We start from the raw sequence: 55300 nt of genomic DNA, 5'->3' as shown, positions 1-55300 counted from the left end.
AGCTTTTCGAAATGCTGCGGCGACATGGTGGGGGCGCCGGCCGTGTTCATCCGGTCCTTTTCGGCAAGCGTCAGATAGATGCGCAGGCCCTCGATGCCGTCCATCAGCTTGCGGCCGAGCGGCGTCGGGGCGCCGATCAGGAAGAAGAAGATGACGTTGGCGAGCACGATGCCGCCGACGGAGACCAGGATCGGCCAATGCTCGTTACCGGTCATCTCCGACAGGATCGCCACGAGGACGGCCGAGCCGATCGAGATCGCAACGAGGCCGATGACGCCGAGGATAACGACCGAGATGATTTTCGAAAACAGCGACGAGCCGCGGCGGAAGCCCTTGCCGAAACCAACAGCAAGGAAACCGAAGACCACGGCGAAAAACGCCGGGATGATCAGCGTGGCGATCATGTCCGGTTCGAGATTGCCGAACACCAGCAAAGCCACGATGGAAAGCACGCTCAACACGACGCCGCCGATCACATAGCCCTTGTTGCCGTTGTAATATTTGCCGCGATGTTCCTTCTCGATCGCCTGGCGGAAGCTCGCGCCGATCGACTGGACAGTGGTGCCGTGCGCCTCGTCGATGATCAGTTCCTGCCCCTTGGCCCCGATGGAACCGAGGATCGAGGCCTGGCCGATCGGCACGTCCCTCGGCACGGCCTTGTCGGTGCGCCGGATGACGATCTTTTCTGCGAGGTCCTCCAGCGTTACGTAACCCTTGACCGCCAGATCGAGCGCGCTTGCGGCGAAGGCCGTCCAGCCGCTGCCGGAAAAGCCCTTGTTGTCGATGTAGTTGACCAGAGCCGGCGACAGCCCCTCCGGCGCATCCCAGCGCGGCACGACGACGCCTCGATCCGGATCGCGACCGACGCGGACCCAGAACGCGGCATAGTAACCGACGACGAGGACAAGGCCGACGATCGAGATGATCGTCCCGATGTTGTCGCGCCACCACCAGGCGCTTTCCTGATCTTTCGAAGGGGGAGCGACGACATTTTTGGGAAAGCCGGCGACGATCGTCAGGCCTTCCTGCATGCCGAGCGGCCGAGTGGTCGTAAAGACCGCCTGATTGCCGTTCGCCTGCATGCGGGCATTGCGGGCGGTGGATCCCAGCGGGCCCGTATAGGCGACGGTCTGGGTTATCCGCGCACTGCCCGGCAGGATCACCCGCGCCGAGGCCTGGGCGATGCGGAACTCCCAGCCATTGCCGTTGACGTTCCAGTAGAGCTCGTCGTGGTCGCCGAAATAGCGAATCTGCCGATCGGTCTTGTAGGTGAAGACGAAGGTGTGCTCGCCATCCTGCAGGAACACGTCCTTGTCGCCGGAATAGATGCGGATGCCGCCGGTGACGCTTTCCGTGTGGAACGGCTCGGCCTGGCCGTCGCGAGTGACGGAAACGACCTCGAAGCCGACCCGCACAGTGCGGCCGGCCGCATCCGTCATGGTCAGCGGGAAGTCGCGAAACAGGCCGCGCTTGATCTTGTCGCCTTCCGCATTGGCAATGATCGTTTCGGTGACAGTCAGGTCGCCGTTTTCCGCGACCTGGATGTCGGAATGATAGGAGCGGATATATTCCTCCGCAGCGGCGGGCAGCGCCGCCAACAGGGAGAAAAGCAACGCCAGGCCAAGGCCGGAGAACCACCGCATCACGACATTCCTCCCCTTCGGCACCGGCCGATCCGGTTTTCCGTTTAAACTATGTCCGTGTACTCAACCCCGAGCGAGGCCAGCACGTCCCAATAGCTGGGGAAGGTCTTGGCGACGCAATCCGGATCGAGAATGGTGATGCCGCCGATCATCAGACCCGCCAGCGCGAAACTCATGGCGATGCGATGGTCGGCGAAGGTATTGATCTCGGCCGGCAGGGTCTGGCCGGCGAGCGAGGGATCGGAGGCGACGATCAGGTCGTCGCCTTCTTCCGTCGCAAGGCCTTCGCGGATGGCGTTGAGGCCTAGCGAGAGCGCCCTCACCCGGTCGCATTCCTTGACGCGCAGGTTGGCGATGCCGGTGAAGCACACCGGCGTCTCGTTGAAGGCGGCGAGCACGGCAAGCGTCGGGATCGCATCCTGCATCTGCGAGCCGTCGATTTCGGCCGGCAGGTGCGGGAATTGGGCGATCAGTTCGTAAGCCTTGGCATCCGGCTGGGTAAAGGCGGTGGCCGCCACGCCAAGATCGATGGCGCCACCGGTCAAGACTTCCGCGGCCCAGAGATAGGTGGCGGCCGACGCATCGGGTTCGATCACGAAATCCGCGGCCTTGTAGCCGGTCGGCTCGACCTTCCAGGTCGCGGCGTCGATCTGCTCGACCTTGGCGCCGAAGGCCTGCATGGCGGCGAGCGTCAAGTCGACATAACCGCGGGCGCCGATTTCCGCGCCGGCCAGCGCAACCGTCAAGGGGGCGTTGGCGCCTTGGCTGACAAGCGGCCCCGCCATCAGCAGCGCAGAGACGTATTGGCTGGAGAGACCGGCATCGATCTCGACGCGGCCGGAAGCGAAATGGCCGTTGCCGCGAACCGTCACCGGCGGGCAGCCGGTGGGCGCCTCGGCGTCGATGCCGAGCGATTTCAGGGCAGCGACCAGCGGGCCGATCGGCCGCTTGCGCATGTGTTCGTCACCATCGACGACGACGGTGCCATCGACCGAAGCGACGGCTGCGGTCAGAAACCGGGTCGCGGTGCCGGCATTGCCGAGGAACAGCGGGGCGGATGGCGGCAGAAGCTTGCCGCTACCGGTGACGACAAAGGTCGTCTCGTCCGGCTCGTCGACAGAAACACCCATGGCCCGCAATGCATCGGCCATGTAGCGGGTATCGTCGCTCCGCAGGGCGCCGGTCAGCCGGCTGGTACCGCTGGCGAGGCCCGCCAGAAGCAGCGCGCGGTTGGTGATCGATTTCGAGCCCGGCGGCACGGCGCGTCCGGAAAGCGGCTTGCCCGGCCGCAGGATGGTGAGTTTGGCTCTACCCATGATATTCGTCTCTTAACGCCAATCGAATGCCGCAACGAGGCGGCCGACCGCGCTCTTAAACCGTTGCGGCACGAAGGTCCAATGACGGATTTCAGAACTTGACGGTCGGGACCGCCCGGTCGGCCGCGTTCTCGATCTCGAAATACTCGCGCTTCGAGAAACCGAACTGGCCGGCGACCAGGTTGTTGGGGAAGCTCTCGACCTTGACGTTCAGATCGCGGGCAGCGCCGTTGTAATACCGCCGCGACATCTGGATCTCGCTCTCGATGGTTTCGAGCGAGGCCTGCAGTTCGGAAAAGTTCTCGTTCGCCTTCAGGTCCGGATAGGCCTCGGCAAGCGCTATGATCTTGCCGAGCGCCTGGCCGAGCAGGCCTTCTGCCTGGGCGCGGCCGGCGACATCGCCTGCCGGCACCGCCTGCGCCTGGTTGCGCAGCTTCACGACTTCCTCGAACGTGTCCTTTTCGTGGGCCGCGTATCCCTTCACCGTCTCGATGAGGTTCGGGATCAAGTCGGCGCGGCGCTTCAACTGCACGTCGATGCCGGACCACGCCTCTTCGGCCATCTGGCGGGCCTTGACGAGGCCGTTGTAGATCATAACGACGTAGAATGCGACGAGAACAATTATACCGATCAAAATGTACATCTGAGTCTCCCGACTTGGCCTTGCGATGGGACAGTAGAGGCGTGGTATAAAAAAGTGGTTGAAGTCATCGATTATTTTTCGCGGTCAATTTTTTGACTTACCGCAAAGTTCCGACCGCCCGGATGCCCTAGATTCTCTTACAGAAAACGGGCTGCTCCGAAGATTCGGCCCCACCTCAAAACAATCTGGATGGAATTGCCATGGCGTGCCTAGTGCGAACCGCCAATGTGCTGGCGTTTGCCGTGCTGTTTTTTCAGTACGGAGTGATGATGAGGCCCCCGGAACCGGCCGGCACGCGCCGGTTTCTACAGATCTATGCCGGGCAGCTTCCGGCCGGCGCCTATCCGACAATCAAACCCATCTGGCAGCTTGGCACGCAGTGGACGGGCGCCGTTTGAACGGTTCGCCGCGCAGCGTCAGTCCCGATCCAAAACCCGGACCTCAGGCGGCCCGGCCGAAATTCGCACCACCGGCATCGGTCATCAGGAAGGCCTCGCCGCAGGCTTTCGCCAACGTGCGGACGCGCAGGATATAGCTCTGGCGTTCGGTGACCGAGATCACCCCGCGGGCATCCAGCAGGTTGAAGACGTGGGACGCCTTGATGCACTGGTCATAGGCCGGGAAGACGCATTTATGCAGCATCTGGTTGGCGTTCGCACCCGGTGCGCCGGCGGCAAGCAGCGCCTGGCATTCCTTCTCGGCATCGATGAAGTGCCGGTGCAGCATGGCGGTATCGGCGAATTCGAAGTTATGGCGGGAATATTCCTGCTCGGCCTGCAGGAAGACGTCGCCATAGGAGATTTTTTCCTCGCCCTCGCGGCCGTTGAAATTGAGCTCGTAGATGCTGTCCACGCCCTGCAGATAGGTGGCGAGGCGTTCGAGACCGTAGGTCAGCTCACCGGCAACCGGCGAACATTCGATGCCGCAGATCTGCTGAAAATAGGTGAACTGCGAGACTTCCATGCCATCGCACCAGCATTCCCAGCCGAGGCCCCAGGCGCCGAGCGTCGGGCTTTCCCAGTCGTCCTCGACGAAACGGACATCGTGCAGCAGCGGATCGAGGCCGATTGCCGCAAGCGAACCGAGGTAGAGTTCCTGCAGGTTCGGCGGGTTCGGCTTCAGGATGACCTGGAACTGGTAATAATGCTGCAGGCGGTTGGGGTTCTCGCCATAACGACCGTCGGACGGGCGACGCGACGGCTGCACATAGGCGGCCTTCCAAGGCTTCGGCCCAAGCGCACGCAGCGTGGTGGCCGGATGGAAGGTGCCGGCACCGACTTCCATGTCGTAGGGCTGCAGGATCGCGCAACCCTTGTCCGCCCAGTAATTCTGCAGCGCGAGGATCAGCCCCTGGAAGGAGCGGGTCGGAGACATGTGGTCGGGCAGCTCGGTCATGGCCATATCTGTGTCGGTTCGAGGATGCGGACGAGTGCCACGCATCAGGGGCGCGGGTCAAGGATTTATGCGTTTGGGGCACTTGCTGGGTATGCCGCAACGGGACGATCCATGCTAAGGTTCGCCCGCTCTTCCGGAGAAAGACCATGAACGTCAAGAACAGCTTCACCTTGTCCGAGCGCTCCCTGCGGCTTGCCGAAAAGCTCGTCGAGGACGGCCAGTTTCCCTCGGTCGAGAAAGTGCTCGAGGCTGGCATCGACAGCCTATTGCGGGACGAGGAAAGTTCCGCCCACGAAGATCCGCTGCTCGGCATGAAGGACGAAATCCGCCGCCGCGCGGAGCTGCCGCGGGATCAGTGGTTGCCCTGGGATGGGGACGAAATGGCTAACCGCATCAAGGCAAGGCTGGACGAGAAATACAAGAACCGCTGATGAGCTACACGATCATCAAGCACCCGCTCGTCGAGCTCGATATCTTTGACATCACCGACTTCATTTCGTCCTATGCCGGCACCGCCATTGGCAAATCCAATGTCGATGAGATCACGCTGTTCATCTCCCGCCTTACAGATTTCCCCAAAATCGGGACCATCCAGGATGATATTCTACCCGGTCTTCGCGCCATCCCGGCCTCAGAAAAAGCCGTTGTCTGCTTCACCGTGAACGATGAAAACCTGACCGTCTCCATTCTCTGCGTAAGCTATGCGGGCTCCGATTGGGCATCGCGGGTGAAGGAACGGGCTTAATCGCTATTCGTCTCGCGGCTATTGGCTTCCTCGCGATCGAATTTCCAACCGTTCGGCAACTCCCACTTGAAAGCACGAACCCTTTCCAGCGCCGCACGCCGTTTGTCGGCATCAGTCTCCGCCACAGCAGATTTCTTCTCCTCGGGCATGAGGCCTACTCCTCATCCCGCTTCACCCGGTATTCCCCCGTCGCCGGGTCCCTTTCCAGGGTGCCGATCGCGCCGGTCTGGCGCTCCTTTTCCTCGCGGCGAGTGCGCGACGACAGTCTTTCGGCGTCCTTGATGAACTTCTTGTAGAGCATCCAGCCGCCGCCGATGACGATGATCAGAAATAAAAGCTGCGCCATTTCCCCTCTCGCGCTATCCTGACGACCTCAAAGGCCGTAGCGGCTCCACATTGCCTTTTCTTCCAGGCTCGCGGCAAGTCCCGTGACGGCGCCTGCTGCGATTTCTCCGGCCTTCCCCTCGCCGAAGACGACGCCGGGCACGCGGCGGCCGAAGAGGGTGCGGGCACTGCCGATCAGTTCCAGCCTGGTATCCTTGCCGTAACGGCGCTTGAGGACTTCGCGCATGTCGCCCAGACTGTCGATCAGGCCGAGATCGAGGCCGCGCAACCCGCTCCAGAACAGGCCCGAAAAGATCGTCGCATCGTCGGCCAGCCGCTCGCCGCGGCGCATCTTGACCATCTCGATGAACACCTTGTGGATCTCGAGCTGCAGGGTCTTCAGATATTCGATGTCGCCTTCCTTTTCCGGCTGGAAGGGATCGAGGATCACCTTGTTCTCGCCGGCAGTATAGACGCGGCGTTCGACACCGATCTTGCGCAGCAGTTCCGGGAAGCCGAACCCCCCGGAAACAACGCCGATCGAGCCGACGATCGAGGTCGGATCGGCAAAGATCTCGTCACCCGCGAGCGCGATCATGTAACCGCCCGAGGCCGCGACATCCTCGACGAACACCAGGACCTTCTTGTTCTTTTCTTCCGCCAGCGAGCGGATGCGCTGGAAGATCAGGCGCGACTGGACGGGCGATCCGCCCGGGGAATTGATCGAGATCGCGACGACCGGCGCATCCTTCCTGGCGAAGGCCTTGTCGAGCATCGGCGCCACGCCGGCCAGGTTGAGGCTCTGCTTGAACTGGCTGCCGCCGGCCATGATCGCTCCGTGAAGCCGGACGACGGGTATCGTCAGCCCCTTCTTACGGAATCTTTTCGGCATCAACCTCTGCAAAAACCCGGCCATTTCTTTTCCTTCTGTCGCGTTCGGCTCTGCCAAAGCATGTATGTGACGGATTTTCAAACGCAATGGCTGCGCCACTTAAAGCAGGATTTTGATTTTTCTAGTTGCGAATGACTTGCATTATCATCCCAACAAGGCATTATCCGCTCGCGAACGGAGATAGAGTGAAGATGGATGTTTTGGGTTCGAAGCAGGACAGCGGCTGGCGGAACACGCGGGGAGAGGCATCGCTTTCCGACGTCCATCGAAGCATCAACATCTCGCAATCCGGATCGCGGTGGCGGCGGCTCGCCGCCTTTGCGGGTCCGGGGTACCTGGTCGCGGTCGGTTATATGGACCCCGGCAACTGGGCGACCTCGCTCGCCGGCGGGTCGAAGTTCGGTTACGCGCTGCTCGCGGTCGCGCTGCTGTCTAACCTGATGGCGATCGTGCTGCAGTCGCTCTGCGCGCGCCTTGCCATCGCATCGGGCCGAGATCTGGCGCAGGCCTGCCGCGACGCGTTCCCGAAATGGGTTTCCATTCCGCTCTGGGCGCTTGCCGAAATCGCCATCATCGCCACGGATATTGCCGAGGTGATCGGCACCGCCATCGGCCTCAACCTGATCTTCGGCATTCCGCTCGAGCTCGGCGTGCTGATCACGGCACTCGACGTCTTCATCATCCTTTACCTGCAGAAGATGGGCTTCCGCTGGATCGAAGCCTTCATCATCACCCTGCTCGGCGTCATCGCAGTGTGCTTCGCGATCCAGATCTTCCTTGCCGATCCGCAATGGGGCGGCGTCATCCGCGGCTTCTTCCCGACCACCGAGATCGTCACCAATCCGGAGATGCTCTATCTGGCGCTCGGCATCCTCGGCGCGACGGTCATGCCGCATAATCTCTATCTGCATTCCGGCATCGTGCAGACCCGCAACTATGGCCACACCCTGCCGGAAAAGAAGGAAGCACTGACCTATGCGACGATCGACTCCACCTTCGCGCTCTGCTTCGCGCTGTTGATCAATGCTTCGATCCTGATCCTTGCGGCAGCCGCATTCAACAGCACCGGGCGAACGGAAGTGGCCGAACTCGGCGAAGCGCATTCGCTGCTCGCACCGCTGCTCGGGCTGGCCATTGCACCGACGCTGTTCGGTATCGCGCTACTCTGCTGCGGCCTGAATTCGACGGTGACGGCAACGCTCGCCGGGCAGATCGTCATGGAAGGCTTCCTCAAGATGAAGCTGCAGCCATGGATCCGCCGGCTGATCACCCGGGGGATCGCCATCATTCCAGCCGCGTTCGTCACCATCTGGTACGGCGATGCGGGCACGGCGGAACTCTTGATCCTCACTCAGGTCGTGCTCAGCCTGCAGCTTTCCTTCGCGGTCTTCCCCTTGGTGATGTTCACCGCCAGCAAGGCCAAGATGGGTGAGCTCGTTGCGCCGATCTGGCTCTCCGGCATCGCCTGGCTGATCGCCGTCGTCATCGCCGGCCTCAACGTCAAGCTGCTCGTGGATTTCGTTTCGGGCTGAGGCGGGAATAAGCGACCCGGCCGTTGTTCAGGTCGTCCACGAAAGCCGAGAAAGCATGGCCATCCGTGCCATGCACGAAAAGCGGCGCCCGGAATGTCAGCCGGGCGCGCGATCCCTTGACGGCGGTGACGAGGATGCGCGTGGCGCTTTCGTCGGGCCGGGGATGGAGGGCCGTGATTTCCAGCCCGCCGAAACGCCTGCCGCAGGCCTCGACGATCTCGGCGATCGATTGCGGCCGGGCGATCAGCGACAATTGCCCGCCGGGCTTCATGATCGCACCGGCGGTGCGGATCCAGGCTTCGAACAGATCTTCCGTCATCGCATGCGCCTCGGCCTTCAGGGCATCGGGCGTCTTGCGGTCGCTGGCATCGTTGAAGGGCGGGTTCATGATCACGTGGTCGTGGATTTCGTCGACGAGGCCGGCGGCGAGCCGCGGCTTGCCGGTCAGGGTCACATCCGCTTCCAGCACCTCGACGCGACCGGCCATAAAGGCGTTTTCGGGAAGTTCCAGAGTTCTGCGGGCATAGTCCGCCATCAGCGGCGATTTCTCGATCAGCAGGACCTTTGCCCGCTCCAGCCGCGAGGCGACGGCAAGACCCGCAGCACCGGCGCCCGAACCGAGATCGGCGACGCTCACCGACTTGTCGGAGGCGACCAGCGAGGCGAGCAGCATCGCATCGACACCTGACCGATGCCCGCCGCCCTTCGGCTGCATGACGTGAAAACGGCCGCGATGGAAGGCGTCGACGGTGTGGGTGGGCGGGTTCATGTGGGTTTCCACAAGCATCAAGGCCGCAGCTCCGCTTCCAGCCCCGCGTCCTTCAAGATCCGCCGGGCCTCGTCGGCGCGCTCGCCATCGACCATCAGCCGGCGCTGCAACAGACCGAGCGAGCCTTCGAGCACGCTCATCGACTGGTCGGCGACCATGCAGTAGATGCCCGCATCCTTCATCAGGCTCTGTGCCAACGACAGGATCACGATGTCGTTGGTGCGGATGATCTCCAGCATGGCTTGTTTGTTACCCCATTATATCCGGCGGGATGCGATTTGCGCTTGCCGCACTATCAGCCTCTTTCTATTGTCGTTTGAAAGATTTCGATAGGGAGGCCTGAGATTGGGCGTCGTCATACCGCTTGAAGAAGGCAAAAACAAACTGGCATCCGTCAAACCGCTGGTGGATCTGACCAAGGCGGACATGGATCGGGTCAACCAGCTGATCCTGTCCAAGGCCGGTTCCGACGTGCAGATGATCCCGGAAGTCGCCAACCACCTGATCTCGTCCGGCGGCAAGCGGCTGCGGCCGATGCTGACGCTCGCGTCTGCGGCCCTGTTCGGATACCAGGGCGAAGCCCATGTGAAGCTTGCGACCAGCGTCGAGTTCATGCACACGGCAACGCTGCTCCATGACGACGTGGTGGACGAAAGCGATCTGCGCCGCGGGCGTTCCACCGCGCGGATGATCTGGGGCAACCAGGCAAGCGTTCTGGTCGGCGATTTCCTGCTCGGCCAGGCGTTCCGGATGATGGTGGATGTCGGCTCGCTCGAAGCGCTCGACGTGCTGTCGGCCGCAGCGTCCGTCATCGCCGAAGGCGAAGTGCTGCAGCTTTCCGTCGCCAAGAACATGGAGACGACCGAGGACGACTATCTTTCGGTCATCCGCGCCAAGACGGCTGCGCTGTTTGCGGCTGCCGCCGAAGTCGGCCCGATCATCGCCAATGCCGACAAGGCCGGCCGGGGCGCGCTGAAATCCTACGGCATGAACCTTGGTCTTGCGTTCCAGCTCGTCGACGACGCGCTCGATTACGGCGGCAAGGCTGCCGATCTCGGCAAGAATGTCGGCGACGATTTCCGCGAGGGCAAGATCACGCTGCCCGTCATCCTCTCCTATCGCCGCGGCACCGAAGCTGAGCGCGCCTTCTGGCGTCAGGCGATCGAGAAGGGTGAAAGCAGCGACGAGAACCTGGAAAAGGCGCTCGGCCTGATCAACAAATACGGAGCCCTGAACGACACGATCGGCCGCGCGCTGCATTACGGTACGATCGCCCGCGATGCGCTGGCACCGCTTCCGGCCTCGCCGCTCAAGGCCGCTCTTCTCGAAGTCATCGACTTTTCGATCCAGCGCGTCAACTGACGCTCGGCGTCCGTTGACGAGGGTGTGACCGGCGCCGCCCCCATGCGGCGCTGGGGATTTCCTTGCGGACGTGCTTCAAAAAAGCCATTCTATCGTGAATCAATAGGGCGGAATTGGCGGCGGTATCTCATCGAATCGCCATGCTCTTACGAAAGGCATGTTTATGCGGCAGAAATCCAGCCTTCTTCTGCTCTCCAGCGCGGCGCTTGCAACCGTTCTCCTGTTCGGAACGGTAGCCAATGCGGCGACGGCGGAAGCGAAGCCAGCGGTGAAAGACACGGTGACGTTCGGCCCTGGCAACGTGAAGACGTTTTCCGGTGCATTTCTGGCCGCACGGACAGCCGATGTCGACCATGACTACGACACTGCGATCGCCCTCTACCGCAAGGCGCTGGCTTTCGATGCCGCCAACCTGGAAATCCGCGAGCGGCTGATGATCTCGCTGTTGCTCAACGGCGATTTCGACCAGGGCCTCGCTGAAGCCAACGCGCTCAAGGACGATAACGCCGTCGAGCGGATCACCAAGATCGTCCGCGGCCTCGATGCCCTGCGCGCCAAGAAATTCGATACCGCCAAGAAGGTTCTTGCCTACGAAGGCCCGAACGACCTCGACCGGCTGACCCACCAGCTTCTCTCCGCCTGGGCGGATGTCGGCGCCGGCAAGGGCAAGCAGGCAATGGCCAGCATCAACAACCTCAAGGGACCGGCCTGGTACAAGGTATTCACCGATTACCATCTCGGCGCCATGGCGCTGGTGACGGGCGATATCGGCACGGCGCGGCAGCACCTCAATACCGCCGTCACCAACAAGGAAGCCGTCGCCACCGCGCCGGACACATTCATGCGCGCGGTCATGGCGCTGGCACGCCTCGAAGCGGCTGCCGGCAACAAGCAGAAGGCGCTGGACGCGATCTCCGTCGGTGACGGCATGGTCTCCAACTATGCGCCGCTGAAGGCCCTGCGCCAGAGCATCGAGAAAGGCCAGAAGCCCGAACAGCAGGTGAGCGATGCCGCAGAAGGCGCTGCGGGCGTGCTGTTTTCGATCGGCGGCGCGCTGAACCGCCAGGGCGCCGAGGACATGGTCTCGCTCTACCTGCAGATTTCCCACGCGCTCGACCCAAAGAGCGCCGATACGCTGATCCTGCTCGGCGGCATCGCCGAAAAGCTCAAGCAGCCGGATCGCGCCATCAAGTTTTATGCCAGCGTCCCCGCCGATTCGCCGATGCGCCGCATTTCCGAGCTGCAGCTCGGCGTGACGCTTTCCGATACCGGCAAGGTGGACGAGGCCAAGCAGCACCTGAAGTCGCTGATCGATTCCGATCCGTCCGACATCCGCAGCTACATCGCCTATGGAAGCGTGCTTTCCGACGCCAAGGACTACAAGACCATGGCGGAGACCTACGACAAGGCCGCCGAGGTCATCGGGCCTGTGCCGAAGCCTGGCGACTGGACCATATTCTTCCAGCGCGGCATCGCCTATGAGCGGCTCAAGAACTGGGCAAAGGCCGAGCCGAACTTCCGCAAGGCGCTCGAGCTCAACCCGGAACAGCCGCAGGTCCTCAACTATCTCGGCTACTCGCTGGTCGACATGAACAAGAACCTCGACGAAGGTCTCGGCATGATCAAGCGGGCCGTCGATGCACGGCCGGATGACGGATATATCGTCGACTCGCTCGGCTGGGCCTATTTCCGGATGGGCAAGTTCGACGATGCCGTGACCGAGCTGGAACGCGCGGTGCAGCTGCGTGCCGGCGATTCGACGATCAACGACCATCTCGGCGATTCCTACTGGCGCGTCGGGCGCAAGCTCGAGGCCGTCTACCAGTGGAACCGGGCGCTGATCTCGGAAGGCGAAGACATCAACCGCGAGCAGATCAAGGAGAAGATCGAGAAGGGCCTGGCGCCGCTCGATCCGAACGCGACGACCGCCGACCGCAGCCCGACGGAACCCGTGGCACCTGCCCCGCCGGCGCCGGCCAATCCCGACAAGAAATCCTGACGCGCATGTTTCTGGACAATCCGTCATCCGACAACTGGCTCGCCGACAAGGCGGGCCTTTTCGAACTCGCGCCCGCCAAGATCAATCTCGCGCTGCACGTGACCGGCCAGCGGGCCGACGGCTACCATCGGCTCGAAAGCATCGTGACTTTTGCGGACGCGGGCGATCGGCTGTACTTTAGCGAGGCGGACGCCGACGATCTTTCCGTTTCCGGCCGGTTCGCCTCGCTGCTGCCGACCTCGGCGGAAGGTAAGAGGGGCAATCTCGTGCTGAAAGCGCGCGATCTCCTGCGCACGGCGCTGGAGGATAAAGGCGTTTCGACGCCGCCGGTTGCCATCCATCTCGAAAAGAACCTGCCGGTCGCAGCCGGTATCGGCGGCGGTTCGGCGGATGCGGCAGCAGCCCTGCGCGGCCTGATGCGCTTCTGGAATGCCAGCCTGCCGGACGGGGAACTGGCAGCGCTCGGGCTTTCGCTTGGCGCCGACGTTCCGATGTGTATCAAGAGCGAGGCGCTTATGGCCAGGGGGATAGGCGAGGAACTGACCGCGCTTCCCGACCTGCCCTCGCTGTCGCTGGTGCTCGGCAACCCGCTCGTCGGGGTCTCGACGCCGGATATCTTCCTGCGCCTGACGCAGAAGGAAAACGCGGCGATCGGGCCGTTCGACAGCGACTGGATCGGCTTTCTGAAAACGCTGCGCAACGATCTTGAACCGCCGGCGCGCTCGCTGGTGCGCGAAATCGACCAGATTTCCAGCCTGATCGGCGCGGAGGGGACGATGCTGACGCGGATGTCCGGTTCCGGCGCAACCTGTTTCGGGATTTTTCCTTCCTTCGAAGCGGCGGAAAAGGCGATGGAAAACCTTAACGGCCAGAAGCCGGAATGGTATTTTCAGGCGGTGAGAACCGTTGGACAGGTGCCCGAGAAACCCCAATGAACCGGATCGACGAAACCCGTTCCTTCATCCCTGTCGGCATCGCCGTGCTGACCGTCTCCGACACGCGCACGCTTGCCGACGACAAGTCCGGCGACACGCTGGTGGCGCGGATCGCTGAAACCGGCCATGAGCTGAGGGCGCGGGCGATCGTGCCGGACGACAAGGACCGCATCGTCGGCCAGGTGCAGGAATGGACGCTCGATCCCGATATCGACGTGGTGATTACCACAGGCGGCACGGGTTTTACCGGCCGGGACGTGACGCCAGAGGCACTGGAGCCGCTGTTCGAAAAGCGCATGGACGGCTTTTCGGAAGTGTTCCACCGGATCTCCTATGACAAGATCGGCACTTCGACGATCCAGTCACGGGCTACCGGCGGGGTGGCGAACGCTACCTTCATCTTCGTGCTGCCGGGTTCGCCCGGCGCCTGCAAGGACGCGTGGGACGGCATTTTGAAGGCACAGCTCGACTACCGCCACATGCCCTGCAATTTCATCGAGATCATGCCGCGGCTCGACGAGCACCTGAAACGCGGCAGCAAATAGCTGCTACCTGACGGCCGCCGCCACCCAGGCCGGGATCATCTCGCTGGCGAGCTTCGACACCTTCTGGCCGCGCGCCAGCGTTTCCAGGTCCATCCCCGATTTTGCCAGCGCAATCGCCTGCCGCTTCGGCAGCAGCATGCCGTATTCCAGCGGCGGCACGGCGCGGCCGATGCGCCTGAAGAACGGCCGCCTATAGTTGCGCGCCGGCGCGAAGCGGGCCGGCTGCTTGTTCAGCGCTATATATTCCATCACCTCGTCGATCCAGCCGGCCTGCAGCCGGGCGCCGGGCTCGACCAGCAACAACCATTCTCCACGGGCGCCGCGCAAAATATCCTTGATGTTCCAATGGCCGTAAAAACGGCAGCCGGCCGCATCGGCGACGCTGGAGGAACCGTCCCGCGAACCGTGGTCAAGCACCACGACGTCGCTCACAAGTCCCTCCACCGCAGCGGAAACGAGCACCGAGAGCGTCTGGGCCAGCTCGGATTCCTGATCGCGGCATTCCATGATGACAGTCAGCATCCCTGACATGTAACGCATTGCAACACGGAACGCCAGAAACGCGGACCGTCAATTTTGTTCTTGCAATGTTCTCATTTCCGCGCTAGGAATTTAATCATCAGGAACGGGGAATTTCCCCTTCAGGAGCTAACCCATGAACGAGCTGCATCAGTTGCGGCAGGACGCTTTCGCGCCTGCCCATACGGCCGATATTGCCGATGCGTTGGTCAAATCCTCCGGTCTTCGGGTGGAGATCGACCGGCGTCGCGGGCGCGGCGCAGGGCTCAATCCGAGCGGCCGTTTCGAGGAAGAACGCCGTGAGGCATTCGACGACGGCTGGCAGACGCTGGAGGAACTCGAACCGTTCAGGACCGAAGTGCAGGTGGAAAAGCCACGCACCGCGATCACCCGCAACGAATCGCCGGACCTTTCCTTCGATCGCTCGATCAATCCCTATCGCGGCTGCGAGCATGGCTGCATCTATTGTTTCGCCCGACCGACGCATAGTTTCATGGGGCTTTCTCCAGGTCTCGACTTCGAATCGAAGTTGTTTGCCAAGCCGGACGTGCCAAAGCTGCTCGAGCGGGAGCTGAGCCGCCCGGATTACAAGGTGCGGGCGATCGCGATCGGCACCAATACCGATCCCTACCAGCCGATCGAGCGGGAATGGCGGATCATGCGGCAGATCCTCGAAGTGCTTCAGAAAGCCAATCACCCCGTCGCGATCGTCACCAAGTCGGCGCTGATCACCCGCGACATCGACATCCTTGCCGACATGGCGTCCAAGGGGCTCGCGAAGGTCGGGATTTCGGTCACCACCCTCGACCGCAAGCTTGCCCGCACCATGGAGCCGCGCGCCTCGACCCCTCCCAAGCGCCTCACCGCCATCAAGGCGTTGACCGATGCCGGTATTCCGACTGCGGTCATGGTGGCACCCGTCATTCCGGCGCTCAACGACCACGAGATCGAGCGGATCCTCGACGCCGGTCATGCGGCAGGGGCGACGGAAGCGAGCTACGTGCTCCTGCGCCTGCCGCTGGAGGTGAGCCCCCTCTTCCGCGACTGGCTGCTGCAGAACTATCCGGACCGCTATCGCCATGTCATGTCGCTCGTCCGCTCGATGCGCGGCGGCAAGGATTACGACGCCGAATGGGGCAAGCGGATGAAGGGTGCCGGTCCCTATGCCTGGCAGATCGGCCGGCGTTTCGAGATGGCGACCAAACGGCTCGGTATGGTTCGGCGCGGCCTGCCGTTGCGCGACGATATCTTCCTCCGTCCCGACGGCGGCGGCATCCAGCTCTCGCTGCTCTGACCGGACCCTGTTCCGGTTTAATTGCGAATTCCCATTTCCGGCGCGGACCCGCCCTGTCCCCCGCGTCGGAAAATACCCCGGTTCCACCGCCGCCCCTCGGTGGATAGCGACGCCGCAATCGCCCGCCGGGGGTTGCAGGAGGTCGGGACGACGTGCGAGGTTGCCGCCATGTTACCTCGCACGTCGCCCGATTCTCCGATGCTTTTCGAAGACGTTCCGCTGGTTCCGGATTTCAGTCTGGAGCTCGTGGCGCGGCAGGCCGGCCACTGGCCGGTCGCGGGCACCGACGAAGCGGGACGCGGGCCGCTGGCAGGCCCGGTCGTGGCCGCCGCCGTCATCCTCGACCCCGACAATATCCCGGACGGCCTCAACGATTCCAAACAACTCACCGCCAACCAGCGGGAACTTCTGTTCGAGGCGATCATGGCGACAGCAGAAGTGTCGATCGCCGCGTCCGGCCCGCGCCATATCGACGAGCGCAACATTTTGCGCGCCAGCCTCGACGCCATGCGCCGCGCGGTGGCGGGGCTTGCAGTGACGCCGGCCTATGTGCTCGCCGACGGCCGCGACGTGCCGCAGGGGCTCTGCTGCCCCGGCAAGGCGGTCATCAAGGGCGACGCCCGCTCCGTCTCGATTGCCGCCGCTTCGATCATCGCAAAAGTCACCCGCGACCGGATGATGACCCGCGCCCACCTGGTCTTCCCCGGGTACGGTTTTGCCAATCACGTCGGTTATGGGACGGCCCAGCACCGCGCCGGTATCGAGGCGCATGGGCCGTGCTCGCTGCATCGGATGAGTTTTCGGCCGCTTAAAAAGGATGATCTGCCGGAGAGCTAACCGGTAGAAATCTACGGCCCGTCCAGCGAAGCCGCTCAGCCCGTCGGTATCGTCCTGAGCATGCTCGGCCGCGCGGATACCCGTTCCCACCAGGACATCAGGCCGGAATGCTTGCCCAGCAGGTCGTTTGCGACGGGCGACGTCATGAAATAGTCGATCATCGGCGCCAAGTGAAGGTCCGCCAGGCTGATCCCATCACCGCAGAGCCACGCGGAGTCCTGCGACAGTTCGGCAAGGGCCTTCAGGCAGGTCGGCGCCCTTTCGAGCGCAGCATCCAGGCGGACGACATCCGTCCGCCTGCCGCTGGCGGGTTTGGAAACCTGCTCGACATAAATGCCCCACACGAGTGTCGGGTAGACATAGCTGTCCGCAATGCCAATCATCTGGTTCATGCGCGCCCGAATGCGAGGGGTAGGTGGCTGCAACGCGGGACCACTAAATGCCTCGTCCACATAGCGCGTGATCGCTCCGGTCTCGTAGAGCTTAAAGTCGCCATCTTCAAACGCTGGGATCCGCCCGAAGGGCTGGCGTTCGAGGTGTGACGTCGGCGGACCACCTGTCGCAAAGACATCGACCGGAACCAGTTCGTGGTCCACGGCCTTCTCCAGCAGGACAAGGCGGGCCGTCCGCACATAAACGCTGTAGTCTGCGCCGAATAATCGCGGCTTGCGCATGACGCTCTCCGTAGGAACCCTCTATTTCCCAAAACAAAAAAGCCGGGGTTTTCGCCCCGGCTTTTTGGAAGTCTCGTGTGATCGAAATCAGTTCAATCGCGACTGCACCTTGCCGACGGCGTCCTGGAAGAGCGTGTCCTGGGTGGAGGCGTCGGCCTTGCGGGCGATGACGCTCTGGGCAGCGGCGATGGCGAGGTCGACGGCGGCAGCGCGCACGGCGCCGATCGCTTCGGCTTCGGCCTGCTTGATCTTCTGCTCGGAAAGGGCGTTGCGGCGAGCGACGAATTCGTCGGTCTTCTGGCGAGCTTCCTCGGTCAGGGCCGCAGCCTCACGCTCGGCGACAGCCACGATCTGGGCGGCTTCCGCTTCGGCTTCCTTGCGCTTGCGCTGGTATTCGGCGAGCAGGGTCTGGGCTTCTTCGCGCAGACGCTTGGCTTCGTCGAGATCCTTGCGGATGTTGGCGGCCCGCTCGTCGAGCGACTTCGCCATCATGCCCGGCACTTTGAGATAGACGATCAAAGCTAGGAAGAGAACGAGGCCGACGAGTGCGAAAAATGTTGCATCGAATGCCATCGGGTCAAGCCTCCGTCTTCGCGGCTGCAACGGCAGCCTTGATGTCGTCGCCGCTTGCCTTGGCGCCGATCAGCTGATCGACGATGGCGGTGGCGGTTTCTTCGGCGATCTGGCCGACTTCTGCGAAAGCTTTTGCCTTGATTTCGCCGATGCGGGTTTCGGCGGCAGCCAGCTTCTCGGCAAGTTCGGCCTCGATCGCGGTGCGGTCGGCGGCAGCCTTGGTCTTGGCGGCTTCGCGAGCCGTTTCGGCGATCTTGTGGCCCTTGGAACGGGCGGCAGCCAGTTCCTTCTCATAGGTCTCGACGGCAGCGTCCGCTTCCGCCTTCAGGCGGGCGGCTTCGTCGAGGTCCTGGGCAATCCGGTCGTGGCGGTGTTCGAGAATGCCACCCACGCGCGGAACGATGACCTTCTTCATCAAAAGATAGAAGAGGCCGAAGGTGATGACGAGCCAGAGCAGCTGCGACGAGAAATGGGCCGCATCGAATGGCGGAAAGGTGCCGCCGCCATGGGCGCCGGTTTCGGTATGCGCTTCGCCAGCAGGCGCGGCATGCGGATCAGTAGCGGCCGGCGCGGTCTGCGCATATGCCGAGGTCACGAACATCATCACCTCCAGGTGTATTCCAAATGCGAAGGATCACGGCGCGCCTTCTGCAAGCGGCCGCGATCCGAATTTCCTGGACAGATCTTAGACTGCGTACAGGAGCAGGAGAGCGATGAGCAGCGAGAAGATGCCCAGAGCTTCCGTAACGGCGAAGCCGAACACCAGACGGCCGAACTGGCTGTCAGCGGCGGACGGGTTGCGCAGAGCGCCCGACAGGTAGCTGCCGAAGATGTTGCCAAGGCCAAGAGCCGTGCCGGCCATGCCAAAGCAAGCCAGGCCTGCACCGATGAACTTTGCTGCTTCCGCTTCCATGAGAAACTCCTTCGAAATGGTTGTTGCGGCTGATGACTGACGCTTCAGGACGCCAATGTCGTTTTTATCCTTAGTGCCCGCCGGGATGGATCGCGTCGTTGAGGTACATGCAAGTCAGTACCGCGAAGACGTAAGCCTGGAGGAAGGCGACGAGGAATTCGAGACCGGTCAGGGCGACCGTCATGATGAGAGGCAGGACTGCGCCACCGATGCCCAGCGCGCCCATGGTTCCGAGCGAGGCGACGAAGCCTGCGAACACTTTGAGCGTGATATGGCCAGCCAGCATGTTGGCGAAAAGACGGATGGAGAGCGAAATCGGCCGCGACAGGAACGAGATCAGCTCGATCGGAACCACCAGAAACAGCAGCAGGAACGGCACGCCCGAGGGCACGAAGAGTTTCAGGAAGTGCAGGCCGTGCTTGTAGAAGCCGTAGACGAGGACCGTGCCGATGACCAGGATGGCCAGGGCGAAGGTGACGATGATCTGGCTGGTGATCGTATAGAAATAAGGGAACATGCCGAGCAGGTTGGCGGTCAGCACGAACATGAACAGCGAGAAGACCAGCGGGAAGAATTTCATGCCGCTGCTGCCGGCGCCTTCGCGCAGCATGCCGGCGATGAATTCATAGGACATTTCGGCGACCGACTGCGCCCGGCCGGGGATCAGGCCGCGCTGCGAGGTCGAGAAATACAGGAAGCCCGCGGCGCAGGCGACGGTTGCCACCATGAACAGAGACGCATTGGTAAAGGAGAAATCGATGCCGCCGATCTCGATCGGAACGATCTTGCTGATCTGGAACTGATGGATCGGATCGTTTGCCACCGTCTACCTCTTGGTCCTTAGCCGCGCCGGGGCGGCCCAGTTTCATTTCCGGAAACCGGACCTTCACAGGCCGCCGTTTCCCTTACCATCCTTGCCGCTACGCTGGTTCGTGGTCGGCGGCGGAGCCACCTTTCCCACAGAGCGAAGCACATTCAGCACACCGGCACAGAACCCGAGGAGAAGAAGAACAATCATCCCCCACGGCGCAGTGCCGGCAAAACGGTCGAGCAAAAAGCCCAGAATAGCCCCAACCGCGACTGCGGAGATGAACTCGGAGGAAAGCTTGAAACCCAAGGCCATGCCTTTTCGGCTTTCCTCGGATTGCGCGTCCCTCTTCGCCTCTGCCGCGTCGTCAGCCTTCCTGTCCGCAAGTTTCGCGGACAAGCGCTTCCGGCGCTCTTCCAGACCATCGTCGCGGTGATCCGTCATGTGCGTCCTCCCCTATTTCTGCTTCCGGCACAACCGGTTTTATGCTTTCCAACCGCAAAAAATGCGGTTAGCGAGGGATTTCGCGCCGTCCGGCCCGTTTTCAAGTCGCGCGCAACATAGTTTTGCCCGCCCCCATAGTCAAGGCGTCCAAGGTTCTTCGATTCAGGTAAATTAACCGAGCAAATTCAACCGGTTAAAAGAGGTACAACCGGAGTCGGGTAAAACTGTCGCGGGAATCGCCGCCTGTTGAAGCGACAGGAACCGGCTCAGCTCCAGCCGCCGCCATAGGTGCGGTAGAAGACGTGCAGGCCGATGCGGCCGACCTTCTTCATCGTGCGCGCCCAGTCGGGACGAACATAGACGGCATGATAATGCGTGGCGGAACCGACTTCCGGAAGCCAGATCTTGCCGGCGGTCACGGCCATAGCCACTTCGCGTGCCATCTTCCAATGATATTCGGAGCGGATGCGGTCCTTGATATTGTCGCAGGCAAAGGAAAACTGGCAGCGGTTGCGCCAATCCTCGTTCTGGTAGACGACGTCGCAGATCGTATCCGGATAGGCCGGATTGCGGACGCGGTTCAGGATAACCTGGGCGACTGCCGCCTGGCCGCGGGCGGATTCGCCGCGTGCCTCGAAATAGATGCCGGAGGCGAGGCACTGCTGCTCGCGCGCCAAAAAGGAGGCAGGCGGCAGCGGTGTCGCAGCCCAGGCGTGATCATCGAGACCGATCGGCGGAATGAAGCGGCCGGCGCTCGGCTTTTCCCTGAGGATCGCATCGAAGGGCGATTCCTTGGCGAAATCCTGCGCCGCAGGCGCATAGGCGGTGGCCAGCACATCGGCCTGATTGTTGTTGATGAGACTCGCGATCATCGGCATCAGATCGTCTTCCGGCTTCGGCTCGTCCTTCTTGCGGAAATAGAAGGCGGCGAGTTCGACGGGCTTCTCGCTCTTGCCGGCCTTGGCAAACCTGGCCAGTCCGTCACGGGCGTCGAGCGGCAGGGTCAGCGCACTCGAACGCTGCAGCACGGAGCCTGCGGAAAAGGCCTTTGGCGGCTGCATGGGCTCGACGGTGACGATGCGGCCCTTCTTGGCGGCGCGGTTGACGCGGTCTTCATCGGGCCGCGGATCGGAGGATTTCTTCTCGTCGACGAGCGCGATCTTGCGGCCGTCCGGGAGTTCGAGACCGGCATTGCCGGAGACTGCGTTCTTGAGGCCGGGAAATGCGAGCGACGCCTGATGGATCGAGCCCGCCGGCGAATCGGTCAGCACCATGCGCCATTGCTCGGCGCCGCCGGTCAGGAGGTCGGCGAGATCGCCATGAGCCGGGGCGGACGGAAAGATCAGCCAGCAGGCAAGGCCGAAGACGGCCGGAGAAGTCCATCCACTCAGTCCGGATGAGGACTTGCGACGCAAAACACTATTCGAACGCAAAACCGGAAACTCCACAGGGCAACAGGAACCCGATGAAGATCAATCATTAACCTTGATGAGCGGTTAACGCCGGCTGCCGAAACGCCCGGCAGCCGGCTTGAATTAGTACATTCACATCAATGTCAGCGAAGGGCATCCCAGCGGCGCATCTCAGATGATGACATGCGAGCCGAGTTCGACGACGCGGTTGGCCGGCAGGTGGAAATAGTCTGACGGGTCGGTCGCCGTGTTGGCCATGGCGATGAACAGCCGGTCCTGCCACATGGGCATGCCGGACGCGGCGTCCGGCACCAGCTTGCGGCGGCCCAGATAGAAGGAGGTCGACATGATGTCGAACTTGAAGCCCGTCTTGCGCAGATAGGCGAGCGCCTGAGAGACATTGTGCGACTGCATGAAGCCGAAGCGCAGTTCGATCAGCGTGAAACGCTCCGAGACCTTCTCGATCTTGAACCGCTCCTCAAGCGACACGCGCGGCTTGTTGACCGTGATGATGGTCAGCACCACGTTCTTTTCGTGCAGGACGTGGTTGTGCTTGATGTTGTGCAACAGCGCGGCGGGCGCGGTTTCCGGATCGCTGGTCAGGAAGATCGCGACGCCGGGCACGGATACCGGGGCATGATCGCTCTTCTTCTCGACCATCGGAATGAAGGTCTCGAGCGGCACGTCGATGCGGCGGGTCTTTTCGAAGAGGATCGCGGTGCCGCGCTTCCAGGTCCACATGACGATGGTGAAGATGATCGCCATCGTGACCGGGACCCAGCCGCCATCATGGACCTTCAGGAGGTTGGCGCCGAGGAAGACCAGTTCCAGCGCAAGCAGCGGGGCCAGAATGCAGATCGCGAAAGTCTGCGGCCATTTCCACTTCACCCGCACGAACTCGAACGCCATCAGCGTGGTGACGACCATGGCGCCGGTCACCGAGATACCGTAGGCGGTGGCGAGCGATTCCGAGCTTTCGAAACCCAGAACCAGCGCGATGACGCCGACCAGAAGCAGGGTGTTGACCGACGGCAGGAAGATCTGCCCGGTATTGGTCTCCGAGGTGAACTGGATCTGCATGCGCGGCAGGTAACCGAGATGGATCCCCTGGCGGACCAGCGAGAAAGCGCCGGTGATCACCGCCTGGCTGGCGATGATGGTGGCCGCGGTCGCGAGAATGACGACCGGCAGCAGCGCCCATTGCGGGAACATCAGGTAGAACGGATCGGACATCGCTTCCGGATGCTTCAGCACCAGAGCGCCCTGCCCCAGATAGTTCAACGTCAGCGCCGGGAAGACGAGCGTGAACCAGGCCCACTGGATCGGCCGTCGGCCGAAATGGCCAAGGTCCGCATAGAGCGCTTCGGCACCGGTGACAGTCAGGAAAACGGCGCCGAGAACGACGATGCCCGTGAAGCTCTCGTTCAGCATGAATTCGACCGCATAGACCGGATTGAAGGACGCCAGGATGCTGTAGTCGTCCGATATATGGGCGACGCCGCCGGCGCCCATGACGATGAACCAGACGGCGGTGATCGGCCCGAAGAAGCGCGATACAAGGCCCGTTCCCTTCGACTGGATGGCGAAAAGGCCAATCAGGATGCCGACGGAGATCGGTACCACGGCGCTGCTCATCGACGGCGCCACCAGCTTCAGGCCCTCGACCGCGGACAAGACCGACAGTGCCGGAGTGATCATTGCATCGCCAAGGAAAAGCGCGGCCCCGATGAGGCCGAGCAGCATCAATATTGCCCTGTGGCCGTTGGCGGACTTGGTCAGAAGTGCAAGGAGCGAGAGCGTGCCGCCTTCGCCGTCGTTGTCGGCGCGCAGCAGGAAAAGCACGTATTTGAACGTGACGATGATCGTCAGCGTCCAGATCATCAGCGAGATGAGGCCGATGATCTCGAGTTCCGTGACGCCGTCGTGGGCGATCGGCTTCAGAGCCTCGCGGAATGCATAAAGCGGGCTCGTACCGATGTCGCCGTAGACGACGCCGACGGAGCCGAGTGCGAGCGCAAAAAGGCCTTGGACCTTCGTTTTCTCGGCGTCGTGATGTTCAGCGGGGTGACCCATGGGGGATGTCCGGCTTAAAGCCAGCCTTTCCAGCGAAAGAAGAAAAAGGGGATGATGGCGGACAGGAGCATCGCGAGGATCGCGAGAGGATATCCGATATGCCACTCGAGTTCCGGCATGAACCGAAAGTTCATGCCGTAGATCGAGGCAACGAGTGTCGGCGGCAAGAACACGACCGACGCGATGGAGAATATCTTGATGATGGAGTTCTGCTCGACATTGATCAGCCCGAGCGAGGCATCCAGCAGAAAGGCGATGTTGCCGGCGATGTAAGAGGCATGTTCCGAAAGCGAGTCGACATCGCGCGCAACGGTGCGGCAGAGGTTGTCGTCGCTCTTGTCCTGGCTGATCAATGGCACGTTCATGAGAAAGGTCAACAGCCGGGCGAGCGAACCGAGGCTGTCGCGCACCTTGCTGATCAGCCGGTGGTATTCGGCGATATCGGCCAGCTTACGCTCCAGGAACTGCGGCGGGCGGCGCTTGCCGCGGTCGCGGAAGATGTCCGTCGACAGCGCATCGACGTGATCGACCGTCTGCTCGAGAATTTCGGCCGTGCGATCGGCAATGGTTTCCAGAAGTTTTGCCAGCAAAGTGGCGCCATCGCGCCCCGCTTCCGGCAGACGGCTCAAGCTGGCGATGAACAGCTGGAAGCTTTTCGGCTCAGCGTAGCGCACGGTGATCAGCCGGCCGCCGGAGAGGATGAAGGCGACGTCGGTGAGCTGCGGATCCTTGCCATCGGCGCGCCAGACGAGCGACGCGGTCATGAACACTGAGCCCTTCTCTACATAAAGCCGGCTCGAAGGTTCGATGTCCTTCAGGTCGTCGCGGGTCGGAACCTGAATTCCGAGGAGACCCTCGACATAGGCATCCTCCTGCGGATTCGGTTCGACCAGATCGATCCAGACGATATCGTCGGCAAGCTGTCGCAGCGCCTCGGCCGGCGCAAGCGTCTTCATCGAGCCAGTGGCGCTATAGGCATTGATCAATCGTGGTCTCCGGCCGAAAGTCGTCGGCCCTGAACGAGAAGCAGGCTTGCCGGCCCCTGGGTTAGGGACCGCCAGCCGGCCACCAGCGGGACGGGCCTATAGAGACAGCCATAGTCAAAATCAAGAGCCGGATAAACCTCGTAGTGGGCGCCGCAACATGACTCCCGCGCCGAATATGTTCAAGGGGGCTTCTGCAACAAGACGATTCGCGGTCTACATCAAAGCCTTGACCAAAAACGGCCGTCAAAGTGACTGTCCACCGGCGCGAGGGAGGTATTCCAAAATGTCCAGGAAGATATATGCGGATTCCTATTCGAAAACGATTGCAGGCGCCGGTCGCGGAGTGAGGCTACCGAGCTCGGCCCAGACCTTGGCGGCAATCTCACGGTAGATCTTCGCCGACGCCCCTTCGGGATCGGAGGCGACGACGGGGGTGCCCGCATCGGACCGTTCGCGAATGTCGATCGTCAGCGGAACCTCGCCGAGGAACGGCACGCCGATCCGTTCCGCCTCGCTTCTCGCGCCACCATGACCGAAGATGTCGTAACGCTTGCCGGTATCGGGAGCGAGGAAATAGCTCATGTTCTCGACGATGCCGAGCAGCGGCACTTCGACCTTGCGGAACATGGCGATCCCCTTGCGCGCGTCGAGAAGCGCCAGGTCCTGCGGCGTCGAAACGATCACCGCGCCGGCCAGCGGCACCTGCTGGGCCATGGTGAGCTGCACGTCGCCGGTACCTGGCGGCATGTCGACGACGAGCACGTCGAGGTCTCCCCAGGCGACTTCGCGCAGCATCTGCAGCAGCGCTGACTGGACCATCGGCCCGCGCCAGATCATCGCCGTCTCCTCATCGACGAGGAAACCCATCGACATCGCCTTCAGGCCGTAATTCTCCATCGGCTTGATGATGCGGTTTTCGATCTGCTGCGGCCGGCCGGTGATATTCAGGAGACGCGGCACCGACGGCCCGTAGATATCGGCATCGAGAATGCCGACCCGCAGGCCGTTCGCCTGGAGCCCGAGCGCGAGATTGACTGCGGTCGTCGACTTGCCGACGCCGCCCTTGCCGGATGCCACCGCGATGATGGCGCCGACACCCGGCACACCAGGCTTTTCCCGCTGCTGCGGCTGGGTCGGCTGCTGTCCCGGTTGCTGACCTTGGGGCGGATGGCCGTGCGCGTGATCATGGGCGTGCCCGTGCGAATGCGAATGAGCGGCAGGCTGCGGGCGCGGCGGCGGAGCTGAACCGGCCTTGCGGTCCGCCGTCAGCGTTACCAGCGCGCCCTTGACGCCCGGCATGGCCTTGACGGTGCGTTCCGCTGCCACGCGCAAAGGCTCCAGTTCGTTCGCCCGCGCTGCCGGGACGGTAATCGAGAAATAGACCTTGTTGTCGGAGATGAAGACGTCCGAGACCATGCCGCGCGAGACGATATCGCCTTCCAGGTCCGGCCCGCGCACCTTGGCGAGAACCACTAGCACTTCCTCTTTCGTCACGTCGGCCATGATTTCAAAACTCCCGAATGCCTGATGCGATACCGATCCCTCAAAACGGGATGCCGCGTTTGCAGATATATAGGAGTTCGGCATTGCCAGGGGCAAGCAAGATAAACCGCCGTTCGATCGGCAGCCATGTGGCGCACTGATCGAACGGCAGCTTTTCTTGTCACGCCTCTTGGGGCGCTTGCAGTCCCCTCTGGACCTGCCCCTACAGAAGCACGAAACATGCCAGACGGGAAGATACTTCCTATTGATGAGCTTTTTCAACCACTTCTGGCAAAAAGCCCTGCTGCGGCGCAACATCTCTTGATGGAAGCGGCGTTTCGTGACCGGTCAATGCTTGAGCAGTGGTGAAATTTTGTGCGCCGCAGCATTCAATTTGGTTACTTGATCAAACCGATTCTAAGCGCCTTGGCGACCGCCTGGGTGCGGTTGACCGTATCCAGCTTCTTGGCCGCGCGGTTCAGGTAGTGATTGACCGTATGTTCGGAGAGGCCGAGGATTTCCGCGATTTCCGCGCTGGTCTTGCCGGCGGCCGTCCAGTTGAGGCAGTCGGTCTCGCGGTCGGTCAGCACGTCCGTGGTGCGCACATCGAGGTTGCGAATCTCCGCCAGGCGCTCGAAGACGTGGATTGAGACGTACATCAACTCCATCATCTGCTGGTGCGTGAACAGCTGACCATCGCCTGAGAAAGAAACGGCGCCGCGGCTGCCGGACATGTCATGGACCGGGAAGTAAGCGCCACGGACGAGACCGAACCTCCCGAACATGGCGCGGACCGCCGGTCCTTGCCGCTCGGGCGGCACCGTATCGAGATCGAAGGTGAACGGGATCGTTGAGACGCGCAGCCGCCGAAGTACGGGGCTGGTCTGCATCATGCCTTCGCGGTCGAAAAGAGACATCAGTTCCGCCGGCCAGTTGGTAATGACCGTGTTGTTGGACAGTTCGAGCGACGTGGCGTGGGGCAGGTTGAGAACCATGAACGTGCGGCAGCCATAATGCTCGGTTACCCGCTTCATGAACCGGAACACGTCGAACTGTGTCTTGAGATCAGCGATTTCTCCGACACTTCCGCCAAAGACACGAGCTTCTTCTGCTTTCTCGGTATTGGCCATCATCTGCTTCTCTGTCCGCCGGGTGGCGTCGAGCGATTCCTGGTATTTCCCATACATCCGCCCAATCCGGTCCTTTATATTCGCATTGCCCGCCTCCCACACGTGGGACGGAAAAGGCTCTCCGGATTTGCCCGGATAGCTCCCGCCGAACGTGCCTGCGTCGTGGAGGCTGCTATTTCAGATTTCAATTAGATGCTAAATTTGTGGCTATTATCAATTCCGAATAATGACGACCATTATCAACTTTCGACAATGATGACATCTAATCGGATTTGCAAACCTTTGCATGCCCCCAGCCGCTTGTCAGGAGATAATTGTTGGGGATCAAATCCCCTATGCCGCGAGTTTGCCGACTCTCTCCCGTCGATGATACTAATCGATCACCTCGGTATGCAATTGGAGATTTCACATGGCGACCACACACGCTTTCGAAGGCCGTGTCCTTTCCTCCTCCCTGTGCGAACTCGGAGAAGGCCCATCCTTGGAATCGGAAACGGAGACGCTCTGGTGGTTCGACATTCTCGGCAAGGGATTGCACGAATTGCATCTGCCGACCGGGCGGGAGATCGTTCATGCGTTGCCGGTGATGGCCAGCGCGCTTGCCTCGATCGACGCCGCCCGACAGATGATCGCGAGCGACAAGGGGATGTTCATCCGTGATCGCGCGACCGGCGCGCTATCTCCCTATCTCGAACTGGAGCCGGAAAAGCCGGGCAACCGTTCGAACGACGGCAGGGTACATCCCTCCGGCAGCCTCTGGATCGGAACGATGGGACGAAAAGCCGAGGACGGTGCCGGCGCTATCTATCATGTTCGCCAGGGCGAGGTGACCAAGCTTTTCGACCGCATCAGCATCCCAAACTCGATCTGCTTCTCGCCGGACGGGGCGATCGGTTATTATACGGACACACGCGTTAACCGGCTGATGCGCGTATCCCTCGACCCGGCTACAGGCTTGCCAAACGGCGAAGCCGAGTTCCTGGTCGACGAGAACGGCAGGCCGGGCGGCATCGACGGGTCGATCTGCGCCAGCGACGGGACGATCTGGAACGCCCGCTGGGGCGAGGGTGCCATCGATCATTACTCGGCTGACGGCCAGCATCTGTCGCGTCACCTGGTGCCGGCAAAACAGACCACCTGCCCCGCCTTCATCGGCAAGGACCGGTTGGCCGTGACTTCGGCGCGGGAGGGACTGGACGAGGCCGCTCGCGCTGCCGACCCCTTTGCCGGCTCGCTGTTCGAAATCGCCGTTTCGATCCAATGCGATCCTGAGCCAGCCTATCGCCTATAAAGGGCAGAAAGGCCGCACTAACAAGCAAAGCGCGAAAAAGTTCCAGCCGAAACGCCTAAAATTTCAGCAATCTCGGCCGGAACCAATCCGTCCTCATAACATTTTCCTCTCGAACCAGCGCGGTCGGAAAGCTCCATAGCGGAGGGGCCGCGTGTTCAAAGATAGTTTTGAGCAGAGGAAGGTAGGTTTCGTTATGAAGAAGACCCTTAGCACCATGGCAGCCGTTGTTCTTTTGGCGTCCACCGCCATTGCACCGGCATTTGCCCAGACCCAGCCGACGCCGCCGGCCGCCCCGGCTCCGGCAACCCCTGCCGCTCCGACGGATCCGGCTGCAAAACCGGCTGACACCGCCGCAACGCCGGCTCCGAAGACCGGCACCGACACGGCCGCCGCTTCCGGCAGCTACCTCACCGAGCAGGCTGAAAACCAGATCAGCGCCAACGACTATATCGGCAAGTCGGTCTACAACGCAGAAGACAAGAGCATCGGCGACGTCAACGACCTGATTCTCGAAGAAAACGGTGGCATCGTTGCAGCCGTGGTCGGCGTTGGCGGCTTCCTCGGCATCGGTGAGAAGGAAATCGCTCTGCCGATGGACAAGATCACGATGACGCGTGATGCGGACAGCAACAACGAAGTCCGTCTGACAACCACGGAAACGGCAGAAGCCCTTCAGGCCGCTCCGGAATTCAAGACCTTGGCAGACAAGCAGGCAGAAACCGACCGGACGACCACGTCCTCCACCGGCACCTCGATGCCTGCAGGCGGCGCCACCAACCCGTCGACGACACCGGCTGCCCCGAGCAAATAAGCGCTCGATCAGTCAAGGGTCCGGAACGGGTGACACGTCGTCACCACGAAACGGGGCGGTACCGCAGGTGCCGCCCCTTTTTGCGTTGAAAATAAGCTGCTGGAATGCCGAATGACTACCGCGCCTCCCGCAATAGCAATTGCGATCCAACCCAGCGAGGAAGGATTTACATCCGGTTGTGTCGCAACTAATAATGCACGCCTACGGAAGCGAGGGGTTCAACATGCCATTCTTCGTCATTACCGGTAAATTTCATTGCGTGAACTATTCTCCAGACGGAGACACGGTTCGATTCGCCCCGAACGACCTGTCGGAGCTGACCCTTCTCCAGGGCGTGCCGGCCAAGGTGAATGCTCGCGGGCATACGAGCGTGCGCGTCGAGGCTATCGATGCTCTGGAGACGCATTATGGCGGCCGCCACCAGCCGCTGGCGCTGGCGAACGAGGCGCGTACCGCGCTCCTTGCGTTTCTCGGCATAAGCGACGTTATTTGGGACAGCAATCAATCAAGCGTGCTCTCGGCCAAGGATGGCATCGACGGCTATATCCTCGCTCGGGCTACCGATAAATTCGGGCGCATCATCGCCTTTCTCTTCCCGGGTGCCCCCTCCAGTCCTAGCGGCTCCGAGGTGTTCGTTCGACCCGCCATGCTCGACGCAAGCCTCAACCGGTTCATGCTGTCGGAAGGGCTGGCTTTCCCCACCTATTACCAAACGCTTTTCGGCGAATTGCGCACGGCGCTGACCCAGACAGTCCAGCAAGCCCGCGCCGCCAACCGGGGAGTATACGCGGTCGACCGCACCAACACCCTATCGACCATCGAGAATATCGGATCCCTGACGGAAACGCTCGTGGTGATGCCGAAACTCTTTCGTCGCGCGTCAGACTACGTTGCCGAGGCCGGAACGATCAGAGGCTTCAAGGCCGCATTGGAGCTCAACGAGGAACCCGTTCTCGACCTCGTCGACCTCAACTACACGCATTTCGATACGTTCATCGAGGAAGTCGGCGACCAGATACGTCTGACGCGCAAGCCGGAGGACCTGGTATTCGACCCGATGCCGGAACGGCCGGGCGGGGAATTCAGGGCGATGGTCAACGACATGGAGCCCACTCTCCAGGAGGGGTGATCGCTTCAAGCCCGTTCGATGGTCATGAAGTCGCGGTAGTGTTCCTGGAGGTAGCGCAGGGTGAAAGCGCTGTCAGCCGGTCTGCCGTAATAATAGCCCTGTCCCATCGCGCAGCCGAGCTCGTTGAGTTTGTCTGCGTCGGCCTTTTCCTCGATGCCTTCAGCGACCACGGCCAGGTTGAGGCCGTCGCACATGGCGATGATCGCCTTGACGATGTGTTCCGACGCGCGGTCCGTGGTGATGCGCGAGACGAACGCGCGGTCGATTTTCACCTTGTCGAAGGTGAAGTCCCGCAACCGCCCGAGGCTCGACTGGCCGGTGCCGAAATCGTCGAGCGAGATGCGCACGCCCTGCTGGCGCAGGTCGGTGATGATGCGCTGCGCCGTATCGGCCGAAGTCATCACCGCCGTTTCGGTAATTTCCAGCTCCAGACGATGAGGATCGAGGCCGACGCGTGCGAGAGTCGCGAGGATGGTCTCGGTCGTGCCGGGGTCCATCAGCTGCGCTGAAGAGAGGTTGAAGGAGAGGAAAAGCTCGCGCGGCCAGGAGAGTGCGGCCTCCGCAGCCTTGTGCAGTAACGTTTCAGAAAGCGCGTCAATAAAACCGCGCTCTTCGGCAAGGGGCACAAAAACCGCGGGTGAGACGAAGCCGAGATCGGCATCGATCCAGCGCGCCAGGGCCTCGAAACCGACCACGCCGCCATCGCTGATGCGCACGATCGGCTGAAAGTGGACGTCCACGGCATCGGCGATGATGGCGTTGCGAAGCGCCTGTTCCAGCTGTGTCGCCCGCTTCATCTCCTGGGCGATCTCGCGGGAATAGACGGTGATCTGTCCGCGGCCGCGACGTTTCGAGCGGTAGAGCGCGGTTTCGGCGCTTTTCAGCAACTCCTCGAAATCCGCGCCGGCGAAGGGATAGATCGCGAAGCCGAAGGAGGCCGACAGGCGGACATTGCGGTCGCCAAGATCGTAGGGGGCGGACAGGACGTCCTTGATCATCTGCCCGATACGTTCGGCACCGATGCGCTCGAAGACCAGGGGCAGGATGAAGGCAAACTCGTCGCCGTCATGACGGGTAACGGTCGCGCCGTCCGGAATGCAGGCTTTCAGGCGATGAGCGACCTGGCAGAGGATCTCGTCGCCCGCTTCGGCGCCGAACAGATCGTTGATCGGCTTGAAGCCGTCAAGATTGGCAATGCAGATGGTAAAGGGTGCAGGATCCTGGGCCCGCTCGGCAGCCAGCAGGCGCACCTTGTCGCGCAGGCGGTATCGATTTCCAAGACCCGTCAGGGCGTCACTGTAGGCCATTGCCTGCAGTTCATTCTGGCTGACCTGCGGCAATGGGTTTCCCGCCGACTTCATGAATAATCCCGTTGCGCTTCACAGACCGGCGCAGGATGCGGGAAAAAGATTAAAAAATGATGGCCCGAGCTTAACTTACATGAACGGATTGATTAATCGGTTAAGCATACGACTGCTTTGCGGATATGCCGAGAAACGTCTGGAAGACGGTCTCCAGCGCCTCGGGGCTGATCGGCTTGAGTATCACCTCGTTCATGCCGGAGGCGAAACATTGGTCGCGGTCGCGTTCGAAGGCCTGGGGAAGAACGCCGATGATCGGAATGGAGTTGTCGACCGTCTCCAGGTTCCGGATGCGCACGCTCGCATCGAACCCACTGAGCTTTGGAAGGGTGATATCCATCAGGATCAGCCGCGGCGACCGCTCCTGCCAGAGCCGGACCGCTTCTTCGCCATCGGCGGCGATCGCATAACGATAACCCAAACCCTCGAGGATCTGCGAAAAGACGATCTGGTTCACCTCGTTGTCTTCGGCAACCAGGATGTCGATGCCGGCCCTTTCTCCGGCCTGCGAGGCAATCCAGGTGTCTTCGTCGCGCGCGGTCTCGTTTGCGGCAGGCTGGCTGAACTGGCGAGCGACGCCGGCAGCCAGGTCCCGCTTCACCCGGACCCCGTTGATTGCCAAGGCGGGAATGCGGTGTCGCTGGACGATTTCGAGGCAAGCCTTGTCCGCCAGCGTGTCGACGACGACGAGATCGATTGCGATGCCGGCTTCCTTTGCCAGCTGCAGGAAGAGTTCCAGTTCCTCACCGTCTGACACCGAAGAGGTGTCGAATCCCAGGTCGTCGAGAATTTCCAGCGCCTCGGCGCTCGTCCTCGGATCGGAAGAGGCGACAAGAACCTTGCGGTTGGAGAGATGGGTCGTGTCGGACGCAGCAACCGCCTTCGCCGATACGTCGAGCTCCTGCCGGGCCAGCGAAGTGGTGACCAAGCCGCCCCGGCTCATGCGCGGCTTGATCTGCTCGCCGTCTTCATCGGTCGAGACCAGCCCGGTAATGTCTTCCATGGCGGTGACCAGGTAATAACGGCCGGGTTTTCCGATACGGTATTTGTTGGCAATGATGACCACCTGCGAACCGTCCGGCCGCGTTACCAGTTCGGACATCTGCTGGGGTTCGCCAAGATCGAGAACCCCGCGATTGACGCGGTCGAGGCGTTGTTCCACCTGCGGCGGGTGGATATCGGATCCCTTGTGACCGAGAATCGCTTCGGGCGGCAGATCGAGGAAACTTGCAGCCATCTTGTTGACGGCGACGAAGGTCAGGCTGCTGTCCTTGACGGTAATCGGGAACGGCAGGTTGTCGAGCACCTCTTCGGTGATCTGCACCCGTTCCATGTCGGCGCGCCACTGTTCCTCGCGCTTCTTGTGATCCGAGATATCCCTGACGATGCAGACGCCGTAACCGGACGACAGGCGGCGCTTGGTGAAGCTCACCCAGCGGTCGGTGCCGCGGCGTTCCTGCGACTCGGCCCGCTCCTTCCAGAGTGTGGCGATCTGTTCGGCAACCCAGTCCTCACGGCTCAGCATCCGGCGCGGACCGGAAGCATCGGTCAGGAAGCGTCCGCCGCCATCGTAGACGGCCCCGAGGAAATCCCGAAGGCGTGTGCCGGGCGTCAGAAAGCTCTTCGGAACCGGCAGGAGGGTCAGCAATTGCTGGCTCGCAAAGACGATCAGGTCATTCTTGTCATAGACAAATACGCCGCCCGAAATGCCCTCGGAAATCACTTCGAGCATGACAGCTTGAATGTTTGCGTCCGCCGACGCCAAATCATTCATAGGATGGAACTCCCCGTATGCTTTTTCGGACCGGACAAAGGCCGGGCCGTAATGCCGATATTCGCCTCTCGGCGTTATTCCTTCTAGTTTTCGTCTTGTCGGCGTGGGAACATGCTGGCTCCAAGTCCTCAACGTGTGATCAGGGCTCGCATGACGGTGCCCAGCTGGCCGCCATCCCGGTCACTCGCGGGAAGCTGCGCCTCCCCGGTTTCATCCAAATTTAATACGGAACAAATTATCGGCTTTATCTTAAAGCCGGATTAATGAACGGCCGTGCATCAACCTTAAAGTTCATTTCAATCGGTTGGAAAGGTGCGATCCGGGCTTTCCTTCCGGCGCCGAATCCGGGAAAATGGCGCATGTCCGTCAAACAGTTGCCCGAGACCCTGATCAACCAGATCGCTGCCGGCGAAGTCATCGAAAGGCCCGCCAGCGCCGCGAAGGAACTGATCGAAAACGCCATCGATGCCGGCGCGACCCGCATCGAGATCGCCACCGCCGGCGGCGGCAAAAGCCTGATCCGCATTACCGACAACGGTTCCGGCATGGATGCGGCCGATCTCGATCTTGCCGTGCGGCGGCACTGCACATCGAAAATATCCGAGACGCTCGACGACATCCGCACGCTCGGCTTCCGCGGCGAGGCCCTGCCCTCGATCGGTTCGGTGGCGAAGCTCACCATCACCAGCCGCCGCAACGGTCATTCGGAAGGATCGCAGGTGGCAGTGATCGGCGGCAAGATGTCCGGCGTGAAGCCGGCGCCGGCCAATACCGGCACGGTCGTCGAGGTGCGCGACATCTTCTTCGCGACGCCGGCGCGGCTGAAATTCCTGAAGACCGAGAAGGCCGAGGCCGGCGCGATCACCGAAGTGGTCAAGCGCATGGCGATTGCCTTCCCGCATATCCGCTTCGTGCTGTCGGGTTCCGACCGCACGACGCTCGAATTCCCGGCGACCGGCGACGACCATCTTTCCCGCATGGCGCAGATTCTCGGTGCCGATTTCCGCGACAATGCGATCGAGATCGATGCGATGCGGGAAGATGTCGGGCTTTCAGGCTTCGTCGGCGTACCGACCTTTCACCGTGGAAACTCGGCGCATCAATATGCCTTCGTGAACGGACGGCCGGTGCAGGACAAGCTGATCCTGTCCGCCCTGCGCGGAGCCTATGCGGAAAGCGTTCCCTCCGGCCGCTACCCCGTGGCGGTCCTGTCGATCAGGATCGATCCGGCGCTGGTGGACGTCAACGTGCATCCGGCCAAGTCCGACGTGCGGTTCCGCGATCCCGGCCTGGTGCGAGGCCTCATCGTCGGGGCAATCCGCGAGGCGCTGCGCCGCGAGGGCGACCGGGCGGCGACGACCGGAACGTCAGGCATGATGCGCGCCTTTCGGCCCGGCTTCCAACCGGCTCATGCCGCCCCGCGCACCCCTTGGGCGGCCGCGGCCTCGCCGTTCAGGCCGCTCCATCCGCAACCTGCCAACGACTTTGCCGAACCGGTGCAATCCGGTTTCGACGTGCTGACCATGCCGGCCGCACGTGCCGATACGTCGATCGCGGAACCCGCTCCGAGGACGGCTGCCGAAGAGACACCGCGCTATCGCCTGGGTGCCGCCCGCGCGCAGGTTCACGAAAACTATATCGTGGCCCAGACCGAAGACGGGCTGGTCATCGTCGACCAGCACGCCGCCCATGAACGGCTGGTGTTCGAGGCCATGCGCAAGGCGCTCGACAACAAGCGGCTGGCGAGCCAGGTCCTCCTGATCCCGGAGATCATCGACCTTCCGGAAGAGGATTGCGACCGGCTGATGGCGAACGCGACGGAACTCGACCGGCTGGGCCTGGCGATCGAACGTTTCGGTCCGGGCGCTGTCGCGGTGCGCGAGACGCCCGCCATGCTCGGCGAAGTCGACGCGGCCTCGATGGTCCGCGATCTGGCCGACGAGATCGCCGAATGGAACACCGCCGGGGGCCTGCGCGGCAAGCTGGAATATGTCGCCGCCACCATGGCCTGCCACGGATCGGTGCGTTCCGGCCGACGGCTGAGGCCGGAGGAGATGAACGCGCTTCTGCGGGAAATGGAAGCCACGCCCGGCTCCGGTACCTGCAACCATGGCCGGCCGACCTATATCGAACTCAAGCTTTCCGACATCGAGCGGCTCTTCGGCCGAAGCTGAAAAAGCTGGCAATTCAGCGACAATCGAGGTAGAGCAGGCCCATGTTTTTCCGCAGGAGACGACAGATGAACCGGTTCGAGGGAAGCGGGTTCCGCGAAGCGAAGATCCGGTATCTCGACGGCGATTACCAGATTCTGACCGCCGGCTCCTATGTGATATGCGCCATGACGGGGGCACAGATTCCGATCGACGAATTGCGGTACTGGAGCGTCGCCCGGCAGGAGCCCTATGTCGATTGCGCCTCCTCGCTGGAAGCCGACAAGCGCGCCGGCATGCTGCCCAATCAGACCCGTGGCTAAACCTTCGCGGCGTTTCCTTCCCTGATACGCCGCTCTCGGAAATTGGCGATCGCCGTATCGATGATCTTGGCCGGTGCCTGCGGATCGTCGAACGCCATGTCGACCTCGACCACGCTTACCTTTTCCGCCAGTTCCTCCATGCGTCCGTGATGGCCCTGCAGCCGCACCGCATCCTTGGCGGTGGTGACAAGCGTCAGTTTGTCCTTGGAGGCATCATCCAGAAGGTCCGAGATCTCGTCCTCGGTGAAATAGTGATGGTCGGGGAAGTCACGTTTTTCCATGACCAGCCCGCCGATCTGCTTGACGGTCCGATAGAATTTTTCAGGATCGGCGATGCCGGCGAAGGCAAACAACGCCTTGCCGGCGATGTCGCGATTTTCGCGCGGCTTCAGCGCCGCGACATAGATCTGCTTGCCGGCGCGGGCAGCCTGGCGCACCAGCTGGTCGGCCGCCTCGCCGTTGCCGACCTTGAGGATCGCCGAGAGCTGACGCATCTGCTCGGATATCGGCGCCCTCACCGGCCCGCCCGGCACGAGATGGCCGTTGCCGATGCCGCGCACCGTGTCGATAACGACGAGGGCGAAATCCAGCGCCAGGCGGGCACTCTGGAAACCGTCGTCCATGATGATCAGGTCGGCGCCTTCGGCAACCAGTCGATGAGCCCCCTCGACGCGGGTGCGGGAAATCACCGTCAGCGTCTCGCGGCAGAGCAGCAGCGCCTCGTCGCCGACTGCCTCGGCCCGGTGGTGTTCGGGATCGACCACGGTCGTGACGTCAAGCGAACCGCCGTAACCGCGGCTGAGGAAACCTGGCTTCAGGCCCTTTTCTTTCGCCGCTCGGGCAAGGGTGATGGCGGTCGGGGTCTTGCCGGCGCCGCCGACCGTGAAATTGCCGACGCAGATGACCGGCACGGGAATGCTGGCGCGCCTGGCTTTGGCCATACGGCGGCCGGCGATACGGCCATAAAGAAACGAAACGGGGGCAAGGCCCCAGGCACGCCAATCCGCTTTCGTCCACCAGAATGGCGGTGCTTCCGATACCATACCCAAACTCCGGCTGATCCGTCCTGAAACAGCCCGCGAACAAAATGGCAGTTTTGGAAAAAAGGCAAGTCTTTGAAACCAAAGCCTGGTTCAGGCGCGAAGCTTTTCCGGCAGAAGGTCCATAAGCGCGGTGATATCGGCAAGGCAGATATCCGCCGATGCCGACAGCGTTTCGCGGGAGCCGGTGCCGGTCAGCACCGCGACCTTCAGGCCGACGCCCGCGCTCGCACCCATATGCATGTCGTGATTGTTGTCGCCGACCATGGCGATTTCGGCGGGATCGAGCCCGGTGGCGCGGCAGAAGCCGAGCACCATGCCGGGCTCCGGCTTCACGCCATGACCGCTGTCGTAGCCGGCGATGAAATCGACATGATCGATAATGCCGAAGCGGATGGCGGTCTGGCGGATCGCCTGCTCGTTGTCGCTGGAGGCGATGCCGAGCTTGAAGCCGCGCGCCTTGAGCTTGGCAAACAGGGCCGCCAGATCAGTGACGGCCACGGAAAATTCCGCCGAGCGGATGAAGAGGTCGTCGAGCAGCCGGGTGAGCTCACCCACCTCGAGCGGCGAACCGGCGGCGACAAAGCCCGCGGCGATCTCGGCGGCGTTGCCGGCGGCCAGCAGGCTGTCCGGCCGGGTGTGGCCGGATACCGGATCCATGCCGCCGGAAAACAGAAGCTGCGGTTCGAGTTCGGCGTTGCCGGCGGAAGCGATGCGAGCAGCCTCGCGGTTCACCGGTCCCCAACTTTCGTCATAGAGCAGCAACGTGCCGTCCTTGTCGAACAGGATACCGGCGATGTGTGCGAGCTTTTCCGGGGTCATCGAACGGCGGCGGCTTTCGGCTGCAGCCTGGCGCTCACCGTCAGCGGGTTGACATAGGGCTCCAGCGCCTTGATCGTCTTCGACAGCGCACCGCGCATCTCGTCCATCGCGTCATGGCCGGAATCGATCATTTTCACGCGGGCGAGATCGTTGATCATCAGGTAATGGACCGCCTTTGCCAGCATCTCCACATCCTTGACGATGCGAGCGCCGCCCTTGCGCACCAGATGCTGGTAGGCGTCGCGGAAATTCTGGACATGCGGGCCGGAAAGCACGGCGCAGCCGAGCATGGCCGGCTCCAGCGGGTTCTGCCCACCCTCGTTCGTCAGCGACCTGCCGACGAAGGCGATTTCGGTCAAACGCAGGTAAAGCCCCATTTCGCCGATGGAATCGCCGAGGAAGACGTCGGTCTCCGGTGTCACAACGTCGTTGCGCGAGCGGCGTGCCACGGTCAGGCCCATTTCCTTCAGCATCTCTTCGACCGCGTCGGCGCGATCGGGATGGCGCGGCACGAGAATGGTCAGCTGGCCGTTCTTCGGTTTCAGCGCCTTGTGGACGGTCGCCGCCGCCTTTTCCTCGCCGTCGAAAGTCGAGATTGCAGCCCAGGTCCGGCGGCTGCCGATTTCCTTGCGGTAACGCGCCAGCACTGCCTCGTCGCAGGGCGGCGGATCGGTATCGCTCTTCAGGTTGCCGGATGCGATGACAGGCCAGGCGCCGAGATCGCGGAAGCGCTCGGCATCCAGATCCGACTGAGCGACCACCAGAGCCATCTTGCCGAAGATGGCTTCGGCGATCGAGCTCCGGTTGCGCCAGCGATCGAAGGACCGGTCGGAGATGCGGGCATTGACGCGGATCTGCGGAATGCGACGGCGGGCGAGTTCGGCGATGGTGGTCGGCCAGATTTCGGATTCCGCCGTGATGCAGGCATCCGGCTTCCAGTAGGCGATGAAGCGCTTGATCGGAAATTTCAGGTCGAGCGGCACGTATTGGTGGATCACCTCGTCAGCCAGCCGCGATCGGACGAGATTTGCGGAGGTGACGGTGCCTGTCGTCAGAAGGATGTGGATCTCACGGCGCCGCAGTTCGCGGATCATCGGCATGATGGCGATGGTTTCCCCGACGCTTGCCGCATGTACCCAAATGAGCGGGCCACGGGGGCGGGCAAGGCTTGCATAACCGAGCCGTTCAAGCTTGCGGGTCCTGTCTTCCTTACCCTTCATGGCGCGATAGGCAAGGTAAGGGCCGACCAGCGGATAAAGGGAAATACCGGCCACCCGGTAACCAACAAGAGCCAGGCGCGCAGAAATTTTGCTCACCGCGTTTGCCCCCGATGCGTGATGGCCGCCATCAATATGATAGACCCTCCGATTGCTCATCCGTAACCCAGTTTTTTGTGTTTTACAAATGCGTCAAAAAAGGGTCCCCGGGATCGATACCAGGCGAGGGACCAGCATTGCGAGCACATTGTAATACGCGAGGCTTATCTCAAGCCGACTTAGTATCAGGATCGAGCAGACGGTGCATATGGACGATGAAATACCGCATATGGGCGTTGTCGACCGTCTGCTGCGCCTTGCCCCGCCAGGCGATCAGCGCGGTCGCATAGTCCGGATAGATGCCGACGATATCAAGCGCCGAAAGGTCCTTGAATTGGAGGCCTTCCAGGCTCTGCAGTTCGCCACCGAAGACCAGGTGCAGAAGTTGTTTCTTTTCGCCCGTTTCCGTCATTGTCCGATATCCGTCCGTTCCAGCTCCCCCGGTCTTTCCTGTGCTGCATTCCTCATGAAAGGTCAACCCGGTGCCAGGCCGGCAAGCTGGGGCAAAAGGCTGCGGAGCGCATGTTCGGCCCCGGCGGCCAACATTTCGTGGATGACACTCTCGCGGTTATAGACGAGCCGGTTGCCGGCAAGATCGATAAGGCGGCCGCCCGCCCGTTCGAGGATAAGGTCGGCGGCCGCCAGATCCCAGTCGTGGGAAGCGCGCTTGACGACCGTGCCATCGATGCTGCCGTCGGCGATCATGGCGAGCCTGTAGGCAAGCGATGGTACATGCAGCACCCGGCGGACTTCGTCGCGAAAATCCGGCTCGAATTTCTTGACGAGGTTCTCGTCGGCCGCGATAACCAGTTCGCCATTGCTGCGGCCGGCGGTGACCGAAATCGGCCGGCCGTTCTTCAGCGCCGGCCCATCCTTCATCGCGGAAAACTCCTCGTCGAGCGCCGGCGCGACCAGGACGCCGGCGACCGGCTGGCCGCGATGTACGACGGCGACCGAGACGCACCAGGTCTTCTCGCCGTTGATGAAGGCGCGGGTGCCGTCGATCGGATCGACGACGAAGAGCGTTTCGCGGCCAAGCCGGGCAACGTCGTCGTCGGTCTCCTCGGAGAGCCAGCCGTAATCCGGCCGGGCCGTCAGGAGCAGGCTCTGCAGCCGGTCGTTGGCGGCGAAGTCGGCGGCGCTGACCGGCGACCTGCCCTCGTTCTTCCACCAGACTTCCGGCGAGCGGCCGAAAAATCCGTGGGCGATGTCGCCGGCCTGACGCGCCGCGTCGAGAATGAGTTCGAGATCCTGGCCCCAGGCTTCAGCAACCGTCATCGGGATCAGCGTCCCGCCAGCGTCATGCCCTCGATGGCGATGGTCGGGGAGGCGACGCCGAACTTTCGGTCGATGTCGTTGGCCGGCGTCAGGCGCATGAACATGTCCTTGAGGTTGGAGGCGATCGTCACTTCCGAAACAGGATAGGCGAGTTCGCCATTCTCGATCCAGAAGCCGGTCGCGCCGCGCGAGTATTCGCCGGTGATCATGTTGACACCCTGGCCGATCAGTTCGGTGATGTAGAAACCGTTGCCGATCGACTTGATCAGGTCTTCGGGCGAGATGTCGCCGGGCTCCAGCGCCAGATTGGTGGAGGCAGGCGAGACGGCCGTGCCGCCGCGCACGCCACGGCCGTTGGTGGCAAGCCCCAGTTCGCGCGCGGTCGAGGTCGACAGGAACCAGTGGTTCAGGACGCCGTCCTCGATCATCACCATGCGTTCCCCGGACACGCCCTCGCCATCGAAGGGACGCGAGGAGGAGCCACGCACGATCAGCGGATCGTCGGTGATGCTGAGCCCGGCCTTCAGCACCTGCTGGCCCATCTTGTCCCGCAGGAAGCTGGTCTTGCGGGCGACGGACGCGCCGTTGATGGCGCCGGCAATGTGGCCGACGAAACCACGGGCGATGCGCGGATCGAAGACGACGGTGACGTTGCTGCCGGTATCGACCTGGCGGGGATTGACGCGTTTCACGGTCCGCTCGCCGGCACGGTGGCCGATCAGCTTCGGATCGTCGAGATCGGCGGCATAAAGGCGGCTGTCGAAATCGTAGTCGCGCTCCATCCTGGTGCCCTCGCCGGCAATGACGCTGACGGAGCGGCCGAAACGGGATGCCATATAGCTGCCGGAAAAGCCGTGGGAGGTGACGAGCACGAGGCCGCCCATGCCGGACGATGCGCCGGAACCGGAGGAATTGGTGACGCCCTCGACGTCGAGCGCCGCCTGCTCCATTTCGAGCGCCGCTTCGCGCAATGCATCGGTTGGCACATCGGTCGGGTCGTAAAGCTCGAGATCCGGATAGGATCTGGCGAGATCGGCTTCGTCCGCAAGGCAGGCGAAAGGATCTTCGGGAGAGACCTTGGCCATGGCGACGGCGCGCTCGGCAAGCACCTTCATGTCGAAGCCGGGATTGGCCGAGACGCTGGCGACCTGCCGGCCGACGAAGACGCGAAGCGAGAAGTCGTCGCTTTCGGACGCTTCCGTGCCCTCGACCTTGCCGAGACGGACGCTGACGGAGCGGGACCGGGAGCGAACCACGACCGCATCCGCCTGATCCGCTCCCGCGGCCTTGGCTAGATCGATCAGTTGGCTGGCGCGGGAAAGCAGTTCGGCGGAATCGATTTCAGAGGTCATGATTGCAAGCCTTTCATTCTCGTCCCATTTATTGTGCACTGTCAGAAGCATCAAGGGCGGCTCGCCGATTCTTGATTTCCCACCTTAGACTGAAAGCATCCTTCATGACCGCTCCCGACTCGCTATTTTCCCAAATGCTTCTCCTGCTTGCCGGCGCGGTGATCGCCGCCCCGGTGTTCAGGAAGCTGGGACTCGGCACGGTGCTCGGTTATCTTGCCGCCGGAGTGGTCATCGGACCGATCATGCAGCAGATCGTCGAGACAGAAGAAGTGCTGCATTTCGCGGAATTCGGCATCGTTTTCCTGCTGTTCATCATCGGGCTCGAACTGAAGCCTTCGCGTCTCTGGCAGATGCGCGGCGACGTCTTCGGCCTCGGGCCGGCACAGGTAGTGATCTCGGGATTGGTGCTGACCGGATTGGCGTATCTGACCAACATGGCGGACTGGCGCGGCAGCCTGATCGTCGGTTTCGGCCTTGCATTGTCCTCGACGGCGTTTGCCCTGCAGATCCTCAACGACGATGGCGAGATGAACAGCCGACACGGCCAGCGATCGTTTTCGGTGCTGCTGTTCCAGGATCTCGCCATCGTGCCGCTGCTGGCACTGATCACCATCCTGGCGCCTGGAACCACGGAGACGGAAGCCTCGCCGCTTCTGGATTTTGCAATCGCGGTCGGAGCGGTCGGCGCCATGGTGATTGCCGGCCGCTATCTTTTGACGCCGATGTTCCAGATCATTGCCCGCACCGGTGCGCGAGAGGTGATGATCGCCGCCGCCCTGCTGGTGGTGCTGGGATCGGCGGCGGCGATGCAGGCGGTCGGCCTGTCGATGGCTATGGGCGCCTTCCTGTCCGGCGTGATGCTGGCCGAGTCTTCCTACCGGCACGAGCTGGAAGCGGATATCGAACCCTTCCGCGGCCTGCTTCTGGCGCTGTTCTTCATGGCTGTCGGCCTGTCGCTGGAAGTCCATGTCATCCTCGACAACATCTTCTTCATCCTGCCCGCGGTGCCGATCTTCATGGCGCTCAAGGCGCTGATCGTCTACGGGCTCTCCCGGCTGTGGGGTTCGCCGCACAACGATGCGGTGCGCATCGCGTTCCTGCTGCCGCAGGGCGGCGAATTCGGCTTCGTGCTGTTCACCACGGCAACGGCCAGCGGCCTGTTCTCGTCGGCCACCGCCTCGCTGCTGATCGCCGCCGTGACGCTGTCGATGGCGCTCACGCCGTTCGGTGCGGCACTTTCCAAACGGCTCCTCCACGGCGAGAGCCGCGAGGAACTGGAGGAGGATTTCGACGGTGCCGGGGCAGACGTGCTGATGATCGGGTTTTCGCGTTTCGGCCAGATCGCCGCTCAGATCCTGCTCGCCGGCGGCCGCGAGGTGACCGTCATCGACGATTCCGCCGACCGCATCCGCCAGGCCGCCTCCTTCGGTTTCCGTATCTATTTCGGCGACGGGACGCGTCGGGACGTGCTGATCGCGTCGGGCATCGAAAAGGCGAAGATCGTCGCCGTCACCACCCAGAAACGCGAGACGACCGACCAGATCGTCGATCTCATCCGCTCGCAGTTTCCGGACGTACGCCTCTATGTCCGCTCCTACGACCGTATCCATGCGCTGTCGCTGCGGGATCGGAACGTCGAATACGAGCTGCGCGAGACCCTGGAATCCGGCCTGCTGTTCGGAAAAAAGACGCTGGAAGCGCTCGGCATGAGCGAGAACGAGGCCGACGATATCCGCGACGACATCCGCCAGCGCGACGAGGAGCGGCTGCAGATCCAGGCCGTACAGGGGCTCGGCGCCGGCCGCGAGATGCTGTTCAACAGCCCGGTCCGGCCGGAACCGTTGATCAAGCCGAAGCGGTCGATGGTGGTGGACGCCGGCGAACTGAGCGCGGAACCAGCGACGGCAGAGAACGGCTAGGGCCGGCCGGCGCTCCCTCTTGCGACCATCGCGACGATCGTCTCGAAAAGCTCGGCCTTGGCCTCTGCCGCCGTGATGTCGCCGCTCGCGGCGGCGTTCGACAGCGCCTCGGCTGCACCGAGCATGGCCCAGAGCCCGGGCGACGCTATGTGACCGGCCTCTGCGAACGGGAGAAGCGCAAGCCGGCATTTTTCCATGAAAATGGCCTCGTATTCGTGCTTGATCCGTTCAAGCTCGGGAGAACTCTCCAGGGCGGCAATTACGCCCGGTATCTCCCGGCCCTGCGACAGAACACAATCCACATAGGAGGAGGCGACGACCGCAGCCCGGTCGGCGAGCGTCGGCCCGCTCGACTGCAGGGCAGCGTCCATGACGGACGTCTGGCGGCTGTCGAAATCCTGATAAAGCGCTGCCAGGAGAACCGGCCGGGTGCTGAAATGATCGTAGACAACGGGCTTTGCGACGCCCGCCTGCTCCGCCAGCCGGGGAAGCGTCAGGGCATCCGTACCTTCTTCCCGGACGATGCGCCACGCAACCTCCATCAACTGCAGGCGCCTTCCCTCTCGCGAGAGGCGCTGCCGGAGACGCGCCGGTTCATTCATTTCATTGCTTGACATGACTATATACCAAAAGTAACTTACTAAAAGTATATAACCACTGCCCGTGAGTTTCAATCTGCCAGCAGGAGTTTCGCCATGCACGCGCTGATCGTCGTTTCGCATCCCGAACCCGGATCCCTCACCCATAACGTCGCCGCCCACCTCGCCGAGGGCGTCACCATGTCGGGCGGCTCTTTTGAAATTGCCGACCTTGCGGCCGAGGGCTTCGACCCCAGGTTTACGCAGGCGGATCTGGCGGCGCATCGCAGGGAGGCACCACCCTCGGCGGATGTCACGGCCGAACAGGCGAGAATCGACCGCGCCGATGCGCTGGTGCTCGTCTATCCCGTCTACTGGTGGTCGATGCCGGGGCTCTTGAAGGGATGGATCGATCGCGCCTTCGCAAACGGCTGGGCCTATGACGACGTGGAAGGCGCCAAGGTGGTGAAGAAACTTCGCCACCTTCCCATCCACCTGGTCGCGATCGGCGGCGCCGACATGCGGACTTATGCGCGGCACGGTTATTTCGGCGCGATGAGGACGCAGATCGATCATGGGATATTCGATTATTGCGGCGCGCCGGTCATGGCATCCGAGCTTCTCCTGGAAGAGGAGCTGGATAGACCCGATTTCCCATCGGAAATCGCACGCAGGATCGGCCGCAATGTTTTCAGCGCGCTCCGGAAAACCGAGGCCGCATAGCTGGCCAAAACTTCAGGCTTCGGCTGCCGCCGCATGCAGCGCGTCGATGGCGCGCTTGAGTTCATCCTTGACGTGCTCGGATTCGTCGAGGATGTCGCGGGCCTTCAGGAAGTCCAGCACCCGGAAACGGTTGACCGACGGCCGAAGGAAGATCTGGGGTGGATTGAGCTTCAGCTTGAGCGCGATGCTTGCCTGCATGGTCAGCTGGCTCGCGCCGAACAGGCTGTCGATGCGATTGGGCGCATGGGTGCCGTCGCCTTCCGGCGCACCGACCACGTCGACGCCGATCACCACATCGGCAACGTCCATCAGCTGCTCATAAGGGACGGGATTGAAGACGCCGCCATCGATCATCACCCGCCCGTTCACCCGGACCGGCATGAACAGGCCGGGAATGGCGGCAGACGCCGCGATCGCGGTGCGCAACTCACCCTGTTCGAGGATCACCTCCGCCTGGCCGTAATAATCGGTAGCCGAAATCTTCATCGGAATTTCGAGATCGGCGAAATCCTCCGGCACCTGCGGCGGCAGGAAGGCATCGAGGATGAGTTCGAGATTGAACTGGCCGAAGCGGAAACCGCCGAGCTTGTCGCGCATGGTCGCCGGGCCGAGACCCCAGAGCTTGTTCAAGAGGGTGCCGCGGTGGCCCACCGTCTCCAGCGCGTATTCGCGGATCTCGCGTCCGGTCATGCCCGACGCCATGCCGGCACCGATGATCGCGCCGATCGACGAGCCGGAAATCGCCACGGGCCGTATGCCGAGCTCGTCGAGCGCCTCGATGACCTGGATATGCGAGAGGCCGCGCGCGCCGCCGCCGCCGAGAGCGACCGCAAACGTCAAGCCGCCCTTGGCTCTGACGGCTTCGAGATCGGGAACTGCAAGCCTCGTATTCATTCCTCTGACCTCAGGCCGGCTGGTAGCGGAAAAAGTCCATGCGGGTATCGCCGAACGTCCGGCTCTCCAAAAACTTGAAGACCGCATCCACGGCAGGATTGATGTCGGCCCGCTCCTCCAGAATGGCAAGGGCTCCGGGTGCGAGCCAGCCGCCGGCATGGGCCGAAAGCATGGCGCCCTCGCCGAGCCCCTGGCCATAGGGCGGGTCGGCGAACAGGAAATGAAACGGCTCGATATTGTTGGCAATCCCGAGCTTGGTGGCATCACGGCGCAGGATGCGCGCCCGGCCATGCAGGCCGAGGCTGTCGATATTCTCCCACAACAGGCCCCTGCCCTCGACGCCGTTCTCGACGAAGAGCGCACTCTTGCAGCCGCGCGACAACGCCTCCAGCCCAACCGCGCCGGTGCCGGCGAAAAGGTCGATCACCCGGCCGCCATCCAGTGCCTGCGGATAGACGTGGCCGATGATGTTGAACAGGCTTTCGCGCGTCCGGTCGATGGTCGGCCGGATGTCGCTTGTTTTGGGCGTGGCCAGAGACCGGCCGCGAAATTCACCACCGACGATCCGCACTGCGCGTTACCCTCTCGGCGTGCGCGGCTTGCCGCCGGCCGGGCGTCCGCCCGAGGCGGGCCGGCCACCAGGCTTGCCCCCGGGCTTGCCACCGGCACCCGCCGGTTTTCCGCGGCCGCCGGAAGGCTTTCCGCCAAAGCTCTTGCCGCCGCCCGGCTTTGCGCCGAAGGGCTTGCCGCCTGGCTTTCCACCACGCGGCCGGTCGCCGGCGGGCCGATCACCTGTGGGACGGTCACCTGCGGGACGATCACCACGCGGCGGCCGATCCGAGAACGGCCGGTCGCTGCGCGGACGCTCGGCGCGGCCCTCGCCTGCGGAGAAGGATCGTGCGGGACGCTCTCCATCCTCGCGCGGCTTGCGGTCGCCGAACGACCGTTCACCCCTGGGCTTGTCACCGAAGGAGCGCTCGCCCCTCGGCTTATCGCCGAACGGACGGTCACCACGAGGCGGACGGTCACCGGAAGGACGCTCGCCGCGCGGGCGCTCGGAGCGGCCTTCGCCGAAGGCGCGTGCAGGGCGATCACCATCGGCGCGTGGCTTGCGGTCAGCAAACGGGCGGTCGCCTCTGGGCTTGTCGCCGAATGGGCGGTCGCCGCGGGGCGGGCGGTCACCAAAAGCGCGCTCGCCGCGTGGACGTTCCGAGCGGGCATCGCCCGAAAAGGACTTGGTCCGCGGACGGTCGCCGCCTTCGCGCGGCTTGCGGTCACCACGGGGTTTATCGCCGAAAGAACGTTCGCCCCTCGGCTTGTCGCCGACGGGACGATCGCCGCGGTCCGGCCGATCGCCAAAGGACTTCTTGCGGCCGAAATCTGCCTTTTCCGGCTTGTCAGGCCCGTCGGCACGGATCCAGTCGTGGTCCTCTTCGGCGCGGTTGACGATAACCGGCCGGTCGTTCTGCGGCGCGGGCTTCTTGAAAAGCTGCTCGGCCTCGGCACGGGCGGAGGATTTGCGCGTCTTGCTTTCGGTGGTCGGGCGGGCGCCCGGCGCCATCCAGACATTGGCGGTGCGGCTGGTGCCCATCGGCGGACGCTTCTTCGGCCGGTCGTCCTCGTCCTCAGCGCGACTGCCGAACGGCTTTGCACCGCGCGGCTTGTCGGCGAACTTGCGGTCGTCGCGCTTGGTTTCCAAACGGCCGAGCGCCTTTTCACGCCGGTCCTCCGGCTTGCCGGCGCGCGGACGCTCGCTCCTCTCGGGCCTTGCCGCCCATTCTGAGCGCTCGGCACGGGCGGGCTTCTCTTCCTCGTCAGCGGCGGTCTCGGTATAGATCGGCGCGTCGAAATTGGCCTTCGATTCCTCGATCAGGCGCGGGCCGAGCTGGTCGCGCAGCATGCGGCCCCGCACTTCCACTACCTCGCCTTCCGGCAGGTCCCCGAGCTGGAACGGTCCGTAGGAAATGCGGATCAGGCGGTTGACCTCGAGGCCGAGCGCGCCGAGCACGTTCTTGATCTCGCGGTTCTTGCCTTCGCGTAGGCCCATGGTGATCCAGACATTGCTGCCCTGGGTGCGGTCCAGCGTCGCGTCGATCGAGCCGTAGAGCACGCCTTCGACGGCGATGCCCTCCTTCAGCTTGTCCAGTTCCTCCTGCTTGATCTCGCCATGGGCACGTACGCGGTAACGGCGCAGCCAGCCGGTGGTCGGCAGTTCCAGCACGCGCGACAAGCCGCCATCGTTGGTCAGCAGCAGCAGGCCTTCGGTATTGATGTCGAGGCGGCCGATGGAGAGCACCCGCGGCAGGCCTTCGGGCAGGTTGTCGAAGACGGTCGCGCGGCCTTCCGGATCGGAATTGGTGGTCACCAGACCGGCCGGCTTGTGGTAGAGCCAGAGGCGGGTGCGCTCGATGCCGCGGATCGGCATGCCATCGACTTCGATCTTGTCGGACAGCGTCACGTTGACGACCGGGGTATCGAGGACCTTGCCGTTCAGGCTGACCCGGCCTTCCATGATCATCCGCTCGATATCGCGGCGCGACGCGACGCCGACGCGTGCAAGGATCTTGGAGATGCGCTCGGGCTTGCCCTCGGCCTCCATGGTTTCCGGTGCCGGCGGCAGCTTGCGGACGGGCTTTGCCGCCTTTTCAGCGCCGCTCTTGGCCGCGGAGCTCTTCCTGGGCGCAAGGCCTTCCTTGGCGGAAAAGCCCGCCTTGCCGTCAGCGCCGGCCTTCGGAGCGGCTCTCGGTTTGGTTTCGCGAACGAAAGTCTTGCCTTCGCCGCGCTTCGGCTTGTCTTTGGAATTCATTTGTTGTTTGCCTGAAGCGTGATGTCTACGGAGCGATCCGGACATTCTTGTTCGTGTTGACTGAGATGGATTCGTGCCCGCAGCCGGGCGTCCAGTTGGATGCTTCCTACCAGTTCGCGCGATCCGGGTTAAGAGGAAATCGCCGAAATGCCTAATACCGATGGGTTCATGAATGCTGCCCTTGCGGAAGCCAAAGACGCGGCCGCCCGCGGCGAGGTTCCGATCGGCGCCGTTCTGGTCGTCGACGGCATTATCGTCGCCCGCTCCGGAAACCGGACCCGCGCCGAAAACGACGTTACCGCCCATGCCGAAATCGCCGTCATCCGGGATGCCGCGGCCGCCCTTGGACAGGAGCGGCTGTCAGGTGCCGACCTTTACGTGACGCTCGAACCCTGCACCATGTGCGCGGCGGCGATCTCGTTTGCGCGCATCCGGCGGCTCTATTACGGCGCGGAGGACCCGAAGGGCGGAGCGGTGGACAACGGTGTGCGCTTCTTTGCCCAGCCGACCTGCCATCATGCGCCGGAAGTCTATTCCGGCCTCGGCGAAAGCGAGGCCGCGATCCTGCTCACCGGCTTCTTCAGATCGAAAAGAGAGAGCTAAGTCGGGCTTAGAAGAGCTTCCACCAGTCGCTGCCCTTCTTGGCTTCCGCGGCTTGCGCCTTGCGGCGCTTTTCCTTCTGGCTTTCGGGCTCGCCGACATCCGACAGGGCAGCCGCATCCGCCGAACGGAACTCCGCAGGCGGCTCCGCGAGCGAACGACGGCGTCCGGTGACGCTGACGGTTTCAGCATCTGCCTTGGCCTTGCGGAAGGCTTCCCACTTTTCCGACTCTGTCATCTGGCCGCCCTGGCCACTGCCCGCGGAAAGCGGCGAGCGATAGCTGGGATCGTTCGCGTGAGCATCGGCCTCCTCACGCATGCGCTTGCGGGTTTCTTCCGGAGATTCGACCCAGTTGGGGTTGCTTTCGCGGCTCGCCAGCGATTGCTGGGGTGCCGGCAGCGTCTGGTCCTGACCCTTGGCGACAACCAGCGAAGGACGCGGGTTGTATTTCAGGCCGGCTTTCGCTTCGGCGCTCTTGCCGCCCAGCGAGACGGACTGACCGAGGTCGTCGGTCAGCTGCTCCATGGCTGTCTTGTCGGTGCCGTATGTCGGGCCGCCGATGCAGCCCGAAAGGGTCAATGCCGAGGCGAGGACACCGGCCACGCCCATGCCGACACGAAACGCATATGTCGCTTTCATCAAAACCCTTCCAGCGGCGCCCGTCCTGACGCCTCAGACACACTCAAACGCCTGATGGCCGGAAAATCCGGCCAATTTCAGGCGGTTTTACCGGATGATTGCTTAAAGCGCAATCATCCGGTGACTTTCAACCATCAAAGCCGGCCGAGGGTGGCCAACTCGCGCAGTGCGGCAGCGTCGCGCGCCGACACATCCGGATAGGCAGGATCGGAGCCGACATCGGTCGTCACCCGCCATGAGCGGGCGCATTTGGTGCCTTCGGCGAGCTTCGGGTCGACCGCGACGGCCTGCACTTCCGGCAGACGGAAGGCGCTCTCCGGCCCCTCGCCCGCAACGATCGCGATGCCCGAGGTGATGCAGGTCTCTTCGAAATCCTGGCCTTCCAGCGCCTTCATCAGCTCCGGATCGTTGACATAGACGACCGGTGCGGCCTCCAGCGAAGAGCCGATCCGCTTGTCCTTGCGTTCGATTTCGAGTGCGCCTGTGACAACCGAGCGCACCTTGCGGATCCGCGCCCATTTTTCGGCGACCGCTTCGTTCTTCCACTCGGTCGGAACCGTCGGGAACTGCTCGAGATGGATCGAGACGGCGTTCGGGTTGCGCGACAGCCACGATTCCTCGGTGGTGAACGGCAGCATGGGCGCAAGCCAGGTCACCGTGCAGTCGAAGATCTTGCGGATGACGGCAAGAGCCGCGCGACGGCGCAGCGACGACGGCGCGTCGCAATAAAGCACATCCTTGCGGATATCGAAGTAGAAGGCCGACAGCTCGATATTGGAAAAATCGATCAGCGCCCGGGCGATCTTCTTGAATTCGAAGGCGTCATAACCTTCGCGCACGAGCTTATCGAGCTCGGCGAGGCGATGCAGCATCAGCTTTTCGAGTTCCGGCAGGTCGGCATAGGCGATCTCCTCGCCCTCGTCATGGGCGAGCGTGCCGAGCATCCAGCGGATCGTGTTGCGCAGCTTGCGATACGCATCGACATTGGTCTGGATGATGGTCTTGCCGAGGCGCTGGTCTTCCCAATAGTCGGTCGTCATCACCCAGAGGCGCAGGATATCGGCTCCGGCATCCTTCATGACGTCCTGCGGGGCCACGACATTGCCGAGCGACTTCGACATCTTCTGGCCTTTCTCATCCATGGTGAAGCCATGGGTGACGACCGTGTCATAGGGCGCCCGGCCGCGGGTGGCGGCGGATTCCAGCAGCGAGGAATGGAACCAGCCGCGATGCTGGTCGGAGCCTTCGAGATAGACGTCGGCCGGCCATTTCAGGTCCGGGCGGTCTTCGAGCGTGAAAGTGTGGGTGGAACCGCTATCGAACCAGACATCGAGGATATCCATCACCTGCGTCCAGCCTTCGTTGGCGCGTGACCCCAGGAAACGCTCACGCGCTCCTTCGGCGAACCAGGCGTCGGCACCTTCGAGATCGAAGGCTTCGAGGATGCGCTGGTTGACAGCTTCGTCCTGAAGGATTTCGCCCTGCTCGTCGACGAAGACGCAGATCGGGACGCCCCAGGCGCGCTGACGGGAAAGCACCCAGTCCGGGCGCTGTTCGATCATCGCACGCAGGCGGTTCTGGCCGGCTGATGGCACGAAACGGGTGTCGTCGATCGCCTTGAGGGCACGCGAGCGAAGCGTGGTGCCGTCGGCAAGGTCCTTGTCCATGTAGACGAACCACTGCGGCGTGTTGCGGAAGATGATCGGCTTCTTCGACCGCCACGAATGCGGATACTGATGCTTCATCCGGCCGCGGGCAAACAGCGCGTTGCGCTCGATCAGCGCCTTGATGACGCGATCGTTGGCATCGCCCTTCTTGCCGTTGTCGTCCATGACGCGGGCACCCTCGAAACCGGGAGCGTCGGCCGTGTAGAAACCGCCGTCATCGACCGTGAAGGGGATCTTCGTATCTACGCCTTTATGGCGGGCTTGCTCCATCCAAATGTCAAAATCTTCGCGTCCGTGCCCGGGAGCCGTATGAACAAAACCTGTTCCGTCCGTATCTGTAACGTGGTCCCCGTCCAGCATGGGAACGGCAAAGTGATATCCACCACCCAATCCTTCCAAAGGATGCCGCACACCCAAACCGGCCAGTTCCAGGGCAGAGACAGAACGAACAACACGATATTGAAGCTTGGCCTTTGCGAAAGCGTCTGCAGCCAGTCTATCCGCAAATATAAGCTTCTCACCCGGACGAGGGCCAAAATCATTCTCTGCTTCGGTGATCTCGTAGAGGCTGTAGTTGACCTTTGAAGAATAGGAGATCGCTCGGTTGCCGGGGATCGTCCAAGGGGTAGTGGTCCAGATGACGACGAAGGCGCCCACGAGGTCACCCATCACAGCACCATCACGAACGGCGTTGTTGACCGGGAACTTCACCCAGATCGTGTCGCTCTCATAGTCGTGGTACTCCACCTCGGCCTCGGCCAGCGCGGTACGCTCGACGACCGACCACATGATCGGCTTCGAGCCGCGATAGAGCTGGCCGCTCTGGGCGATCTTCAGCAGTTCGCCGGCGATGCGGCTCTCGGCGTGAAAATTCATCGTCAGGTACGGGTTTTCGAAATCGCCGACGATGCCGAGGCGCTTGAATTCCTCAGCCTGGATCTTGATCCAGCCGGCCGCGAATTCCCGGCATTCCTGGCGGAATTCGTTGATCGGAACCTCGTCCTTGTTCTTGCCCTTGGCGCGATAGGCTTCCTCGATCTTCCATTCGATCGGCAGGCCGTGGCAATCCCAGCCCGGAACATAGTTCGAGTCATAACCGCGCATCTGGAACGAGCGGGTGATGACGTCCTTCAGGATCTTGTTCAGCGCATGGCCGATATGGATATTGCCGTTGGCATAGGGCGGGCCGTCATGCAGCACGAATTTTTCGCGGCCCGTGGCGGAGGCGCGGAGCTGCTTGTAGAGGTCCATCTGCTGCCAGCGGGCAACCAGTTCCGGCTCCTTCTGCGGCAGGCCGGCGCGCATCGGGAAATCGGTTTCGGGCAGATAGAGGGTTTTCGAATAGTCGAGCTTTTCGGCGGTATCGGTCATGGGAGCAATCGTCCTGGCGCCGCGACGGGGCGCATCTCGATGAAAATTCGCTGGCGGAAGGCGCTCATGAAGCGCCAAAAACCCGGACCCTCCGGCCGCTTTTACAGCGCGCGGAAGGCCGGGCCTATAATTCGAATGATCTGGGCCAGCCGAAATTTTTTCATGGTGGCGGTTCTTAAGGGTTTTTGCGGCGGAAAGGAAGGGGCAAAACCAAGATGCCATCCTAGACTTTCAAACTCGCGGAGACTATATCTGACTAGCTGACCAGTCGGAGGTTTCATGCCGGGCAAGCCCACCGCTCACGACAATAGCTGGAAGCTGGAGGATGCCAAGGCACGCTTCAGCGAAGTGGTGAGGCGCGCGCATAGCGAAGGCCCCCAGCGCGTGACCGTGCGGGGTCGCGACAGCGTCGTCGTGATCAGCACGGAGGAGCTGGAGAGGCTGACGAGGGCCGCACCTAAGAAATCCTTCGTGGAATTCATGGAAGGCCTGGGGCTGGACACGCTGGAGCTGGAGCGGGAAGCGGATCGCGGCCGGGATATCGACCTGTGATCGGCTGGCTGCTGGATACCAATGTCGTCGCCGCGCTGATCAATCCGAACGGAGCACCCTCCGTCAAACGGTGGGCTGCCGGACAGGATGAAGACCGTTTCTTCATCAGCATCCTGACCCTGGCGGAATACGACAAGGGCATCGAGAACCTGCCAGCGGATGACGAAAATCGCTATCGTTATGCCGCAGCCCGTGATGCGCTCGAGGACAGATTTGCCGGGCGGACCCTTTCCGTCAGCGACGCGATCGTCAGGCGGTGGGGCGCTATATCCGGGAGGGTGAAGCAGGCGACCAGCCATGCGCCACCGGTGATCGATACGCTGTTTGCCGCGACGGCAATCGAGCATAATCTCTATCTCGCCACCCGCAACGTGAAAGACACTCGCGCGTCGGGCGCGGCAATCTTCGATCCTTGGCAGGACGACCCCGAGCGGTTTCCGCTGAGCCGCCGCTAAGGCCTCAAAACGCGATCTTGGCGTCCACCTCGCCAAGCGGCCTGACGCCGGAAAGCAACCCCCGCGCCTCTTCCTCGTCGCGCTTGATCTGCGCCACTAGTGCATCCAGCCCGTCGAACTTCAGTTCGTCGCGCAGGTGGCCGAAGAAGGAGACGGAACAGGTTTCGCCGTAGAGGTTGCCGGAGAAATCGAAGAGGTAGGTTTCGAGCAGGGGCGCACCGTTTTCGGTCACAGTCGGGCGGCGGCCGTAGCTGGCGACGCCGTCGAAAAGCGTGCCGTCGGGACGACGGAAGCGCACGGCGTAGATGCCGGCCTTCAATTCGGCCTCCGGCGGCAGCTGCATGTTGGCGGTTGGGAAACCGAGCTGGCGGCCGAGCTTTTCGCCGCCGATCACCTCCGCCTCGACCGTATAGCGATAACCGAGCAGGCCGGCTGCGGCGGAGACATCGCCCTCCGCCAGCAGGTCGCGGATACGGCTGGAGGAGATCACCTCGGCATTTTCGTCACGGAAGGCATCGACCAGCTGCACGTTGAAACCGTGCTTGGCGCCCGATGCCATCAGGAAGGCCGGGCCGCCTTTCCTGTCCTTGCCGAAATGAAAGTCGAAGCCGGTGACGACGGCGCTGGCTGCCAGCCAATCCACGAGAATGGTCTGGATGAATTCTTCCGCCGAACGGGTCGCGAACTCGCGGGTGAAGGGATATTCGATCACCGAGCGGAAACCCATGGCTTCCAGCAGGCGAGCCTTGAGCGGTGCCGGGGTCAGGCGGAAGACCGGTTCCTCCGGGCGGAAAACGGAGCGCGGATGCGGCTCGAAGGTCAGCACCAGGGCGGGTACGCCCTGCTGTTCCGCAAGTGCCAGCGCGCGCTCCAGCACGCTGCGATGGCCGCGATGCACGCCGTCGAAATTGCCGATGGCGATGACGCCGCCCTTCAGTTCCTCGGGCAGCGGTTCCTTCTTCTCGTTGCGGTGGAAGACAGTCATGCGGCGGTTCCGGTTCAGGCCGAATTCAGGCCCAGGGGCTATGCGAGGCGCGGCATCCAGTATTTCGGCGCGGCGTTTTCCCGCTTCAGCCAGGCGTTGAGGATCGCCTCGTCGGTCTGGCCGTTGACGGTGTATTCCGCGACATGGATGCCCGCGCTGATATAAAGCAGGTCGAGGCCGTATGCGAGCGCGCCGCGCACGTCGGTCGGCATGCCGTC

The 55300-nt window shown here is 62.5% G+C and carries 56 protein-coding genes (2 of these 56 cut by a window edge); 19 read left to right on the top strand and 37 right to left on the bottom strand.

The window, feature by feature from the left end; translation table 11 throughout:
* The 4 genes from LZK81_RS04705 to LZK81_RS04690 all read right to left on the bottom strand — a co-directional run.
* Positions 1 to 1643, bottom strand: partial view of a DUF2207 domain-containing protein gene (locus LZK81_RS04705; RefSeq protein WP_233955343.1) — the 5' portion only. Its footprint begins 286 nt before the window's first position; 1643 of the gene's 1929 nt are visible here — the first part of the coding sequence; it begins with the start codon at positions 1641 to 1643; its stop codon lies off the left edge, out of view.
* Between the two features lie 44 nt (positions 1644 to 1687).
* Positions 1688 to 2962 carry a 3-phosphoshikimate 1-carboxyvinyltransferase gene (locus LZK81_RS04700; RefSeq protein WP_233956469.1) on the bottom strand — a complete coding sequence of 425 codons (1275 nt, stop codon included), beginning with the start codon at positions 2960 to 2962 and terminating at the stop codon, positions 1688 to 1690.
* An 88-nt stretch (positions 2963 to 3050) separates the two neighbouring features.
* Positions 3051 to 3602: a LemA family protein gene (locus LZK81_RS04695; protein WP_233955342.1), complete on the bottom strand. Its 552-nt coding sequence runs from the start codon at positions 3600 to 3602 to the stop codon at positions 3051 to 3053.
* Between the two features lie 441 nt (positions 3603 to 4043).
* On the bottom strand, positions 4044 to 4997 hold the full coding sequence (locus tag LZK81_RS04690) for a glycine--tRNA ligase subunit alpha (RefSeq protein WP_233955341.1): 954 nt from the start codon (positions 4995 to 4997) through the stop codon (positions 4044 to 4046).
* 146 nt (positions 4998 to 5143) lie between these two features.
* On the opposite strand from LZK81_RS04690, the gene LZK81_RS04685 reads away from it, so the two are divergent.
* Positions 5144 to 5428: a hypothetical protein gene (locus tag LZK81_RS04685; protein ID WP_046603404.1), complete on the top strand. Its 285-nt coding sequence runs from the start codon at positions 5144 to 5146 to the stop codon at positions 5426 to 5428.
* Positions 5428 to 5742 carry a type II toxin-antitoxin system RelE/ParE family toxin gene (locus LZK81_RS04680; protein ID WP_233955340.1) on the top strand — a complete coding sequence of 105 codons (315 nt, stop codon included), beginning with the start codon at positions 5428 to 5430 and terminating at the stop codon, positions 5740 to 5742. Before LZK81_RS04685 ends, LZK81_RS04680 begins: the two co-directional genes overlap by 1 nt.
* Here LZK81_RS04680 and LZK81_RS04675 read toward each other — a convergent pair.
* Genes LZK81_RS04675 through LZK81_RS04665 form a run of 3 tightly spaced genes read right to left on the bottom strand, consistent with a single transcriptional unit; the run spans position 5739 to position 6982 of the window.
* Positions 5739 to 5891, bottom strand: coding sequence for a hypothetical protein (locus LZK81_RS04675; protein ID WP_233955339.1), 153 nt, complete (start codon positions 5889 to 5891; stop codon positions 5739 to 5741). The genes LZK81_RS04680 and LZK81_RS04675 overlap by 4 nt on opposite strands.
* Before the next feature lie 5 nt (positions 5892 to 5896).
* Positions 5897 to 6088: a hypothetical protein gene (locus LZK81_RS04670; RefSeq protein WP_046611035.1), complete on the bottom strand. Its 192-nt coding sequence runs from the start codon at positions 6086 to 6088 to the stop codon at positions 5897 to 5899.
* A gap of 27 nt (positions 6089 to 6115) precedes the next feature.
* Positions 6116 to 6982, bottom strand: coding sequence for a S49 family peptidase (locus LZK81_RS04665; protein ID WP_046603401.1), 867 nt, complete (start codon positions 6980 to 6982; stop codon positions 6116 to 6118).
* Between the two features lie 167 nt (positions 6983 to 7149).
* Here LZK81_RS04665 and LZK81_RS04660 point away from each other — a divergent pair, with 167 nt between their 5' ends.
* Positions 7150 to 8490, top strand: coding sequence for an Nramp family divalent metal transporter (locus LZK81_RS04660; RefSeq protein WP_046603400.1), 1341 nt, complete (start codon positions 7150 to 7152; stop codon positions 8488 to 8490).
* On the opposite strand, the gene LZK81_RS04655 is transcribed toward LZK81_RS04660, so the two are convergent.
* Both LZK81_RS04655 and LZK81_RS04650 read right to left on the bottom strand, forming a co-directional pair.
* A complete protein-coding gene (locus LZK81_RS04655; protein WP_233955338.1) occupies positions 8459 to 9259 on the bottom strand; it encodes a tRNA1(Val) (adenine(37)-N6)-methyltransferase in 801 nt (266 codons plus the stop codon). The genes LZK81_RS04660 and LZK81_RS04655 overlap by 32 nt on opposite strands.
* 17 nt (positions 9260 to 9276) lie before the next feature.
* Positions 9277 to 9498 carry a DUF2007 domain-containing protein gene (locus tag LZK81_RS04650; protein ID WP_037087717.1) on the bottom strand — a complete coding sequence of 74 codons (222 nt, stop codon included), beginning with the start codon at positions 9496 to 9498 and terminating at the stop codon, positions 9277 to 9279.
* 106 nt (positions 9499 to 9604) lie between these two features.
* Here LZK81_RS04650 and LZK81_RS04645 point away from each other — a divergent pair, with 106 nt between their 5' ends.
* The 4 genes from LZK81_RS04645 to moaB all read left to right on the top strand — a co-directional run bounded on the left by LZK81_RS04645 (position 9605) and on the right by moaB (position 14100).
* Positions 9605 to 10621 carry a polyprenyl synthetase family protein gene (locus LZK81_RS04645; RefSeq protein WP_046611036.1) on the top strand — a complete coding sequence of 339 codons (1017 nt, stop codon included), beginning with the start codon at positions 9605 to 9607 and terminating at the stop codon, positions 10619 to 10621.
* A 163-nt stretch (positions 10622 to 10784) separates the two neighbouring features.
* Positions 10785 to 12620 carry a tetratricopeptide repeat protein gene (locus LZK81_RS04640; RefSeq protein WP_046603398.1) on the top strand — a complete coding sequence of 612 codons (1836 nt, stop codon included), beginning with the start codon at positions 10785 to 10787 and terminating at the stop codon, positions 12618 to 12620.
* Positions 12621 to 12625: 5 nt separating this feature from the next.
* Positions 12626 to 13555, top strand: coding sequence for a 4-(cytidine 5'-diphospho)-2-C-methyl-D-erythritol kinase (locus LZK81_RS04635; protein WP_233955337.1), 930 nt, complete (start codon positions 12626 to 12628; stop codon positions 13553 to 13555).
* Positions 13552 to 14100 carry a molybdenum cofactor biosynthesis protein B gene (gene moaB, locus LZK81_RS04630; RefSeq protein ID WP_233955336.1) on the top strand — a complete coding sequence of 183 codons (549 nt, stop codon included), beginning with the start codon at positions 13552 to 13554 and terminating at the stop codon, positions 14098 to 14100. Before LZK81_RS04635 ends, moaB begins: the two co-directional genes overlap by 4 nt.
* A gap of 3 nt (positions 14101 to 14103) precedes the next feature.
* Here the strand turns inward: moaB and LZK81_RS04625 are convergent, their stop codons facing one another.
* Positions 14104 to 14622 (bottom strand): glycosyl transferase, encoded by a 519-nt coding sequence (locus tag LZK81_RS04625; protein ID WP_233956468.1) that lies wholly within the window; start codon positions 14620 to 14622, stop codon positions 14104 to 14106.
* A gap of 133 nt (positions 14623 to 14755) precedes the next feature.
* Between LZK81_RS04625 and LZK81_RS04620 the strand changes: the two genes are divergently transcribed.
* Both LZK81_RS04620 and LZK81_RS04615 read left to right on the top strand, forming a co-directional pair.
* A complete protein-coding gene (locus LZK81_RS04620; RefSeq protein ID WP_046641104.1) occupies positions 14756 to 15913 on the top strand; it encodes a PA0069 family radical SAM protein in 1158 nt (385 codons plus the stop codon).
* 168 nt (positions 15914 to 16081) lie between these two features.
* Complete coding sequence (locus LZK81_RS04615) at positions 16082 to 16750, top strand: ribonuclease HII (RefSeq protein ID WP_233955335.1); 669 nt, start codon at positions 16082 to 16084, stop codon at positions 16748 to 16750.
* Positions 16751 to 16785: 35 nt separating this feature from the next.
* Here LZK81_RS04615 and LZK81_RS04610 read toward each other — a convergent pair whose 3' ends face one another.
* From LZK81_RS04610 to LZK81_RS04560, 11 genes are all read right to left on the bottom strand, one after another.
* The gene (locus tag LZK81_RS04610) at positions 16786 to 17424 is read right to left on the bottom strand and encodes a glutathione S-transferase family protein (protein ID WP_233955333.1); all 639 of its coding nucleotides are present in this window, start codon (positions 17422 to 17424) and stop codon (positions 16786 to 16788) included.
* A gap of 87 nt (positions 17425 to 17511) precedes the next feature.
* The gene (locus LZK81_RS04605; protein ID WP_233955331.1) at positions 17512 to 17997 is read right to left on the bottom strand and encodes a F0F1 ATP synthase subunit B; all 486 of its coding nucleotides are present in this window, start codon (positions 17995 to 17997) and stop codon (positions 17512 to 17514) included.
* 4 nt (positions 17998 to 18001) lie between these two features.
* Entirely contained in the window at positions 18002 to 18598 is a 597-nt protein-coding gene (locus tag LZK81_RS04600) for a F0F1 ATP synthase subunit B (RefSeq protein WP_233955330.1), read from the bottom strand.
* An 84-nt stretch (positions 18599 to 18682) separates the two neighbouring features.
* The gene (locus LZK81_RS04595) at positions 18683 to 18910 is read right to left on the bottom strand and encodes a F0F1 ATP synthase subunit C (protein WP_007774919.1); all 228 of its coding nucleotides are present in this window, start codon (positions 18908 to 18910) and stop codon (positions 18683 to 18685) included.
* Positions 18911 to 18980: 70 nt separating this feature from the next.
* Positions 18981 to 19733: a F0F1 ATP synthase subunit A gene (locus LZK81_RS04590; protein ID WP_046603390.1), complete on the bottom strand. Its 753-nt coding sequence runs from the start codon at positions 19731 to 19733 to the stop codon at positions 18981 to 18983.
* A 63-nt stretch (positions 19734 to 19796) separates the two neighbouring features.
* Positions 19797 to 20162 (bottom strand): AtpZ/AtpI family protein, encoded by a 366-nt coding sequence (locus LZK81_RS04585; RefSeq protein WP_046611044.1) that lies wholly within the window; start codon positions 20160 to 20162, stop codon positions 19797 to 19799.
* 266 nt (positions 20163 to 20428) lie between these two features.
* Positions 20429 to 21577, bottom strand: coding sequence for a cell wall hydrolase (locus LZK81_RS04580; RefSeq protein ID WP_233955329.1), 1149 nt, complete (start codon positions 21575 to 21577; stop codon positions 20429 to 20431).
* 168 nt (positions 21578 to 21745) lie between these two features.
* Positions 21746 to 23647, bottom strand: a complete 1902-nt coding sequence (locus LZK81_RS04575; RefSeq protein ID WP_233955328.1) for a potassium transporter Kup — start codon at positions 23645 to 23647, stop codon at positions 21746 to 21748.
* A gap of 14 nt (positions 23648 to 23661) precedes the next feature.
* A complete protein-coding gene (locus LZK81_RS04570) occupies positions 23662 to 24633 on the bottom strand; it encodes a magnesium transporter CorA family protein (RefSeq protein ID WP_370689416.1) in 972 nt (323 codons plus the stop codon).
* A gap of 309 nt (positions 24634 to 24942) precedes the next feature.
* Positions 24943 to 26136: an iron-sulfur cluster carrier protein ApbC gene (gene apbC, locus LZK81_RS04565; RefSeq protein WP_233955327.1), complete on the bottom strand. Its 1194-nt coding sequence runs from the start codon at positions 26134 to 26136 to the stop codon at positions 24943 to 24945.
* 377 nt (positions 26137 to 26513) lie between these two features.
* Positions 26514 to 27245: a helix-turn-helix transcriptional regulator gene (locus tag LZK81_RS04560; protein ID WP_046611076.1), complete on the bottom strand. Its 732-nt coding sequence runs from the start codon at positions 27243 to 27245 to the stop codon at positions 26514 to 26516.
* Positions 27246 to 27654: 409 nt separating this feature from the next.
* Between LZK81_RS04560 and LZK81_RS04555 the strand changes: the two genes are divergently transcribed.
* From LZK81_RS04555 to LZK81_RS04545, 3 genes are all read left to right on the top strand, one after another.
* Complete coding sequence (locus tag LZK81_RS04555) at positions 27655 to 28536, top strand: SMP-30/gluconolactonase/LRE family protein (RefSeq protein ID WP_233955326.1); 882 nt, start codon at positions 27655 to 27657, stop codon at positions 28534 to 28536.
* A 193-nt stretch (positions 28537 to 28729) separates the two neighbouring features.
* Positions 28730 to 29347 carry a PRC-barrel domain-containing protein gene (locus tag LZK81_RS04550; protein WP_046603384.1) on the top strand — a complete coding sequence of 206 codons (618 nt, stop codon included), beginning with the start codon at positions 28730 to 28732 and terminating at the stop codon, positions 29345 to 29347.
* Between the two features lie 223 nt (positions 29348 to 29570).
* The gene (locus tag LZK81_RS04545; protein WP_233955325.1) at positions 29571 to 30476 is read left to right on the top strand and encodes a thermonuclease family protein; all 906 of its coding nucleotides are present in this window, start codon (positions 29571 to 29573) and stop codon (positions 30474 to 30476) included.
* A 5-nt stretch (positions 30477 to 30481) separates the two neighbouring features.
* Here LZK81_RS04545 and LZK81_RS04540 read toward each other — a convergent pair whose 3' ends face one another.
* Positions 30482 to 31837 (bottom strand): putative bifunctional diguanylate cyclase/phosphodiesterase, encoded by a 1356-nt coding sequence (locus tag LZK81_RS04540; RefSeq protein WP_046603382.1) that lies wholly within the window; start codon positions 31835 to 31837, stop codon positions 30482 to 30484.
* Between the two features lie 100 nt (positions 31838 to 31937).
* Positions 31938 to 33611: a response regulator gene (locus LZK81_RS04535; RefSeq protein ID WP_233955324.1), complete on the bottom strand. Its 1674-nt coding sequence runs from the start codon at positions 33609 to 33611 to the stop codon at positions 31938 to 31940.
* Positions 33612 to 33970: 359 nt separating this feature from the next.
* Between LZK81_RS04535 and mutL the strand changes: the two genes are divergently transcribed.
* Both mutL and LZK81_RS04525 read left to right on the top strand, forming a co-directional pair.
* Positions 33971 to 35785 carry a DNA mismatch repair endonuclease MutL gene (mutL, locus tag LZK81_RS04530; RefSeq protein ID WP_233955323.1) on the top strand — a complete coding sequence of 605 codons (1815 nt, stop codon included), beginning with the start codon at positions 33971 to 33973 and terminating at the stop codon, positions 35783 to 35785.
* 65 nt (positions 35786 to 35850) lie between these two features.
* Entirely contained in the window at positions 35851 to 36084 is a 234-nt protein-coding gene (locus LZK81_RS04525) for a DUF2093 domain-containing protein (protein ID WP_046625015.1), read from the top strand.
* Here the strand turns inward: LZK81_RS04525 and lpxK are convergent.
* The 6 genes from lpxK to LZK81_RS04495 all read right to left on the bottom strand — a co-directional run bounded on the left by lpxK (position 36081) and on the right by LZK81_RS04495 (position 41892).
* On the bottom strand, positions 36081 to 37127 hold the full coding sequence (gene lpxK, locus LZK81_RS04520) for a tetraacyldisaccharide 4'-kinase (RefSeq protein WP_233955322.1): 1047 nt from the start codon (positions 37125 to 37127) through the stop codon (positions 36081 to 36083). The genes LZK81_RS04525 and lpxK overlap by 4 nt on opposite strands.
* A 90-nt stretch (positions 37128 to 37217) precedes the next feature.
* Positions 37218 to 37946 carry an HAD family hydrolase gene (locus LZK81_RS04515; RefSeq protein WP_233955320.1) on the bottom strand — a complete coding sequence of 243 codons (729 nt, stop codon included), beginning with the start codon at positions 37944 to 37946 and terminating at the stop codon, positions 37218 to 37220.
* Positions 37943 to 39262, bottom strand: coding sequence for a lipid IV(A) 3-deoxy-D-manno-octulosonic acid transferase (waaA, locus tag LZK81_RS04510; protein ID WP_233955319.1), 1320 nt, complete (start codon positions 39260 to 39262; stop codon positions 37943 to 37945). The genes LZK81_RS04515 and waaA overlap by 4 nt, the downstream gene beginning before the upstream one ends.
* A gap of 169 nt (positions 39263 to 39431) precedes the next feature.
* Positions 39432 to 39674: a DUF4170 domain-containing protein gene (locus LZK81_RS04505; RefSeq protein ID WP_233955318.1), complete on the bottom strand. Its 243-nt coding sequence runs from the start codon at positions 39672 to 39674 to the stop codon at positions 39432 to 39434.
* Between the two features lie 62 nt (positions 39675 to 39736).
* The gene (locus LZK81_RS04500) at positions 39737 to 40540 is read right to left on the bottom strand and encodes a 3'(2'),5'-bisphosphate nucleotidase CysQ (protein ID WP_233955317.1); all 804 of its coding nucleotides are present in this window, start codon (positions 40538 to 40540) and stop codon (positions 39737 to 39739) included.
* Between the two features lie 5 nt (positions 40541 to 40545).
* A complete protein-coding gene (locus tag LZK81_RS04495) occupies positions 40546 to 41892 on the bottom strand; it encodes a TldD/PmbA family protein (protein ID WP_233955316.1) in 1347 nt (448 codons plus the stop codon).
* A gap of 104 nt (positions 41893 to 41996) precedes the next feature.
* Here LZK81_RS04495 and LZK81_RS04490 point away from each other — a divergent pair, with 104 nt between their 5' ends.
* The gene (locus tag LZK81_RS04490; RefSeq protein ID WP_233955315.1) at positions 41997 to 43811 is read left to right on the top strand and encodes a monovalent cation:proton antiporter-2 (CPA2) family protein; all 1815 of its coding nucleotides are present in this window, start codon (positions 41997 to 41999) and stop codon (positions 43809 to 43811) included.
* Here the strand turns inward: LZK81_RS04490 and LZK81_RS04485 are convergent.
* Complete coding sequence (locus LZK81_RS04485) at positions 43808 to 44428, bottom strand: TetR/AcrR family transcriptional regulator (RefSeq protein WP_233955314.1); 621 nt, start codon at positions 44426 to 44428, stop codon at positions 43808 to 43810. The genes LZK81_RS04490 and LZK81_RS04485 overlap by 4 nt on opposite strands.
* Before the next feature lie 78 nt (positions 44429 to 44506).
* Here LZK81_RS04485 and LZK81_RS04480 point away from each other — a divergent pair, with 78 nt between their 5' ends.
* Positions 44507 to 45112 carry an NAD(P)H-dependent oxidoreductase gene (locus tag LZK81_RS04480; RefSeq protein WP_233955313.1) on the top strand — a complete coding sequence of 202 codons (606 nt, stop codon included), beginning with the start codon at positions 44507 to 44509 and terminating at the stop codon, positions 45110 to 45112.
* Positions 45113 to 45124: 12 nt separating this feature from the next.
* Here LZK81_RS04480 and LZK81_RS04475 read toward each other — a convergent pair whose 3' ends face one another.
* The 3 genes from LZK81_RS04475 to LZK81_RS04465 are packed head-to-tail and all read right to left on the bottom strand — an operon-like array spanning position 45125 to position 48812.
* A complete protein-coding gene (locus LZK81_RS04475) occupies positions 45125 to 46006 on the bottom strand; it encodes a patatin-like phospholipase family protein (RefSeq protein ID WP_037087681.1) in 882 nt (293 codons plus the stop codon).
* Between the two features lie 10 nt (positions 46007 to 46016).
* A complete protein-coding gene (gene rsmD, locus LZK81_RS04470; protein WP_046603372.1) occupies positions 46017 to 46577 on the bottom strand; it encodes a 16S rRNA (guanine(966)-N(2))-methyltransferase RsmD in 561 nt (186 codons plus the stop codon).
* Positions 46578 to 46583: 6 nt separating this feature from the next.
* Complete coding sequence (locus LZK81_RS04465; protein WP_233955312.1) at positions 46584 to 48812, bottom strand: pseudouridine synthase; 2229 nt, start codon at positions 48810 to 48812, stop codon at positions 46584 to 46586.
* A 147-nt stretch (positions 48813 to 48959) separates the two neighbouring features.
* Between LZK81_RS04465 and LZK81_RS04460 the strand changes: the two genes are divergently transcribed.
* Complete coding sequence (locus LZK81_RS04460; protein WP_233955311.1) at positions 48960 to 49415, top strand: nucleoside deaminase; 456 nt, start codon at positions 48960 to 48962, stop codon at positions 49413 to 49415.
* Positions 49416 to 49422: 7 nt separating this feature from the next.
* Here LZK81_RS04460 and LZK81_RS04455 read toward each other — a convergent pair whose 3' ends face one another.
* Both LZK81_RS04455 and ileS read right to left on the bottom strand, forming a co-directional pair.
* Positions 49423 to 50052, bottom strand: coding sequence for a hypothetical protein (locus LZK81_RS04455; RefSeq protein WP_046625007.1), 630 nt, complete (start codon positions 50050 to 50052; stop codon positions 49423 to 49425).
* 134 nt (positions 50053 to 50186) lie between these two features.
* The gene (gene ileS, locus LZK81_RS04450; RefSeq protein WP_233955310.1) at positions 50187 to 53090 is read right to left on the bottom strand and encodes an isoleucine--tRNA ligase; all 2904 of its coding nucleotides are present in this window, start codon (positions 53088 to 53090) and stop codon (positions 50187 to 50189) included.
* A 279-nt stretch (positions 53091 to 53369) separates the two neighbouring features.
* Here ileS and LZK81_RS04445 point away from each other — a divergent pair, with 279 nt between their 5' ends.
* On the top strand, positions 53370 to 53642 hold the full coding sequence (locus tag LZK81_RS04445) for a type II toxin-antitoxin system Phd/YefM family antitoxin (RefSeq protein WP_233955309.1): 273 nt from the start codon (positions 53370 to 53372) through the stop codon (positions 53640 to 53642).
* Entirely contained in the window at positions 53639 to 54097 is a 459-nt protein-coding gene (locus LZK81_RS04440) for a type II toxin-antitoxin system VapC family toxin (protein ID WP_046625004.1), read from the top strand. Before LZK81_RS04445 ends, LZK81_RS04440 begins: the two co-directional genes overlap by 4 nt.
* A 4-nt stretch (positions 54098 to 54101) precedes the next feature.
* Here the strand turns inward: LZK81_RS04440 and LZK81_RS04435 are convergent, their stop codons facing one another.
* On the bottom strand, positions 54102 to 55082 hold the full coding sequence (locus tag LZK81_RS04435; protein ID WP_233955308.1) for a bifunctional riboflavin kinase/FAD synthetase: 981 nt from the start codon (positions 55080 to 55082) through the stop codon (positions 54102 to 54104).
* 38 nt (positions 55083 to 55120) lie between these two features.
* On the bottom strand, positions 55121 to 55300 hold the end of the coding sequence (locus LZK81_RS04430; protein ID WP_233955307.1) for a TIGR01459 family HAD-type hydrolase. The gene runs 669 nt beyond the window's last position; 180 of the gene's 849 nt are visible here — the last part of the coding sequence; the start codon falls outside the window, past its right edge — the gene reads right to left on this strand; the stop codon is at positions 55121 to 55123.

Origin of the sequence: Neorhizobium galegae (assembly GCF_021391675.1) — a bacterium.
GTDB classification, from domain to species: domain Bacteria; phylum Pseudomonadota; class Alphaproteobacteria; order Rhizobiales; family Rhizobiaceae; genus Neorhizobium; species Neorhizobium galegae_B.
The sequence above is the reverse complement of the archived record's forward strand: the minus strand, read 5'-3'. Positions and strand labels throughout refer to the sequence as shown.

What these genes read in the sequence shown, in the direction of transcription:
- LZK81_RS04625 (WP_233956468.1), bottom strand. Translation starts at nt 14,622, where the DNA reads ATGCTGACTGTCATCATGGAATGCCGCGATCAGGAATCCGAGCTGGCC.
- LZK81_RS04485 (WP_233955314.1), bottom strand. Translation starts at nt 44,428, where the DNA reads ATGTCAAGCAATGAAATGAATGAACCGGCGCGTCTCCGGCAGCGCCTC.
- LZK81_RS04670 (WP_046611035.1), bottom strand. Translation starts at nt 6,088, where the DNA reads ATGGCGCAGCTTTTATTTCTGATCATCGTCATCGGCGGCGGCTGGATG.
- LZK81_RS04465 (WP_233955312.1), bottom strand. Translation starts at nt 48,812, where the DNA reads ATGAATTCCAAAGACAAGCCGAAGCGCGGCGAAGGCAAGACTTTCGTT.
- LZK81_RS04635 (WP_233955337.1), top strand. Translation starts at nt 12,626, where the DNA reads ATGTTTCTGGACAATCCGTCATCCGACAACTGGCTCGCCGACAAGGCG.
- lpxK (WP_233955322.1), bottom strand. Translation starts at nt 37,127, where the DNA reads ATGGTATCGGAAGCACCGCCATTCTGGTGGACGAAAGCGGATTGGCGT.
- LZK81_RS04615 (WP_233955335.1), top strand. Translation starts at nt 16,082, where the DNA reads ATGTTACCTCGCACGTCGCCCGATTCTCCGATGCTTTTCGAAGACGTT.
- LZK81_RS04550 (WP_046603384.1), top strand. Translation starts at nt 28,730, where the DNA reads ATGAAGAAGACCCTTAGCACCATGGCAGCCGTTGTTCTTTTGGCGTCC.
- LZK81_RS04505 (WP_233955318.1), bottom strand. Translation starts at nt 39,674, where the DNA reads ATGACGGAAACGGGCGAAAAGAAACAACTTCTGCACCTGGTCTTCGGT.
- LZK81_RS04640 (WP_046603398.1), top strand. Translation starts at nt 10,785, where the DNA reads ATGCGGCAGAAATCCAGCCTTCTTCTGCTCTCCAGCGCGGCGCTTGCA.
- LZK81_RS04680 (WP_233955340.1), top strand. Translation starts at nt 5,428, where the DNA reads ATGAGCTACACGATCATCAAGCACCCGCTCGTCGAGCTCGATATCTTT.
- LZK81_RS04560 (WP_046611076.1), bottom strand. Translation starts at nt 27,245, where the DNA reads ATGGCCAATACCGAGAAAGCAGAAGAAGCTCGTGTCTTTGGCGGAAGT.
- LZK81_RS04455 (WP_046625007.1), bottom strand. Translation starts at nt 50,052, where the DNA reads ATGAAAGCGACATATGCGTTTCGTGTCGGCATGGGCGTGGCCGGTGTC.
- LZK81_RS04675 (WP_233955339.1), bottom strand. Translation starts at nt 5,891, where the DNA reads ATGCCCGAGGAGAAGAAATCTGCTGTGGCGGAGACTGATGCCGACAAA.
- LZK81_RS04660 (WP_046603400.1), top strand. Translation starts at nt 7,150, where the DNA reads ATGGATGTTTTGGGTTCGAAGCAGGACAGCGGCTGGCGGAACACGCGG.
- LZK81_RS04500 (WP_233955317.1), bottom strand. Translation starts at nt 40,540, where the DNA reads ATGACGGTTGCTGAAGCCTGGGGCCAGGATCTCGAACTCATTCTCGAC.
- ileS (WP_233955310.1), bottom strand. Translation starts at nt 53,090, where the DNA reads ATGACCGATACCGCCGAAAAGCTCGACTATTCGAAAACCCTCTATCTG.
- LZK81_RS04610 (WP_233955333.1), bottom strand. Translation starts at nt 17,424, where the DNA reads ATGCGCAAGCCGCGATTATTCGGCGCAGACTACAGCGTTTATGTGCGG.
- LZK81_RS04585 (WP_046611044.1), bottom strand. Translation starts at nt 20,162, where the DNA reads ATGACGGATCACCGCGACGATGGTCTGGAAGAGCGCCGGAAGCGCTTG.
- LZK81_RS04655 (WP_233955338.1), bottom strand. Translation starts at nt 9,259, where the DNA reads ATGAACCCGCCCACCCACACCGTCGACGCCTTCCATCGCGGCCGTTTT.
- LZK81_RS04540 (WP_046603382.1), bottom strand. Translation starts at nt 31,837, where the DNA reads ATGAAGTCGGCGGGAAACCCATTGCCGCAGGTCAGCCAGAATGAACTG.
- LZK81_RS04555 (WP_233955326.1), top strand. Translation starts at nt 27,655, where the DNA reads ATGGCGACCACACACGCTTTCGAAGGCCGTGTCCTTTCCTCCTCCCTG.
- LZK81_RS04480 (WP_233955313.1), top strand. Translation starts at nt 44,507, where the DNA reads ATGCACGCGCTGATCGTCGTTTCGCATCCCGAACCCGGATCCCTCACC.
- mutL (WP_233955323.1), top strand. Translation starts at nt 33,971, where the DNA reads ATGTCCGTCAAACAGTTGCCCGAGACCCTGATCAACCAGATCGCTGCC.
- LZK81_RS04575 (WP_233955328.1), bottom strand. Translation starts at nt 23,647, where the DNA reads ATGGGTCACCCCGCTGAACATCACGACGCCGAGAAAACGAAGGTCCAA.
- LZK81_RS04445 (WP_233955309.1), top strand. Translation starts at nt 53,370, where the DNA reads ATGCCGGGCAAGCCCACCGCTCACGACAATAGCTGGAAGCTGGAGGAT.
- LZK81_RS04490 (WP_233955315.1), top strand. Translation starts at nt 41,997, where the DNA reads ATGACCGCTCCCGACTCGCTATTTTCCCAAATGCTTCTCCTGCTTGCC.
- LZK81_RS04495 (WP_233955316.1), bottom strand. Translation starts at nt 41,892, where the DNA reads ATGACCTCTGAAATCGATTCCGCCGAACTGCTTTCCCGCGCCAGCCAA.
- LZK81_RS04665 (WP_046603401.1), bottom strand. Translation starts at nt 6,982, where the DNA reads ATGGCCGGGTTTTTGCAGAGGTTGATGCCGAAAAGATTCCGTAAGAAG.
- LZK81_RS04525 (WP_046625015.1), top strand. Translation starts at nt 35,851, where the DNA reads ATGAACCGGTTCGAGGGAAGCGGGTTCCGCGAAGCGAAGATCCGGTAT.
- LZK81_RS04475 (WP_037087681.1), bottom strand. Translation starts at nt 46,006, where the DNA reads ATGAATACGAGGCTTGCAGTTCCCGATCTCGAAGCCGTCAGAGCCAAG.
- moaB (WP_233955336.1), top strand. Translation starts at nt 13,552, where the DNA reads ATGAACCGGATCGACGAAACCCGTTCCTTCATCCCTGTCGGCATCGCC.
- LZK81_RS04515 (WP_233955320.1), bottom strand. Translation starts at nt 37,946, where the DNA reads ATGACCCCGGAAAAGCTCGCACACATCGCCGGTATCCTGTTCGACAAG.
- LZK81_RS04620 (WP_046641104.1), top strand. Translation starts at nt 14,756, where the DNA reads ATGAACGAGCTGCATCAGTTGCGGCAGGACGCTTTCGCGCCTGCCCAT.
- LZK81_RS04650 (WP_037087717.1), bottom strand. Translation starts at nt 9,498, where the DNA reads ATGCTGGAGATCATCCGCACCAACGACATCGTGATCCTGTCGTTGGCA.
- LZK81_RS04535 (WP_233955324.1), bottom strand. Translation starts at nt 33,611, where the DNA reads ATGAATGATTTGGCGTCGGCGGACGCAAACATTCAAGCTGTCATGCTC.
- LZK81_RS04690 (WP_233955341.1), bottom strand. Translation starts at nt 4,997, where the DNA reads ATGACCGAGCTGCCCGACCACATGTCTCCGACCCGCTCCTTCCAGGGG.
- LZK81_RS04545 (WP_233955325.1), top strand. Translation starts at nt 29,571, where the DNA reads ATGCCATTCTTCGTCATTACCGGTAAATTTCATTGCGTGAACTATTCT.
- LZK81_RS04685 (WP_046603404.1), top strand. Translation starts at nt 5,144, where the DNA reads ATGAACGTCAAGAACAGCTTCACCTTGTCCGAGCGCTCCCTGCGGCTT.
- apbC (WP_233955327.1), bottom strand. Translation starts at nt 26,136, where the DNA reads ATGGCCGACGTGACGAAAGAGGAAGTGCTAGTGGTTCTCGCCAAGGTG.
- LZK81_RS04435 (WP_233955308.1), bottom strand. Translation starts at nt 55,082, where the DNA reads ATGACTGTCTTCCACCGCAACGAGAAGAAGGAACCGCTGCCCGAGGAA.
- LZK81_RS04600 (WP_233955330.1), bottom strand. Translation starts at nt 18,598, where the DNA reads ATGTTCGTGACCTCGGCATATGCGCAGACCGCGCCGGCCGCTACTGAT.
- LZK81_RS04695 (WP_233955342.1), bottom strand. Translation starts at nt 3,602, where the DNA reads ATGTACATTTTGATCGGTATAATTGTTCTCGTCGCATTCTACGTCGTT.
- LZK81_RS04460 (WP_233955311.1), top strand. Translation starts at nt 48,960, where the DNA reads ATGCCTAATACCGATGGGTTCATGAATGCTGCCCTTGCGGAAGCCAAA.
- LZK81_RS04605 (WP_233955331.1), bottom strand. Translation starts at nt 17,997, where the DNA reads ATGGCATTCGATGCAACATTTTTCGCACTCGTCGGCCTCGTTCTCTTC.
- LZK81_RS04595 (WP_007774919.1), bottom strand. Translation starts at nt 18,910, where the DNA reads ATGGAAGCGGAAGCAGCAAAGTTCATCGGTGCAGGCCTGGCTTGCTTT.